This window comes from Mycobacterium pinniadriaticum, from assembly GCF_026242045.1.
Classification (GTDB): Bacteria; Actinomycetota; Actinomycetes; order Mycobacteriales; family Mycobacteriaceae; genus Mycobacterium; species Mycobacterium pinniadriaticum.
The window spans coordinates 224517-282187 of the sequence record NZ_JAPJDO010000003.1 but is presented as its reverse complement, the minus strand read 5'-3'; the positions used below and the strand labels follow the sequence as shown (position 1 = coordinate 282187).

Sequence of the window (57671 nt, the reverse complement as noted above, 5' to 3'; positions counted from 1 at the left end):
GCATGAGCGGCGTGTTCGTCAACGTGAACCGCGGTAAGCGCAGTGTGGTGCTCGATCTGCGCACCGACACAGGCCGGGAAGCCTTGCGCGCCCTCATCGCCCGAGCCGATGTCTTCATCCACTCGATGCGGGCCAAGGCGATCGCCAAGCTGGGCTTCGACTATGAGACGGTCTCGGTGATCAATCCGCGCATCGTCTACACCAACTGCTACGGGTACGGTCGCCGGGGTCCGGAACGGGACCGGCCCGCCTACGACGACACCATTCAGGCCGAATGCGGGATTCCCGCCGTCCAGGAACAACTGACCGGGGATGCCAACTATGTCGGCACCATCATGGCGGACAAGGTAGCCGGACTCACCGCCCTGTACTCGACCATGATGGCGCTGTTCCACCGTGAACGCACCGGTGAGGGGCAGGAGGTCGAGGTCGGCATGTTCGAGACCATGGCCTCCTTCATGCTGGTCGAGCACGCCAACGGCGCGATGTTCGACCCTCCGCTGGGGCCCGCCGTCTACCCGCGCACCGTCGCGCCCAATCGCCGCCCCTATCGCACCGCCGACGGCCAGATCGCGGCGCTGATCTACAACGACAAGCACTGGAACGCGTTCATCAACGCGGTGCAACCGCCCTGGGTGACCGACGAGCACGCGACGCTCGAACAACGCGCCCAGCAGATCGACACCGTGTACGGCTTGGTGGCCAAAACACTCGAGGAACGCACCACCGCCGAATGGCTGGCGCTGTTCGGTGAACTGGAGATACCGGCGGCGCCGATCAACACCCCGGATGCGTTGTTCGATGACCCGCATCTCAATGCGGTCGGGCTGTTCGAGACGGTGCAGACCCAATACGGTCCGGTTCGGTTCCCTGGCGTCCCGACGTGGTTCTCCCGCACACCGGGACACGTTCGTGGTCCGGCGCCGGAGCTGGGCGCCGACACCCAGGACGTCCTGAGCGAACTGGAGCTTTCCGATGCCGAAACCGGGGAGGTGGTCTGAGGGTGGAATTTCAGATGGGTGAGCAGGCCGACGAGTTGCGGACCGAACTGCGCTCGTTGGTGAAAGAACAAGTCCCCGAACACTTCCTGGGTGCCTTCACCGACGATCCGGCGGATCTCGAAACAGCCCAGCAGTTCTGCCGCACACTGGCGCGGCGCCACCTGCTGTGCATGGCCTGGCCCGAGCAGTTCGGCGGCCGGGAGGCATCGGTCTGGGAGCAGACCGTGGTGCGCGAGGAGATGTGGGCCCACCACGAACCACGCGGTGCCCAGTACATGGGGGTGAACTGGGTCGGGCCGATCATCATGAAGCACGGCACCGCGGAGCAGCAGCGCAGGCACCTGCCACCCATCGCGGCCGGTGAGGTGATCTGGTGCCAGGGCTTCTCCGAGCCGGAAGCCGGATCCGATCTGGCGTCGTTGCGGACCACAGCGCGCCGAGCCGCGGACGGGTCGGACGGCTGGCTGGTGAGCGGGCAGAAGATCTGGACGTCCTACGCCACCATGGCGCAATGGTGTTTCCTGCTGGCCCGCACCACCAGGGTCGGCGACGGTGGCGTCGCCAAGAAGCAGCAGGGCCTGACGATCTTCCTGGTTCCGATGAACGATCCGGCCATCCAAGTCCGGCCGATCCGCACGATGTTGGGCCCCCACCACCTCAACGAGGTGTTCTTCGACGACCTGCGCGTCACCGAGGCCGACGTGCTGGGCACCGTCGACGACGGATGGTCGATCGTGCAGGACGTGATGTCCTTCGAACGTGTCGGCATCGCGCGCTACGCCCGCTGCGAGCGGCTGTTGGCCGCCGCCCCTACCGTTCTCGGCGATCGGTGGGAGGAGTTGCCCGCCGAGTTGCGGGGACGGTGGGTGCGGATGCTCACCCACTGCCGCCGGGCCCGGTTGATGGCGTACCGGGTGGTCGAGTTGCAGAACAGTGGCCAGATCAAACCCGGCGACGCCGCCGCCTATCGGATCGCGGTGACCAAGCTGGATCAGGACAGCGCCGAGGTGCTCACCGACATCGCCGCCGAAGTTGCCCATGATGATCCGCGAGCCGGGTGGTTCCTCGGTGAGGTCGAGGACCATTGGCGGTACTCGCAGGCTTCCACGGTGTCCTCGGGCAGCATCGAGATGCAGCGCATCCTGTTGTCCCGCTCGTTGCTGGCCGGGGCGAAGTGAGCGACATGCTTCTTGACCTGGGCAAGGATGCCAAAGAGTATGGCCGCCAGGCGCTTCGCGCGTTCGAGATGGCCGGCGGCGATCAGTTGGTGCAACAAGCCGAGACCAAGCCGGAGCTACGCGACTCGCTGGTCGGACCGGCGCTGGCCGAACTCGGGGCGTTCGATCTCGATCCGCGCACCGACCCGGACGGTTTGGAGGCGGCGGCGGCGCTGTGCCGCAGCGCGGGCTACTGGGCGCTGCCTTACCCGGTCGCCGAGCGGTTGGCGGTCCCCACCGATCTGGACTCCGACGGGCTGGTCGTGGTGGCGCAGAATCGGCCGGCGGCAGCACTGGCCGGTCTGGAAAGCCGTTGGACCGCAGTCACAGTGGCCGGTGACCGGAGCAGTGTCACCGGTCGTGGCCCGGCGGGACCGGCCTTTGTCACGGAGCTCGAACTGAGCGCGCTGGATGCCGGGGGCGCCGCCGACGTCCCGCTCGGGTTGGTGTTGCCGTGTTGGACGTTGCTGGGCATGCTCGACCGCGCGCTGGAACTCACGATCGCGCACGTCAGCCTCCGCAAGCAGTTCGGCCAGACGCTGTCGTCCTTCCAGGGCGTGCAGTTTCAGCTGACCGACGCGGAGGTGGAGCGCAGCGGTGTCGACATCCTGGCGAAATATGCGCTGTGGAGTATCGCCACCGGGCGTCCCGAGGCGCTCGATGACGCACTGGCGTTGCGGATGGCGGCCCTGGAAGCCGCCGAAGTCGTGTTCCGGGTATGTCATCAGCTGCACGGTGCCACGGGATTCTGCGATGAAACCACGCTGTCCTGGCTGTCGCGGTACAGCCAGCCACTGCGGCGGTTGCCGTGGGGAATCTCGGCGACCCGGGATCACTTGACCCGCACCGTCGGCGCCCACGGCTTGAGCGGGTTGTACACGTGACGGGGGTCAGCGAACTGGCGGAATTCCGTGCCACCGTCCGGCGCTGGTGCGCCGAACATGTACCCGAGGATTGGCGGCAAGCCCAGACCGGAGTCGGCGAAAACGAATTCGTCGCGTTCCAGAAACACTGGTTCGCCGAACTGCACAGCGCAGGGTATGCCGTGCCGCACTGGCCGGCGCGGTGGGGCGGCGGGATGTCGGTGCCCGAACAGGTTGTGCTGTATCAGGAATTGGCCGCGGCCGACGCACCCCGACTGGTGCTGGCGTTCGTCGGTATCCACCACGCGGCGTCCACGCTGTTGGTGGCCGGCACCGACGACCAACGACAGCGCCATCTCCCGGCGATCCTGGACGGTGAGATCTGGGTGCAGGGATTCTCCGAACCGGACGCCGGATCGGATCTGGCCGCGCTGCGCACGACGGCCCGCAAGGACGGCGCCAACTATGTGGTGAACGGGCAGAAGCTCTGGGCCAGTGGAGGTGCGCACGCCGACTGGTGTCTGCTACTGGCCCGCACCGATCCCGATGCGCCCAAACGAAAGGGAATTTCGTACTTTTTGCTGGACATGACCACCCCGGGTGTCGAGGTGCGCCCGATCCGCAATGCCATCGGCGACTCGCATTTCTGCGAGATCTTCCTCGACGGTGTGGAAATCCCCGCAGCCAATCTGGTCGGTGGCCAGAACCAGGGCTGGCAGGTCGCGCAGGCGACCCTGGGCGCCGAGCGGGGCATGACGATGCTGGAATTGGCCGAGCGGCTGGGCAATGCGGGCTTCCGCTGGCTGGTGGACTCGAGCCCGGTCGACGAGCCGGTCGTCGCGGACCGATTGGCCCAGTTCGAGATCGAATTGACCGGTCTGCGTGGACTGTGCCGCGATCTGGTGCAGCGGAGCGAGGCCGGCGACGCCGGGCCGGCGGATGCGTCGATCGTGAAGTTGTTCTACAGCGAATTGCTGCAGCGGATCACCGATTTCGCCACCGAGATCGGCGGCCTGGAAGTTCACACCCAATTGGCCAAGCCGATGTCGAGTGGGTGGGAGTCGGGTGCCTGGATGCTGGATTTCATCGGTTCCTGGGAGTGGACCATCCCCGGCGGCGCCAGTGAGATCCAACGCACCATCATCGGTGAACGCGGCCTGGGCCTGCCCCGAGAGCCGAGCACTGCGTAATGGCGACACAGATTTCAGAATTCGACGAATTCCACGCCGAACTCCGCTCGGTGGCGGGGGATCTACTGGCCAAGGACAAGACGGTCGACTGGGCGGTGCTGGCTGACGCGGGGTGGACCGGGCTCGAAGTGCCCGAGCACCTCGGCGGTGCCGGGGCGACCTTCGCCGAGGTGGCCGTGATCTGTGAGGAGATGGGACGCGCGGTGAGCGTCAACAGCTTCCTCGGCAGCGCGGTGCTGGCGGTCGGTGCGGTCAATGCGTTGCAGCCCAGCGAAGCCCGCGATCGGCTGCTGGCAGATATCGCCTCCGGCGCCAGTCGGGTGGCCGTGGCATTCGAACCGCTGGAATTCGTGCCCGACGCCGAAGGCGCCGACCGGATTCTGATGATCGAGGGCGACGTGGTCATCGAGCGTGCTGTGACGGTCACCCCGCAGCCCGTGCTGGACGAGACGCGCCGGCTGGCCGTGGTCACCGCGGCGGGTGAGGTCACCCACGTGCATCGCTTCGCCGGGGACCCACAGGCCCAGGTCCACCGCCTGCGTGACCGAGCCGCCGTCGCGGTGGCGTGTGACAGTCTCGGCGTCGCCGAGGCCATGCTCGCCGCCACGGTCGGTTATGCGAAGGTTCGCCGGCAGTTCGACAGGCCCATCGGCTCGTTCCAGGCCGTCAAGCACGCCTGCGCCGACATGCAGGTCACCGTCGCCGTGTCCCGCCAATTGGTCAGCGCCGCAGTCCAAGCCATCGGTGCGAACCAACCTGATGCCGCCACCGCGGCCGCGATGGCCAAGGCCTACGCCGGCAGTGCTGCCGTCGACATTGCCGGCAAGGCGATGCAGTTGCACGGCGGGATCGGCTACACGTGGGAAAGCGGTATCCACGTCTATCTCAAACGTGCCGCCCTCAACCGTTCGCTGTTCGGGTCCCCGACAGTGCACCGCCAACGACTCGCACAACGATATCGAGCAAGGAGCTAGACATGGGTGTACCGGTTTACAAACGCATTCTCGACCTGTTCGAGGCCGAGGGTGTGAACACACTGTTCGGTATCCCGGACCCGAACTTCGTGCACATGTTCACCGAAGCCGACGCGCGCGGCTGGTCGGTGGTGGCCCCGCACCACGAGCTGAGTGCGGGCTTCATGGCCGAGGCCGCGTCGCGAATGACCGGCAGGCCCGGTCTGTGCATCGGCACCCTGGGCCCCGGCGTCGCGAATATCGCCGGGGCGATGATGTGCGCGCTCGTCGAGAATTCACCGGTGATCTTCCTCGGCGGGCAGCGCGCCCGCATCACCGAGCGCAGGGTGCGCCGCGGCCGGATCCAGTTCGTCCAGCAGGAGGGCCTGTTCGCGCCCTCGGTCAAGTACAGCAGCTCCATCGAGTACGCCGACCAGACCGACGAGATCATCCACGAGGCCATCCGCCGGGCGATGTCGGGCACCCCGGGCCCGTCCTATGTCGAGTTCCCGTCGCATGTCATCCTCGACGAGCTGGACGTCGATGCGGCGCCGGCGCCGTCCAGCTACCGGCTGGTCAACCAGGGCGCGGGCAGCCGCGAGGTGGCCGAGGCCGTGCAGCTGATCCGCGAGGCCAAGAGCCCGGTGCTGCTGGTCGGCCACGGTGTGCACACGTCCCGCACCCAGCAGGAGGTCAAGGCGCTGGCCGAACTGATGGCCTGCCCGGTGATCCAGACCTCCGGGGGCACGTCGTTCATCCCGGGCCTGCAGGATCGGACGTTCCCATATCTGTTCTCCCCGGCCGCCAACCAGGCCGTCGAGGAATCCGACTTGTGCGTCGCCCTGGGCACCGAACTCGGCGAACCCATGCACTACGGCCGAACCCAGCATTGGGCCGCCAACAATGCGAACCGCAAATGGGTCTACGTCGAGCAGGACCCGACCGCCATCGGCGTCAACCGGCCGGTCGACGTGGCGCTGGTTGGCGATCTGCGCGGCGTGGTGCCACAGCTGGTCGAGGCGCTGCGCGACACCCCGCGTGCCCCGTCGGCCAACCTGGCGAGCCTGATCAAGGCCGACGCTGCGGAGCTGGCCCAGGTGGCCGAGGACGCCCCGACCGGGCGCACCCCGATTCATCCCGCCCGCTACGTCGTCGAGGCGACCAAGGCGTTCGACGAGAACGCCGCCGACGGCATCATGGTTCGCGATGGCGGCGCGACCGTGATCTTCGGTTGGACCTACTCGCAGGCCAAGCCCCGGGACGTGATCTGGAACCAGAACTTCGGCCACCTGGGGACCGGTCTGCCCTACGCGGTGGGCGCCTCGGTCGCCGACGGCGGCAAACGTCCGGTCATGCTGCTGACGTCGGACTCGGCGTTCCTGTTCCACATCGCCGAGCTGGAGACCGCGGTCCGGCAGAACCTGCCGCTGGTGTGCGTGGTCGGCGTCGACCACCAGTGGGGCCTCGAGGTGGGCGTCTACAAGCGCACCTTCGCCCAGCCGTCCCCGCAGCCCGGTGTGCACTGGAGCAAGGACGTCCGGATGGACAAGGTCGCCGAGGGTTTCGGCTGCCACGGCGAGTACGTCGAGAAGGAGGACGAGATCGGGCCGGCGATCACCCGCGCCTACGCCAGTGGAAAAGTCGGCGTGGTGCACGTATGCATCGATCCGAAGGCCAACTCCGAGGAGATGCCGAAGTACGACCGGTTCCGGACCTGGTATGCCGAAGGCACCCAATGACGCCGATTGATGAGCAAGGATTCACCGCAAGGATCGAGGAGGACACAGCCATGCGCGAATATTTGAAGTTCTACATCGACGGGAAGTGGGTCGACCCGGTCGAGCTGCGGACCCTGGACGTCGACAACCCCACCACCGAGCAGGTCAGCGGCAAGATCGCCCTCGGTGCCGAGGCGGACGTGGACAAGGCGGTCCGGGCCGCGCGCAAGGCATTCGGCAGCTGGTCGCAGTCCTCTCGAGAACAACGCCTCGACGTGCTGCAGGCCGTGATGGGCGAATACCAGAAGCGCGCCGGTGACCTCGCCGACGCGGTCCACGAGGAGATGGGTGCGCCGCCGACCCTGGCCGCCGGGCCGCAGGTCCAGATGGGCCTTGCCCATCTCGCCACGGCCATCGACGTGCTGAAGAACTACTCCTTCGAGGAGCCGCATGGGGCCACCATGGTGGTCAAGGAACCGATCGGGGTGTGCGGACTGATCACGCCGTGGAACTGGCCGATCAACCAGATCGCCTGCAAGGTGTTCCCGGCGCTGGCGGCCGGCTGCACGATGGTGCTCAAGCCCTCGGAGGTCGCGCCGTATTCCGGCCAGATCTTCACCGAGGTCGTCGCCGCGGCGGGACTGCCGGCCGGCGTGTACAACATGGTGCTCGGCGACGGGCCCGGCGTCGGGGCGGCCCTGTCCAGCCACCCCGGTATCGACATGGTGTCGTTCACCGGTTCGACGCGCGCCGGCATCGAGGTCGCACGCAACGCCGCACCGACGGTCAAGCGGGTGGCTCAGGAACTCGGCGGCAAGAGCCCCAACATCGTGCTCGACGACGAGGCCTTCGCGCAGAGCGTGACGGCGGGCGTCGCGGTGATGATGATGAACTCCGGCCAGAGTTGCAACGCCCCGTCGCGGATGCTGGTGCCGCGTTCGCGGATGGACGAGGCCGTCACGGTCGCCAGGGCGACCGCCGAGGGGGTGAAGGTCGGTGACTTGAGCGACAATTCGGCGATCGGCCCGGTGGCCTCGCGCGTGCAGTTCGACAAGGTCCAGGGCCTGATCCAGAAGGGCATCGACGAGGGTGCGACGGTGGTCGCCGGCGGGCCCGGCCGGCCCGAAGGACTGTCCACGGGCTACTACGTGCGCCCGACCGTGTTCGCCGGGGTGGACAACGACATGACGATCGCGCGCGAAGAGATCTTCGGACCGGTGCTGTGCATCCTCGGCTATGACGACCTGGATCAGGCCATCGAGATCGGCAATGACACCGACTACGGCCTCTACGGCTACGTCTCGGGAGCCGACCTGGACCAAGCACGCGCCCTGGCACGCCGGATTCGTGCCGGTGCGGTGACCATCAACCATGCGTTCGACATCAGCGCGCCGTTCGGCGGCTACAAGCAGAGCGGCAACGGCCGCGAGTGGGGCGAAGAGGGGCTCGAGGAATTCCTGGAGTCCAAGTCCATCCTGGGTTACGCGCCGGCCGGCGCAGAGGAGTAGGGGCCGGCACCGGCTAGCATCGGCACCCATGCGGGTGCTGGTGCAGCGGGTCACGTCGGCGTCGGTGTCGGTGGGCGGCGAGGTGGTCGGCGAAATTCGGCCGCCCGGCCAGGGTTTGCTCGCGCTGGTCGGCGTCACCCACACCGATACCGAGGACATCGCCCGCCGGCTGAGTGAAAAGCTCTGGCAGTTGCGGATTCTCGACGAGGAGCGGTCGGCCGCCGACACCGGTGCACCGATCCTGGTGGTCAGTCAGTTCACGCTGTACGCCAATACCACCAAAGGCCGTAGGCCGACCTGGAACGCGGCCGCCCCGGGCACGGTCGCCGAACCGCTGGTCACCGTGTTTGCCGATGCACTGCGGGCGTTGGGCGCGCACGTCGAAACCGGCGCGTTCGGCGCCGACATGCAGGTCGCGCTGGTCAACGACGGGCCGGTCACGGTGCTGCTGGAGCTCTGATCCCGAGACTCTGCAGGGGTTTGGCGGCGGTCTCGCGCAGCGTCAGCACCGTGGCCAGGGACACCACGGCCGCGATGACGATGTAAATGGCTGCGGCATAGTCATTCCCGGTGCGGGCGGACAGCAGCGTGACCACGTAGGGGGTGGTTCCGCCGAACACCGCCACCGACACGTTATAGCCGATCGACAACCCGCTGTAGCGCACCCGGGTGGCGAACAGCTCGGCGGCCGCCACCAGTGATACCGAGACGAACACCGCCTCCACGGCGGCCAGCAGGCAGTGCGCCAGGACGGCGGCCACCAGTGTCCCCGAATTCAACAGCAGGAACGCTGGATACGCCAACACCGCGAAGCCGGCCGCGCCGCCGATCAGCAGCGGCCGTCGCCCGATCCGGTCCGACAGCGCCGCCAGCGGCAGAATCAGCACCAGCGCGACAACGGTCGCCGTGGTGATCGAGACGAATGAGGCGGTTTTCGAAAAGTGCAGGGTCTTGATGAAATAGGTTGGCAGATAGGTGAACACCACGTAGAAGCCGATGTTGTGGATGATCATCAGGCCGATGACCTGAACGATGGGCTGCCACGCCGTGGTGACGGCCTCCCGTAGCGGCGATTCGGCGACCCCCTCGGTGTCGGAGAGTTCGGTGAACGCGGGGGTGTCCTCCAGGCGCAGCCGGATGTAGAGCCCGACCAGGCCCAGCGGAGCCGCCAGCAGGAACGGAATCCGCCAGCCGTAGCTTTCCATGGCGCCGTCGGGGAGTGCGGCGGCCAGCAGCGTCACGGTGAGCGAGCCGAGCAGGAACCCCACCATGGCCGACCACACCAGGAACCCGACCACCACCCCGCGCCGGCGATCGGCCGAGAACTCGGCGAGATAACATGCGCCGCCACCATATTCACCACCCGCGGAGAAGCCCTGCAGGCAGCGCAGCAGCAGAAGCCCCAGCGGGGACAGCACTCCCGCGGCGGCGTAGGTGGGTAGCAGTCCGATCGCCAGCGTCGAACCCGACATCAGCAGAATCACCAGCGCCAGCACACGTTGCCGGCCGATGCGATCACCCAGCGGGCCGAAGAAGAAGCCGCCGAGCGGGCGCATGAAGAATGCCGCGGCGAAGATCGCGAAGGTGTTCAGCAGTGCGGCCGTCTCGTTGCCCGGCGGAAAGAACTTCACCGAGATGAACGTGGCGAGAAACGCATAGATCGCGAAGTCGTACCACTCCACGGCGTTCCCGATCGACGCCCCCGTGATCACCCGGCGAAGGGGGGATCTGTTCGCTATGTGATCACCGGTCGGCAAAGTCTGTTCTCCTGCAATCGAAGTCATCCGAACGATAACGTCAATTCACAGTTGGGGCAGGCGGGTACGGGGTAAGCGAGCCGCTTACTCCCAGTCTGGCCGGGTAGCTCGCCCTCAGAACCGCATCCCGCCGGTGACCCGAGTCGCCGTGACCGGTGTCGCGTCGATTGTCGCGCTCCAGGTGCCGTATCGCATCGGCGGTGCCTGCCGCATCTGCTGATCGATACGCATCTGGCGGACCTGGTCGCGATACTGCTGCTGCTCGGCGGCGAGTTGGTCGGTGACCTTGTGATCGCCCGGCGCGCTGTTGTCCATCACGCCCATCATCGTGCGGTTCGGCCTGACGACCCACGAGGCCCTGGTGCCGCCCATCGTCGCGGTGTAGATGCCGGCCGGGGCGGCGACGGCCGGGGCGCTGAACGTGCGCGAGGTGCCGCCGTCGTTCATCGTGACCGTGCCACTGAGCTGCGAGCCGTCGTAGACCGCGTCGATCCGGTCGGCGTACATCGATGTCAAATGCATCGTGCCGGCGGTCTGGGTGCCGAAGAACCAGGCCTCCTCGTCGGTGCCGTTGGTGGCATACGCCGCGACCTTGTCGCCGTCGACCGTGACGGCCATCGTCATCGGATTCTCGCCGGCGGATGTCATGTCCGCGATGTAGGTGCCTTCGGCTGGCATGGTGGCGGCACCCGCGGTGCCGGCGCCGAGTGCAATGGTCACAGCGATGTTCGCGATGGCGATCACGGCGCCGGCCACGAGTCCGCGTGTGCTCGGTGTCATGGTGAGACGTCCTCCTTGAGTGCTGACACCCCGATGGCGTCCGCGTCCGCGACGTGGTGGTCGGCGCGGCGCCGACCGTTACGCAGCCAGAGCAAGAAAGGTGGGTATTACCGGGGGGTCGACTCGGTTCACCGGATGTGGACGGCCGACCGGATGGAGGTGGAACGATCGGAGCCGACTCGGAATTCGTGGACAGTGCGGTCCCCGAAGACCTCCGCAAGCAGGTGCCGGAGGCGGCCCTTACGATGAGCTGGCCCGATGGGGACTGGAGCGGTGTGACCTGCGACCATGCGCTCTCGCCACGGGATCGAAGAAGAGGTGGTCACCCGCTACTGTGGAAGCGTCCGCAGGCTCGCCCTGGACGCCCTCCTGCGCTGGAGCTACGACATCCTCGCCTCGCCGGACACCGGATCGTCGCGCACCGATCTGCAGGCGTTGGCCGCCGCGGTGGCCGGTCAGGTCAACGACCACCTCGGCCGCAGTCTGTTGCGTGCGATGGTGATCGATGACCGCGCCGCTTTCGCCGACGACACCCGGGTGGCGTTCTGGATGCGCAGATTCGCCAGCACCCGGTCGGTGTTCGAGCGGGCGGCCGAACGCGGCGAGATATGAGAAGGGGTCGATGAGACGGCCGCGATGAAACCGCGCACGCGGCGCGTGATCTAGTGCAACAGTTGCTCGACAACAAACAATTAAGGCAGCTGTGAGACATCTGTGAGGACGCCGTCCGGCGGTATGTGATCGTCTTGCGCGGGGTAGCCGAAGTCCATGGCAAGCACGGGCACGCAATGGACGCTGCGGGACTACGCGTTCATCGGAGACGGCGAACGCGGAGCCCTGATCGGACCGCGCGGGGACTATGCGTGGATGTGCGCACCGCATTGGGATGACGACGCGGTATTCGGAACCCTGATCGGCGGCACAGGAACATACGCCGTCACGCCGTCGGACCCCTTCGTATGGGGTGGCTATTACGAGCCCCGTTCACTGATCTGGCGCTCACGCTGGGTGACCACCACCGGCATCGTCGAGTGCCGGGAGGCCCTGGCGTTTCCCGGCCGGGCCGACACGGTCGTCGTGCTGCGCCGCATCGAGGCGGCCCGCGGTCAGGCGCGGGTCGACGTTGTGCTGCAGCCGGCCGCCGGCTTCGGTCATCGCCACGTGCGAAACATCCGTCGCGACGACGCCACCGGCTGCTGGCTGGCCACCGTCGGATCGTTGCGGATGCGGTGGGCCGGTGCGCCCGAAGCGCGGGTGATCGGCGGCGCCCCTGCGGATCGCGCGCTGACCACGGCCGTCGCGTTACACGAAGGGGAGACGGTGGACCTGGTTCTCGAACTGTCCGACCGGGAACTGGCCGTCGACCCGGTGTCCGCCCCACAAGCGTGGACGGACACCGAGAAAGCCTGGGCCGAGGCGATTCCGCGTCTCGGCCCGACGGCCGCGCCGCGCGATGCCGAACACGGATATGCGGTGCTGCGGGGCATGACCACGGCGAGCGGGGCAATGGTCGCCGCGGCGAGCATGAGTCTGCCCGAACGTGCCGATGAAGGCGCCAACTACGACTACCGGTACGCCTGGATCCGCGATCAGTGCTATGCGGGCATTGCGATCGCCGTGGATGGTCCGCACGAACTGGTAACCACCGCAACTACATTCGTCTCGGAGCGTCTGCTGGCTGACGGTCCGAAGTTGATGCCGGCGTACACGGGCACCGGATCGCCGGTGCCCGAACAACGGAAGCTTGATCTGGCCGGTTATCCCGGTGGATATGACCTGGCCGGCAATCACGTCCGTGACCAATTCCAGCTGGATACCTTCGGGGAGGCGCTGCTGCTGTTCGCCGCCGCCGCCCGGCGCGATCTGCTGACCGGTGACAGCCGGCAAGCGATCGACATCGCCGTTGCGGCGATAGAAGACAACCTGGACCGGCCGGACGCCGGCATCTGGGAATTGGGCGAAAAGCACTGGACCCATTCGCGACTCGCGTGTGCCGCCGGCCTTCGCGCGGCCGCCGGTGCCGGTGTTACCCGGGATCCCGGGCGGCTCAGCACCCTGGCCGACCACATCGTCGCCGAGACCTCCCGGAATTCGCTGCATCCCTCCGGGCGGTGGCAGCGGGCACCCGACGACGAGCGCGTCGATGCGGCACTGCTGCTTGCGTCCGTGCGTGGCGCGGTGCCCGCGGATGACCCCCGTTCGGTGGCCACTTATCGCGCCGTGCAGCACGAACTCAGCCGCGATCATTACCTCTACCGCTATCGGCCCGAGCGCGGGTTGGGCACCAGCGAGAGCGCATTCCTGTTGTGCGGCTTCGTGATGTCCCTGTCCGCGCTGCAGCAGGGGCACGCCGTCGAGGCTTACCGGTACTTCGAACGCAACCGGGCCGGTTGTGGAACACCCGGGCTGTTCTCCGAGGAATACGACATCCGGGAGCGTCAGCTGCGAGGCAACCTGCCTCAGGCCTTCGTCCACGCGCTGATGTTCGAGGCGTCGGCCACGCTGGCGCAGAGCACCGAAGACACTACGGAAAGGAACGACCCATGAGCACATCGATGAAGGGCAAGACGGTCGTCGTGACCGGTGCCAGCGCAGGGATCGGCCGCGCGGTGGCGCGGGAATTCGCCCTCGCCGGGGCGAACGTCGCGCTGTTGGCGCGAGGTCACGACGGGCTGGCGGCCGCGGCCGACGAGGTAGAACGGGCGGGTTGCCGAGCGCTGGTCATGCCCACCGATGTGTCCGACCACCAGCAGGTCGATGTGGCGGCCGAGAAGGTCGAAGCCGAGCTCGGGCCGATCGACGTCTGGGTGAATGTCGCGTTCACTTCGGTGTTCGCGCCGTTCCATCGGATCGCCCCCGACGAGTACAAGCACGTCACCGATGTCACGTACCTGGGCTACGTTTACGGCACCATGGCGGCCCTGCGCCGGATGCGGCCGCGCAACACCGGCGTGATCGTCCAGGTCGGCTCGGCTCTGGGTGGCCGTGCGATACCGCTGCAGTCGGCCTACTGCGGAGCCAAACACGCGGTCAACGGCTTCACCGAATCGCTGCGTACCGAATTGATGCACGAGCACAGCGACGTTCACGTGACAGTGGTGCAGATGCCGGCGGTCAACACCCCGCAGTTCTCGTGGGTGCTCTCCCGGCTGCCGAAGCATCCCCAACCCGTACCCCCGATCTATCAGCCCGAGGTCGCCGCGCGCGCGGTCTTGTACGCCGCCAAACACCCTCGGCGCAAACAGTTCTGGGTCGGCGCCAGCACCGTGGCGACCCTGCTGGGCCAGCGGGTGGCGCCGTGGGCACTGGACCGGTACCTGGCGCGAACCGGTTACTCGTCGCAGCAGACCGATGCCCCGGCATCGCATAGTCCGGCGAACCTATGGCAGCCGCGGGATGACGATCCCGGTGACGACCACGGCGCGCATGGCGGTTTCGACGACCGCGCGATCGCGCACAGCCCGCAATGGTGGCTCCGGGAACATCTGGGCCCGATCGCGGCGGTGGCCGGAGGAGCGGCGGCAGTGGCGCTGGCGGCCCAGGTGCGGTAGCCCGGGGGTCAGGCCAGGTAGCCGTGGGTGGCCAGGCTGGCCGCGGGTTCCCCGCCCGCCGTGGTGAACGCGGTCAAGGTTCGCACCAGGCCGTGTCGCTCGCGTGGCGGCATCTTTTCCACCACGCGGGCGATCTCCTCGCGCCGGTGGGTGGTCACTGCCTGCACCACGTCCCGACCACGCGCGGTCAACTCGACCACCAGCTCCCGTCGCGAGTCCGGGTGGGCCCGGCGGTCGATCAGGCCTGCGGTGACCAAGCGCTCGACCATGCGGCCGGTGGTGGAGGGCTGCACATCGAGTAGTCCCGCCAGGGTTGCGACATTCGCCTCACCGCGGGCCGACAGAATCACCAACGTACGGAACTGGGGGATGGTGATCGTCTCGTCCACGTGGGCGATCGAGCGGGCCGAGATCGCGACCAGTAATCGAGACGCCGTCAGCAGCGCATCGGTGATGGCCTCCGGTGTGTCCTCGCCGCCAGGCTCGGTATGAGCCGCCATCGCAGTTCTCCCTTCGCGCGAACGTCGTCTTGCCTCATCATGGCCCCTGATTCGCCTCACGCCTCTAGGTGCCTACTGCAACTGTTGCATAGTGCTATGGTTTTCGTGGGTATTGGCCGAATCGGCTGAAGGGTGTGCGGGATGCAAATCGCCATAAGCGGTGCTGGTGTGGCAGGCCCGACACTCGCGTATTGGCTGCGCCGAACCGGCCACGAGCCGACATTGATCGAACGCGCACCGCAATTTCGTACCGGCGGCTACCTGATCGATTTTTGGGGTGTGGGTTACCGCATCGCCCAGCGCATGGGGCTGGAGGCCGCGATCCAGAATGCCGGGTATCAGCTTCAGTCGTTGCACTCGATGGGCTCCGACGGCCAGATCCATGCCAGTCTGAAAGTGGACGGATTCCGCCGAGCCGCACGCGGCGAGCTCGTCAGTGTGGCGCGCGGCGACTTGGCCGCCACCATCTACGCCGCCGTCGAGCACGATGTCGAGACGATCTTCGATGACAGCATCACGGCGATCAACCAACACCCCGACTGCGTCAGCGTGAGCTTCGCGCGCGCCGACACTCGTCAGTTCGACCTCGTCATCGGTGCCGATGGGCTGCACTCCAACGTGCGTCGACTGGCGTTCGGACCCGCAGCGGACACCGAGCGCTACCTGGGCTGTCTGGTTGCTGCTGCCGTGGTGGAGGGTTACCGGCCCCGCGACGAGCTGGTCTACGTGACATACAGCGCACCCGCCCGGTCGGTCGGGCGGTTTTCGCTGCGAGACGATCGAACCCTGTTCCTGTTTGTGTTCCGCTCCGCCGACGGTCGTGACCCCGGTGATCTCGAAGCTCGGAAAGCTTTGCTGTGGAGTGAGTTCGGCGATGCGGGCTGGGAGTGCAAACAGATTCTCGCTGCCCTCGATGATGCCGATGAACTCTATTTCGATGTCGTCAGCCAGGTTCGCATGGACCGCTGGTCGCAGGATCGAGTGGCGCTGGTCGGCGATGCGGCCGCCTGCGTCTCCCTGCTCGCTGGTGAAGGGACCGGTCTGGCCATGACGGAGGCATATGTGTTGGCCGGCGAGCTGCAGCGTGCGCACGGCGATTACCGGAAGGCGTTCTCGGCATACGAGAGCCGAATGCGTGGGTTCGTCGAACGCAAACAAGCCGGAGCGCTGAAGATGCTTCCCGTCTTCGCGACCAAGACCGAGTTCGGCATCTGGTTTCGCGATCTGGTGATGCGGGCGATGAGTGTCGGGCCGTTGTTCGACCTGATCGTCACGCGCACGCTGCGCGACGATATCGACTTGCCGGACTACCCGATGTGACGGTGGCGGCTCGGAAGTGACGACACCGCGGATGACAGCCACGTGGTGGCATCCGGGTGGGGGCCCAACGCCGCCCGGTACCGCCGCAGCCAGGCATCTTCTCCCACGGGTGATGGGGTTTGCCGCCGACGGGTCCGAGGCCGACTTCCGTGCCGTGGGCCGAAGGTTGCCCTTCATCAGGTTCGTTCCGCGCGCCGGGTGAGGATGAGTTACCAATCCGATTGACACTCATTGTCGCCGGGTACGCGTCTGGCATGACAGTGATTCCAGCCCGGGTTGGTGCGGCACCGCGGTCCTGATCGCTGCCGACGAGATCACGGGGCACGTGGGCGGAAAGCGGCTCGATGATGGAACCCGAACGGCCATGCGGCTTCTCGGTGTCCGGCTGCTGGCACAGTCGGCGATCTGTGCGGTGCGGCCCACTCGCTGCGTGCTGGCGATGGAGACAGTCGTGGACCTGATCCACGCGGCGACGATGGGTGCGGTGGCGGTGGGCAGCCACGACGACGGCCACTGCAGGGCGGCGGCGGCCAACGTGGCGTCGGCGTCGGCGTTCGCCGCCGCCGATCTGGTCGCCGTGCGGCGGCATCGGCAGCTTTCCGACGCCTCGGGCAACCCCGTCCTGCGCTGGCGCGACACGGTGGCCGACCGGCTGTGCCGGCTGTTGCCGCGCTGGGCGTCGCTTCGAGAAAAACGGCGCGGTCGCGGTTTGACCGTTGATGTGCGGCGGGATCGATCCCGACTGGCAGAATATCGAGGATGAGCAGGCAGGTTTTTGAGCGGGCAGTCGACGGGCCGGCCGCCGCCGACATCGACGCGGTATTGCGCGCCTCGCGCGCGCTGGTCGGTATCGCGGCCGCGTCGATCGCCGAGATCTCAGAGGTCGTCACCGTTCCCCAACTGCGCGTGCTGGTGATGATCGACACCCGGGGCCCACTGAACCTGGCCTCGGTCGCCACCGCCCTCGAGATCAGTCCGTCCAATGCCAGCCGGATCTGCGACCGGCTGATCCGTGCGGGCTTCCTGAACCGCCAGGATTCGCCGACCGACCGGCGCAACATCTCGCTGACACTGACCACAGAGGGCAGACAGCTGGTGCGCAAGATGAACCGCCACCGCCGCCGGGCCATCACCCGGGTCCTGCGGGCGATGACGGCACAGGAGCGCCGCTCTGTCGTCACCGCGTTGGATGCCTTCGCCGCAGCGGCGGGCGAACCGGCCGACGACGGTCTACGACTCGTGTGGTCGCCGGCCTGACACGGCCGATTTGTTACCGCTCCGCGCCCTGTCGTCGACCTCCGGCGTGAGACTGTAGATCCCTATGCACACGCACAGCTTCGTCACCTATGAAGAATTCGGTCGCCGATTCTTCGAGCTGGCGGTCACCGAGGAGCGTGTTGCGGCGGCGTTCGCCGAGATCGCCGGCGGAGAGTTCGAGATGGGTCCGATGGCACAGGGGCCGGCCGGGCTCGCGAAAGTGACCGCGAAGGTGCGGATCCAGCAACCGGTCGCCCGGCGCAGCGTGGGCGATACCATCACCTTCAACGTCCGCATTCCCCTGGTGATCGAGTTGGTGGTCGACCTGCGGGTGGACAAGCAGCGATTCACCGTAGACGGCGATATCGCGCTGCGGGCCACCGCGCGGGCTGCCGAGCCCCTCCTGCTGGTCATTGACGTCGCCAAGCCACGTTCGTCCGATATCGCGGTCAACGTCACCTCGAAATCGGTACGCGGCGAGATCCTGCGGATCGTGGCCGGGGTCGACGCCGAGATCCGCCGGTTCGTCGCGGCCTACGTCGCCGACGAGATCGACAGCCCGGCATCCCAACAGGCCAAGGTCATCGATGTCGCCGAGGCGGTCGCCTCGGCCTGGGACTGAGGAGACACGTGCGGTTCGTCTTCGTCCACGGCGGCTTCCACGCCGGCTGGTGCTGGGAGCGCGCCATCGCCGAACTGGACCGGATGGGCCACCAGGGGGTCGCGGTGGACCTGCCCGGGCACGGCGCACGTGTCGACGATCCATTGGCGGAGTGGACCATCCCGCGCCGCCGCGACGCGATCCTGGAGGTGATCGAGTCCGGTGACGTGCTGGTCGGCCACTCCGGCGGCGGGTTCGACGCGACCGTGGCCGCCGACGCGGCGGTCGGCGACGTCAGCCACATCGTCTATCTGGCGGCCGCGCTGCCCCGCGAGGGGCGCTCGTATCCCGAGGCGATGGCGATGCGCAACACCGAGGACGGCCAGTTCGACGGAGACGTCGGGGAAATGCTGGGCTACCTGCACTTCGACGAGGCCGGCGCGATGACGTTCGCCGATTTCGAGGGCGCGTGGCGCTACTTCTACCACGACTGCGACGAGTCGACCGCGCGCTGGGCATTCGAGCGGTTGGGGCCGGAGAAGTTCGGTGCCGTCAACGACACCCCGGTGTCGGTGCCTCAGTTCTGGGCTGCCGAATTGCCGCGCAGTTTCATCCGCTGCACCGAGGACCGGTCGATGCCCCGGTGGCTGGCCGATACCGTCACCGAGCGTCTCGGCGTCGAGCAGCTGACCATCGAGACGTCGCATTCCCCGTTCCTGTCGCGCCCTGCCGAGTTGGCCGAGCTGCTGGTCCACGCCACGACCACCAAACCTGTGGGTCGGCTACAGCCGGATTAACAGCGTCTGAACGGAATCTTTCGCGATTCTGGGTAATGCTGAACCGATGACCCGGTTGAGTGGTACCCGATGACAGCAACCGATGTCGACGCGACGTCCCTGCCGGCACCCGCGGACCCCCGAACCCGCCGGCTGACACTGCTGCGCCGCACTGCGATCGCCATCTGGGCGGTCGCTGTCGTATCGCTCACAGCGACACGGGGTTTGGCCCTGAATCGCGAACTCATCCTGGTCTATATCTGTGCCGGGCTGCTGGCCGCAAGCATCGGCCGCCAACGGGTGCTGCTGATCGTGCGGGACTGGCTGCCGTTCGCGCTGGTGTTGATCGTCTACGACCTGAGCAGGGGAGCGGCGGATCTGATCGGTACGCCGACTCAGTGGCTGTGGCAACCCGAAGTCGACCGCCGGATGTTCGGCGCAGTGCCCACGGTGTGGCTGCAAGAACACTTCAAGCTGCCCGAACCGCCCTGGTGGGAGGTGATCATCAGCACCGTCTACATCTCGTTCTTCATCCTCCCGTACGCGCTGGGCGGCGTGCTGTGGCTGCGCGACCGCGACGTGTGGAAGGCCTTCGTTCGCCGGTTCGTGGTGCTGTCCTTCGCGGCGCTGGCCATCTACGCGGTGCTGCCCGCCGCGCCACCGTGGGCGGCGGCCCGATGTGGGCCGGCCGACGTGGCGGGCGGTCCCCCCGATCCGCAGTGCATGTTCCGGCGGGTGCCGCTCCCCGACGGCGGATTGCTGGGTCGAGTCATCGCCCAGCACGACGGAGCCCACGACTTCGTCGAGCGGATCTCCGGCCGAGGCTTCGGGATGCTGCACCTCGACGTGGCTCGGGCGCTGCTCGACGAAGGTCAGGCCAGCGTCAACCTGGTGGCGGCGATCCCGTCGCTGCATGCCGGCCTGTCGGTGATGATCGCGGCGTTCCTGTGGGGCCGGGTGAGCCGGCGGTGGCGGCCGCTGCTCGCCGGGTATGTGGCGATCATGGCCTTCACCCTCGTGTACTCCGCCGAGCATTACGTCATCGACATCCTGCTCGGCTGGCTGCTGGCGAGCGTCGTCGCCCTGGCGATCCGCCGATACGAACGCCGGCGACTAGCCGCGGCGGGAGCGGCCGGTCAGATTCAAGGGCCGGCCGACGTTGCTGAGTTGGGTCAGGACGTCCTCGACGCGCGCCCTGGGCGCCTCGGCGCGCCACTCCGGCAGGGTTCCGGTCAGGTGTAGCGCGCCGGGCCCGAACGACAGGCTCGTCAGCGCCAAGCCGCTGGCCAGCTCGGGTAACCGGACCGGGTAGGCCGGAATCCGGGTCGGCAACGCCCAACGACGGCGGCGGGTCCGCACGGCCCGCGGATGCAGCCACAGGGTGGAGCCGTCAAGCTTCACGTCGACCTCCACGCTGCCCAGCCCGGGGCGACGCGCCCAGCGCAGCCGCGCGACGCCGTCATCGTCCACCTGGCCCGACAGCCGCGGCAGCGTGTCGGAGAAGACGTCGTCTAATACGTGCGTCGAGACTTCCATGCTCACCTCGACGGGTGCGGCCACCAGCACCGGGGGAACCCCCGGCCGCAGATGAAGATTATGCAGAACCACCGTGGCGCGCTCGAAATAGCGTTCCTGCCAACAGATATCGGTGGCGGTAAGCCGGACGTCGTTCAACTGGCCGACCGCAAGCCGGCGCACATCGAGGCGCGAGTCGAATTCGGTGACGGTCAGCGTGATGTCCCCGCTGTCCAGTCGCACCGTCAGGGTGCGTCCCACCACCAATCTCTTGACTGTCATGAACATCGTTCGATACGCGACCGCCGCCCCGGAGCTGACCGGGGCGGCCGACCAGACCGAGGACAACATGTCCAACGGCCGCAGGAGGTCCCAGCGGGCCAGACCGAGTGAACGCGCCATCGGACTACAGGTCCAATTCCAGATGCCCGCCCTCGGGTGCGCGTGACACGCAGGTCAGCATCATCCCGGCGGCACGTTCCGGCTCGGTCAATAGCGTATCTCGATGCTGCACAACACCATTGATCACCCGGGTGCGGCACGTGCCGCAGAAGCCCTGCTGGCAGGAGTACGGTGCCGCCACCTGCTCGCGCCGCAGCGCCGACAGCAGCGTCTCGTCGGCACCGACCCGCAGGGTGGCCCCGGTCGCTCTCAGTGTCGCGCTGAAGCTGGTGCCGTCGACCACCGGCGGAGCGGCGAATCGCTCGAAATGCAGTTCCACGTCGTCGCGGCCGGCCAGGGCGGCCCGGATCGCGGTCAACATCGGTGCCGGGCCGCAGGTATAGACGCCGACGCCGTCCGGGCAGTCGCCCAGCAGGTCGGCGGCGGTGGGTGTCCCGTGCACGTCATCGGTACGGATCTGCACCCGCGATCCGAACCGGCGAACTTCGTCGAGGAACGGGATGGAGTCCTCGCTGCGCCCGGCGTAGATCATCGACCAGTCCACACCCAGTCGCTCGGCCACCGGAAGCATCGGCAGGATCGGGGTGATGCCGATGCCCCCGGCGATGAACCGCAGCTGTCGGGTGGGCGACCCGTAGCCCGGCATCGTCAGCGGGAACGCGTTGCGCGGGCCGCTGCTGGTGACCGTCGCGCCGACGGGCAGGCCGTCGTGGACCTCGATCGAGCCGCCGCCGCCGTCGGGGATGCGCCGCACGGCGATCCGATAGCAGGTTCGCAGGCCGGGCTCGCCGCACAGCGAATACTGGCGGATCCGGCCGCTGGGCAGATGGATGTCCAGGTGCGCTCCGGGGTGCCAGGACGGCAGCGGCCGGCGGTCCGGTGCGGCCAGGGTCAGGGCGACCACGTTCTGGTCCCGCGCCACCACCCGGCGCTCGACGATCTGCAACGTGAGGGTGTGGTCGCGCTCCGGTGGCGCCGCCGGCCGGCGGAACGTGCCGCTGATCGCCCACATGGCTGTGACGGCCGCGTCGGTGAGACTGAGTGGAACGTCATGGCGGGTCCGTCCCGACGCACTCGGCGGGACGACACGCAAACGGGACAGCCGTTTCACAGGTGCGCGGCGCGGGCGGCGGGTGAGCTGGCCAGATAGGCGACCGCCTGCGCGGTTGAGCCGACGTCCTCCGGCGAATAGTCGGGCCGGAAATACGTCAGTGTCGTGGTGCCGAACAACGTGCGGTACTTGGGCAACAGACCCAGCTTGGAGTCCCTGGCCCGCAGCCGCTGCATCCTCCACCAGCTCATATTCAGGCTGGGGTCGGTTCGGCACAGGTACCAGGCGCCGCGGTTGAAGAAGCCCGCGATCAGCATCACCGCCATCCCCATCGACCGGATCCGGTCGAAGTAGCTGTCGTGAAAGTAGACCGCGACGTCGTGGGCGACATTGCGGTGCTCGACCTCTTCGCTTCCGTGCCAGCGAAAGACATCGACCAGGGTGGGATCGGCGCCGTAGTCGTCCCACGCGCAGTTGAGGGCGAAATCGCCGAGCACGGCGGTGTAGTGCTCGATGGCCGCGATCAGCCACAGCCGGTCGCACAGGTGATTGTGTCGTCGGCGCGGATCACTCGACGTGCTCGGCGAGAGCACCTGGGCGAAGACGTAGTCGAGCTGGCGCAGGATGGGCTCGGGGTCCACCCCGCGGGCCACCATCAAATCCTGGAGGACTTTGTCGTGGGTGTCGGCGTGGGTGGCCTCCTGACCGATGAACCCGCGCATGTCCTCGGCCAGCCGCGGATCTTTCACCAGGGGCAATGCCTCGTCGTAGGTGGCGACGAACCAGCGTTCGGCCACCGGAAGCACGACGTTGAGCAGACCGACGACGTGGGAGGCGACCGGATGACCGGGGATCCAGTGCAGCGGCGCGTCGGAAACGTCGAAGTCGACCTTGCGAGCCTGGATCTGCACAGGGCCGGGATCGATCTCGTGTTCGAAACGGCGTGGCCGCAGCATGGGTGAAACCTCCCGGCGGTGGCGGGCCCGACGCCGAGAAGTCTAGCCGAGAGGGGGCGTCAGCCGACCTGGGTCGGCGTCACCGTCACGGTGCCGGGCGCGCCCGGTGTCGGGCGGGAACCGCCGTCGGACGGGAACTGCTGAGCGGGCGCGCTACCCGACGAACCCGACGGCGGAGCCTCGGGCTGGGCGGACTCGGTGCAGTTCAGCATGAGCTGCATCTTGCCGCTGGCCAGGTATTTCTGGCTCTGCACTATGCACTTGGCCTGCGGGACGTCGCTTCCGACCGAGCCGCCGAACACCGTCGAGACGCCCTGGGCGTGCAGGATCGCCACCGCCTTGTAATACGGTTCGCCGAGGATGTTGAGCGTGCCGCCGGCGTTCGGGTCGGCGCTACTGGACCCCATGCTGAGGGCGGCTGCTGCCGAGCCCGCGGCAAGCGCGCCGGCGGCCACCAGGATGAGCCTTTTCACTCCAACCTCCGTCTCAAGTCTCCGGTCGAACATAGCGCAGATATCGAAGGGCCACGGATCGGCGCTTCTGGGACCTCTATCGTCACAACCGCACCAGGATGTTTCATCGCTCGTATGTCGAGGTCGACGTTTCGGCGCGATTCACTCGCACAAGTGCGGCAAATCGTCGGTTTGGGCGCAGAACCTAGTCGCCGTTGCCGCGAAGGATGTCCGCCGCGCAGCGCAACCGGCTGTGCCCGGTTTCCTGCACGCAGATCTGAACCGGCGACTCGTCTTCCAGCGGCGGGATCGCGGTGGGTGAGGTGGTCAGCACCGGGTTGGGGATCTCGCCCTGGTGCACCGACCACAGATAACGGTTGGTGTATTGCAGCTGGCTGCAGTACACCGTCATCCCGTCGGCGGTGGTTCCGGTGGCTCCGGGCTGGGCGCACCGCGAGCCGATCACCACGGCGGGGGTCGGTTCGACGGTGACGGTGTCGGTAGCAGTCGGCACGACGCTGGTGGTCGTGGTCGTGGTCGTGGTGGTCGTCGGCGGGGGCGGCGGGACGATGCTGGTGGTCGTGGCGGTCGTCGTGGAGCTGCGGACGTCCTGGGTGGCGACCGTCTCACCGCGGTTGCGGCCGGCGATGAACGCGGCGGCCACCGCGATCAGCATGACGAGCAGCACCGGGACCAGGATCGCCGGTCGCAGCCACGACATGCGGGCCGGCGGCTCCGGTTCGCCGCCCACCGGTGCCGCATCGGTGATCGGGGTCAGCCGGGTGACGTCGGCGTCGGGCAGGCCGTCGCCGGACAAGGGTGTGGTGATCTGGTGGGCCAGGGCCCGGGAGAAGTCCACGCACCGCTCGAAGCGGTCGGCGGGGTCCTTGGACAGCGCCTTGCGCAAAGCCGGGTCGAGGCCGGCCAGCTCCGGGCGGAGTCGGGCCAGGCTGGGCGGCGCCGTCGACAAATGCTGGCTGATCACGACCGCGGGGTTGGAATGCTGGAACGGCGGTGATCCGCACAGCAGGTGATAGGCGGTGGCGGCCAGCGCGTATTGGTCGGCGCGTCCGTCCAGGTCGCGGCCCATCAGTTGTTCGGGGGCGGCGTAGGCCACCGTGCCGACCGTCATATTGGTCTGCGTCAACCCGCTGGTGTCATTGTCCCATCGTGCGATACCGAAGTCCGCCAACAGGATTCGCTCCTCACCGGACTGCTGCCTGGCGACCAGGATGTTGGCGGGTTTGACGTCGCGGTGCAGCAGGTGCCGTTGGTGTGCGTAGTCCAGCGCGTCGGCCACCGCGGAGACGATGTTGAGCACCTCGCGCTGCGGCAAACCGTTGGGATGGCTCTTCAGCAGGGCACCCGCGTCGGTGCCGTCGACGTAGTCCATCGCGATCCACAACTGCCCGTCGAACTCGCCGCGGTCGTGGATGCCGACGATGGAGGGGTGCCACAGCGTGGCGGCGATATCGGCCTCGCGTTCAAATCTGGCGCGGTACTCGGTGTCGCCGCTGACCGAGGCGGGCAGGACTTTGAGGGCGTCGCGGCGGGGCAGCCGGGGATGTTGAGCGAGGTAGACCTCACCCATTCCGCCCGCGCCGAGCAGTCGCAGGATCGTGTAGCCGGCGAATGTCTCGCCTTCGGCCAGCGGCATGGCCCGATCCTACAAACGCCTGAAGGTCAACCGACGCGAACTCCGCCGCCGGTGCGCCCGTCGGTACTGCCGTAGCCGGCGAGGTAGGCGTCAGTGCTTGCCCGCGGGACCGGAAGCGCGTCCTCGGTGAGGCCGAGTACCCGCAGGCAGGCGTCGGCGACGTGGCCGGCCAGCGTCGCGTGGTCGGGTTCGGGATGGCGCGACCACATGTTCACCAGCGACTCGACCAGGCGGAACGGCAGGTCGGCCGCGTCGTCTGCGACCCCGGTCCCGGCCAGGATGGACCGGCTCAGATCGAGGTAGGCCAGCCGGAGCCGCTCGCGTTCGGTCCAGAATGTCGCCAGCCGGGCTTCCCGCAGCTCCGGCAGCAAATAGAGCGCGCCCAGATTCCATCGGGACGTCAGTAGCTGGGCGCCGTCGAACGCGGCCAGGGCGTGCAGACACTGTGCCGGCGTCGGCGGCGGTTCGGCGCGCCGGAGCGCGGACAGGAACAACAAGGTCGGCGTGACGGTCTGGTGCAGCAGCGCCGAGAGCAGCTCGTCCTTGGTCTTGAAGTAGTGGTAGAGCGAGGCCTGGCGGATGCCGACCGCCTCGGCGATCGCCCGGGTGGATGTGCTGGCGTAGCCACGGGTGGTGAACAGTTCTGCCGCCGCGTCGAGGATCTCCTCCCGGGCGGTCAGGCCGGGCCTGCGCCGTTCGGTCAAGCGCGGGCGGCCGGCCCGCGTTGTCTCCATGAATCCGATGGTGGCCCACACCACCTGCGAAAAGACAGACTTCGGGATTTTCTGTCACACGACAGAAACGCGGGATACCTATCGGTTACGCGCCGTCTTGGTTTGGTTACGCCAGCGACACCCATGGCGACACGCGGCCCGTAAAACTGTCAATCGACAGGCTGATGGCTCACCGGCGAGCTCATCCTCGTGACCTACCGACCCTCGGGGAGACTCTGCGATGGCGAGCGCCACAAGTGTTGCGCTACCTGACGCCCCGGCGACGATGCCGACCGGCGACCTGGTCGCGGCGGTGGCGGACCTGCGTGTCACGTTCCGCCGCAACGGCAAAGATGTGCATGCGCTGCGCGGCGTGTCACTGAGCATTGCCCCCGGCGAGATCGTCGGCCTGGTCGGCGAATCCGGATCGGGCAAGAGTGTGCTGGGCTTCAGCATGCTCGGCCTGCTCGCGGGTGCCAAGACCGGCGGCAGCGTCCGGGTCTGCGGAACCGACATGCTCACCGGCGCGGCCAAACAGCTGCGCAAAGTCCGGCGGTTGGACCTCGGCGCGGTGTTCCAGGACCCGATGACGTCGCTGAACCCCACGATGCGGATCGGCAAGCAGGTCGAAGAGGTGGCCGGCAGCAGTGCCGAGGCCCTCAAACTTCTGACCGCCGTCGGCATTCCGGAGCCCGAGCGCCGGATGCGGGCCTACCCGCACGAATTGTCCGGCGGTCTGCGGCAGCGCGTGATGATCGCGATCGCGGTGGCCGGCAACCCCGAGCTGATCATCGCCGACGAGCCGACCACCGCCCTGGATGTCACCGTGCAGGCACAGGTGCTGGCGCTCCTGCAGCGGCTGCGCACCGAGATCGGCTGCAGCATCGTGCTGATCACCCACGACCTGGGGGTCGCGGCCCAGATTGCCGACCGCATCGCGGTGCTGTACGCCGGTCGGATCGCTGAGATCGGTCCGACCGCCGAGGTTCTCGCGACGCCGGCGCACCCCTACACCCACGGCCTGCTGCAGTCACGGCTGACATTGGACACGGCCCGCGACCGTCCGCTGGCCGCGATGGCCGGGCAGGTGCCGAGCCCGACCGCTCCGCTGCCCGGCTGCGCCTTCGTGCCACGGTGTGCACTGGCCCGGCCCGAATGCGCCAGCACACCACCGGAACCGATGGACGTCGACACCAACCGGGTCAGCGCCTGCATCGTGGCGCCTGAGCAGATGCGCGCCGAGCTGGGCGCCGTGGTCGCCGCCGAAACGGGTGCCGAAGTCTTCGCCGATTCCCCCGACGTCGAAGGTGAACAGCCCGCCGCTGTCGACGTCCGAACGGTGACCAAGGCGTTCGCCGTGCGCCGCCGACGCTGGCTCGACCGCTCGGGCGCGCAGCCGAGCAAACTGCAGGCGCTGCGCGGAGTGTCGCTCACCGTCGCGCACGGCGAATCGGTGGCATTGGTAGGCGAGAGCGGATCGGGCAAGTCGACACTGCTGCGGATCATCGCCGGGTTGGAGAAGCCGACGACCGGCGACGTCGAGCTGGCCGGAAACCAGCGTCCGCAGATGGTCTTCCAGGACGCCGGTGCGTCGCTTACCCCCTGGCTGTCGGTGGGCGAGCTGATCGGGGAGCGACTGCGGACTCTGTCCCGCGCCGAACGCAAAGATGCCATTGCCGCGGTGCTGGAGCGGGTCGGCCTGCCCCAGGATGTGGTCTCGTCGCGCGCCGCACAGCTCTCCGGCGGCCAGCGCCAGCGGGTGTCCCTGGCCCGGGCGACGGTGATCCCGCCGCAGGTGTTGCTCTGCGACGAGCCGACCAGTGCCCTCGACGTGTCCCTGGCCGCGTCGGTGCTCAACCTGATCGGTGAGCTGCGGCGTGGGCTGGACATGTCGGTGGTGTTCGTGACCCACGACCTGTCGGTGGCGCGGGTGGTGGCCGACCGGATCGCGGTGATGTACCTGGGCCGGATCGTCGAGATCGGCCCCGCCGAGGACGTCATCGGGCGTCCGACCCATCCCTACACCCAGGCGCTGGTCGACGCGATCCCGGATCTGGGTCGCGACTGCCGGGTGCTGGCCGGCGAGCCGGCCAGCCCGTTGTCACCGCCCACCGGGTGTGCTTTCCACCCGAGGTGTCCCATCGCGATCGACGCGTGCAGCGGAATCGAACTCGACGTGCGCCTGGAAGGTGTCCCCGGCCGCCCGCACCAGGTCGCCTGTATCGAACGGAGGGCGCGCTGATGGCCATCGCGATACCCGCCCCGGCACTGCTGCGCGGCCGTGAGAAGCGACTGGCGGCGTTGCCGAAAGACCGTGCGGTGATTCTGAATTGGCTTGGCGTGTCGCTACTGCTGCTGGTGACACTCGTCGCGGTCGCGGTGCCGGTGCTGGCCCCGCACGATCCGTTGGTGCCGGTCGGCATGCCGCTGCAGCCGCCGGGCAGGGACGGTTTCCTGCTCGGCACCGACAGCGTCGGACGCGACATCGGCAGCCGGGTGCTGTTCGGCGTGCGGTCGAGCTGGTTTGCCGCACTGGTGGTGGTCGCGGTCGGGCTGCTGATCGGCGGTCTGGTCGGACTGATCGCCGGGGCAACCGGCGGCTGGGTGGACGGTGCCCTGATGCGCATCACCGACGGATTCCTCTCGCTACCCGCACCGGTTCTCGCTATCGCCGTCGTCGCCGCTCTCGGCCCCGGCTTCATTCACACCCTGATCGCGGTCTCCATCGTGTGGTGGCCGTTCTACGCCAGGCTCGTCCGCGGTGAGATCACCCGGTTGGCGGCCCGCCCGCACGTCGAGGCGGCCCGGTTGGCCGGAGTCGGACCGGTCCGGGTCGCGTTGCGCCACCTGATGCCCGGCGCGGTGCCCAACGCACTGGTGGCCGCCAGCCTGGATCTCGGGACCCTGATCCTCACCCTGGCGGCGCTGTCGTTCCTGGGTCTCGGCCAATCCGCGCCGGCCCCTGAACTGGGCGCGGATGCCGCCCGCAATCTGAGTTACTTCCTGCAGCAGTGGTGGATTCCGGTGATGCCCGGCCTCGGTGTGCTGGTCCTGGCATTGATCGGCAACATCGCCGGCGACAGCCTGCGCAACCTCATGAAGACCAGCTAGGGGGCGACTCGATGAGAACATTCGTAGCCTCCCGGCTGGCCGCCATGGTGGCGATCCTGATCGCGCTGACAGCGGTGATGTTTGTGCTGCAACATATTTCACCGCTGGATCCGGTCAAGGCGCAGATGGGTGCGCAGGCCTCGGCGTCGGCGGTGGCCGCGCGCCGCGAAGCGCTCGGCCTCAACGACCCCCTCTTCACCCAGTTCTGGCACTACCTGACCGCGGCGGTGCACGGCGATCTCGGAACGTCGTATCGGACTCGCCACCCGGTCGCGTCCGATCTCGGCAGCTTCTTGCCGGCCACCTTGGAGCTCGCGCTGTATGGCATCGGCATCGCCTTGGTGCTCGCCGTGCTGCTGGCGTTCAGCACCACCTTGAAATGGCGGGGATCGGCTGTGCTGCGGGCGATTCTGTTCACCGGAGCATCGGCGCCGATGTTCCTGCTCGGCATCCTCGGTCTGATCGTCTTCTACCAGAAGTTGGGCTGGGTGCCGGCCAATGGCCGCACCGGGATCAGCAATCCACCCACCGGGCCCACCGGGCTGCTGACCGTCGACGGGTTGCTCAGCGGGCGCTTCGACGTCGTCACCGACGCCCTGCACCACCTGATCCTGCCGGCGCTGGTGATCGCCCTGGGCCCAGCGGTGGCCATCGGCCGCGTGCTGCGTTCGAGCCTGCTGACCGATATGGACAGTGACTACGCCCGTACCGCACGAGCAAAAGGATTGTCGGAGAGCCGGATCGTGGCCGGGCACATACTGCGGAATTGCATCGGCTCGGCGTTGTCGATGACCGGACTGCAGGTCGGGTTGATGTTCTCCGGCGTACTGGTCGTCGAGCAGGTCTTCGGCTGGCCGGGCATCGGCCAGTACATCGCCCAGAGCATCCCGGTCGCGGACTTCCCGGCGATCGCCGGGGTGACGCTGATGCTCGGCGCTCTCTACGTCTTCATCAATACGGCCGTGGATCTTCTCCAGGCCGCCGCAGACCCCCGCATCGCAGTTATAGGAGGATAGGTTAGGTGCCCAAACAGCCACTGATCGTGGGCAACCCGGTTCTGGTCGTCGTCGACATGCAAGAAGGCGGTGATATGCCCGCCGCCGAGGTGGGCATCGAGCACATGCCCGGCTATGACGACCGGATCGAGTTGGCCGAGCGGCTGATCGCCGCCGCCCGCACCGCGGGTATCCCCATCGTTTTCTTCCAGGAGGTGCACCGGCCCAGCGGCATCGACTTCGGCCGCGAGCTGGACGGCAACGAGGGGGAGCACTGCGTCGAAGGCCGGCGAGGCACCCCGCTGCACCCCAGGCTGCTCCCGGACTTCGACGGCCCCAACCACGAGTTCCACATCGTCAAGCGGCGCTATTCCGGCTTCATCGGAACGGAATTCGAGATCGTGCTGTCCGGCCTGAAGGCCGACACACTGATCCTGATCGGCGGCCTGACGGACGTGTGCGTGCACTACACGTTCGCCGACGCGCACCAGCGGGACTTCTATGTCCGGGTGGTGACCGACTGCGTCGGCGGTTCGTCGGTCTACCGGCATGAGGCCGCGCTGGATGCCATGGAATACCTACAGGCCGGTGCGATGCGCACCGGTGACGAGATCATCGCCGCGTTCGAGCGGCTCGGCACACCCGTCCTCGAAGGAGTCTCCCGATGAAGCGTTTCGGAATCCGCCCGCTCGGCGTCCTGGCCGCGGGCACAGCGGTGCTGCTGGTCGCCTCCGCCTGCGGCGGTGGGTCCAATTCCTCCGGCGGCGCACCCAACGCCGCCCCGACCGACAAGGTGTTGCACCTGTCGTTCCTCCAGGATCCGGGGCAGCCGCCGGATCCCGACATCTTCTACGCCGGCCAGGGCCTACTGCTGACCATGAACACCTATGAGGGCCTGCTGGACTACAAGGCCGGAACGGACAAGCCGGAAATCGAGCCACTGCTGGCCACCGAGTGGACCGAGTCACCGGACCACCGGGTGTTCACCTTCAAACTGCGCGAAGGGGTGAAGTTCCACGACGGGACACCGTTCACCGCCGACGCGGTGAAGGCCTCCTTCGACCGTCGGCTCGCGGTCAACCAGGGCCCGGCCTACATGGTGTCCGACATCGAGTCGGTGACCACCCAGGGTGATCACGCGGTCACCGTCACGCTCAAGGGGCCGAACTCGGCGTTCCTGGACTACATCGCCTGCCCGTACGGTCCGCGCATGGTCAGCCCCGAAGGCCTGAAGAAGTTCGGCGGCACCGACAACGCGGAGCAGTACCTGACCACCCACGATCTGGGCACCGGTCCGTACACGCTCACCGCGGCGGAGGTCGGGTCGCGCTACGCGCTGGAGGCTTACCCCGACTACTGGGGCCCCAAGCCGTATTTCGAGAAGGTCGAGATTCCCGTCATCACCGACGTGTCGGCCCAGCAGCTGCAGTTCAACAACGGCCAGATCGCCGCGATCCTGCACGATCTGCCGTCCTCGGCGGTGGGCCAGTACCTGAACAACGACAAGTTCTCGCACTACTCGCTGCCGACGATGATGTCGAACTATCTCTACCTCAACCCGCACAAGGGCATGCTCACCGACGCCGCGAACCGCAACGCGGTGCTCAAGGCGATCGACGTGGACACCTTGGTCAAGCAGACCTATTTCGGCCGTGGCAAGGTCGCCGACCAGATCTACCCGCCGCGGATGTTGAGTACCGACTTCGCCAAGCAGAACCTGACCTTGGACGCCTCGGCGTTGACGACGCTCGCGGCTAGCCTGCCCGCCGATCAGAAGTCGCTGACCGTCGGTTACGACTCGTCGAACCCGGACAACCAGCTGATCAGCAATCTGATCCAAACCCAGCTGGCCGCAGCCGGTCTCACGGCGAAGGTCCAGGCCTACCCGACGTCGGAGATCTACGGCTGGATCGGCTCGGACGGTCAGTCCGCACCGGACATCCTGACCGCGCTGGCATGGCCGGACGCCCCCTCGCCCTACACCTGGGGACACATCTCCTGGGATCCCGATGGTGGGCTGAACTACCTGGGCTGCTCGGCGCCGCCGGTGACCGACGCGCTGGCCAAGGGGTTGGTGTCCGGGGCGCCCGCGGACTTCGGGGCCGCCGGTGACGAAGCGATCAAGACCGGTTGCTGGTTGAACATCGCCGACGTGGACGACTTCGTGGTCGCCCAGCCGTGGCTCAAGGGTGTCGAGCAGGCCCACGTGGTGACCAATCCGAACTCGCTGCGGCTGGCCGCGCTGTCCGTAGGCTGACGCCAGTGGTCCTGGGAGACGGAAAGGTTCGCCGCATCGTCCTGCTGACCCTGGGTTGGGAGGAGTTGCCCAAGTCGGTGTCGGTCTACGGGTCGCCACCGGAGCAGCGGATGCGGGAGCCCGTCCCCGGCGTGTTGCTGCAGACCGACGGCGGCTGGGTGTTGCTCGACACCGGGTTCAACACCGCGCTGATCCGTGATCCGGCGCTGTACCGGCGATTCTTCCCGACCGTGGAGTACATCCCGGTGCTGCCGGGTCCGGGGGAGCCGATCGAAGAGTCGTTGCACGACATCGGCATCGACGTCGACGACATCCACCTGGTGGGGCTGTCACACCTGCACCACGACCATGCCGGCGGGGTAAAGCTGTTCGCCGGCAAGGTGCCGGTGCATGCGCAGCGCCGCGAGCTGGAGTATGGCCTGTCGAATCACCCTGAGCCGGAACGGAATGCCATCGTGCGCGTCGACTTCGACGATCCCCGGATCGATTGGGTGTTGGCCGACGGCGAGGCCGAGATCGCACCCGGTATCACCGCGGTGCCCACGTACGGTCACACCCCGGGGCACCAGAGCTTCGTGGTCGAACTCGATCAGACCGTGGGCGGTGGGGGTTTCGTGTTCGCCTTCGACGCTGCCGATCTGACCGAGAACATCGAGCACGAACTACCGATCGGCGGGTTCATCGACGTCGACCCGGCAGAGACGGTGGAGCCGATCCGCCGGCTGAAGAAGTTGGCGGCCGACAAGGGCTACGAGCTGGTGCCCGGCCACGACCCCCATGTCTGGCCGGAGCTGACCCATCGGCTCGAGGAGCGCTTCGGTCCGGTGCGGCCGCGGTGAGCCCCCCATCCGTCGAGCACGTCATTCGCGCCCCGCGCGCGGTGATCGACGGTGCGGTCCGCCCGGCCGCAATCGGCATGGCGGACGGCCTGATCCGGGTCGTTCGTGACATCGACGCAGTTGTCGACTCCGCAGGGCAGACCGTCTTGGAGCCGGACGTGGTGCTGCTGCCCGGCCTGGTCGACACCCACGTGCACATCAACGACCCGGGCACCGATTGGGAGGGCTTCGCCAGTGCCACCGGGGCGGCGCTGGCCGGCGGCATCACCACCGTCGTGGACATGCCGCTGGACAGTGACCCGGTGACGACGACCGCGGCCGCACTGGATGTCAAGCGAGCCGCGGCGACCGGCGTGTGCCGCGTCGACACCGGGTTCTGGGGCGGTATCGTCCCCGGCAATCTCGGATCGATCGGTGAGCTCGCCGCCGCGGGTGTGCTCGGGTTCAAGTGTTTTCTGTCCGAGTCCGGGAACCCGGACTTCCCGCCGCTCGACCCCGCGGAGTTCGGCCGCGCGATGTCCGTTGTCGCGGAACTGGATTCGGTGCTGCTCGTGCATGCCGAGAGTTCACGGGTGCTGGCCGGCTGCCCGCAGCCGACCGGTCGCGACTACCAGGGATTTCTGCGCTCGCGTCCCGACGCCGCCGAGCAGGACGCGGTCCGCATCGTGCTCGACGCCATCGCCGACACCGGTGCCAAGGCTCATATCGTGCATGTCTCCAGCGCCGCTGTACTGCCGATGATCGCCGAGGCGAAACGCGCCGGCCTGCCCGTCACCGCCGAAACATGCCCGCACTACCTGACTTTCGCCGCGGAGACGATTCCCGACGGCGCAACGGCGTTCGCCGCATGCCCGCCAATCCGCGGTGCGGACAATCGCGCCCAGCTGTGGGAGGCGCTCGCTGACGGCACCGTGGACATGGTGGTATCCGACCACTCGCCGTGCGCACCCCGGCACAAAGACCTGGTCGGTGGTGACTTCGGCTGGGCGTTCGGCGGGATCAGCTCGTTGCAGATCGCGCTGCCCGCACTGTGGACCCGAGCCGCCCGCGCCGGGTTCGGCCTGGCCGATGTGTGCCGATGGATGGCGCAGGCGCCGGCCGAACTCGCGGGCCTCAGCGATCGTGGGGTCATCGCGACGGGCCGGCGCGCGGACTTCTGCGTGTTCGACCCCGATACGGCGTGGGTGGTGCATGGCGCCGACCTGCGGCACCGCCATCCGATCACCCCCTACGAGGACGTCGTCCTGACCGGCGTGGTGCGTCAGATGTGGCGCCGAGGGCGGGTGGTCGACGATGACAGCCGCGGCGAGCTGCTCTGTGCCGAGGTTCGGGAGCCGGCGTGAAAATCCTGGTGATCAATCCCAACACGTCGGCCACGATGACCGCCGAAATCGACGCCGCAGCCCGGGCCGTGGCCGCGCCGGGAACCGAGATTGTGACCACGCAGCCGGGTTTCGGAACAGTCGCGATCGACTCCGCCAGCGAGAGTTACCTGTCCGCGGTCGGTGTGATGGACGTCGTCGCCACCCAGCTGGCGGCCGGAGCGTTCGACGCCGACGCGGTCGTGCTGGCTGGCTTCGGTGAGCACGGCAAGGATGCGCTGCAGGAGATGCTGACCGTCCCGGTGCTCGACATCGCCGAATCCGCCGCCCACGTAGCCCATCTGATCGGCAGGCGCTTTTCGGTGGTGACCACGCTGGCCCGATCCATCGCCCCGATCGAGGACCGGCTGCTGCTGGCCGGACTGGCCGCGCACTGCGCATCGGTACGGGCGTGTGGTCTCCGAACCGCGGACGTCGACGCGGATCCGGCCGGCGCGGTCAAAGCCATTGTCGCCGAGGCCGAACGCGCGGTGACTGCGGACGGTGCCGATGTGATTTGCCTGGGCTGCGCCGGGATGGCCGGGGTGGTCGCGGCGATCACCGAGGCACTCGGTGTGCCCGCTGTCGACGGGGTGGCCGCCGCCGTGGGCCTGGCCCAGATGCTGGTCGGGCTGGGGCTGTCCACCAGCAAGGTCGGTGCCTATGCCCCGGGGCCGGCCAACCCGCGCACCCACTGGCCGCTGTCGCAGGCGTTGGACTCATGATCTTCGACCGGGATGCGGGTCTGGATCTCGCCGGTCGCGCGGTCGGCGGGAGTGTGGTCGCGGCCAGTGACGAATCATTCGGGGTCAAGGAACGACTGATCGACCCCGCCGAACCGAGTTTCCTACCCGGCACTTTCGACCTGCGCGGTGAGGTGGTCGACGGCTGGGAAACCCGCAGGCACGCACCCGACGGGGACTGGGCGGTCATCCGTCTTGGCGTGCCCGGCCGGCTGCGCACCGTCGACGTCGACACCCGATTCTTCACTGGCAACCATCCGACCGGCTGCGTGCTGCACGGCGCGACACTGGCGGCGGGCGCCGATCCGTGCCATGCAGGTGCGGACTGGCGGCCACTGGCGCCGCTGACTCCGCTGAAACCGGACGCGCACAACCCGATCTCGATCGCCGACCGGCGCCGGTACACGCACCTCAAATTGGCGATCGCCTCCGACGGCGGGGTGGCGCGGCTGCGGGCCTACGGCGATGCCGTGCCGGACCCTGCCCTGTGGTCGGGGGTGACCGTCGAGGTCTCCGGTGCCGAACAGGGTGGGCGGGTCGAACATTGCAGCGACGCGTTCTACTCCGACGCGCGCGCGGTGATCGCCGCCGACCGTCCGCACAACATGGGCGCCGGGTGGGAGGCCCGGCGCCGGCGTGACATCGGGCCCGATACCCACGACGCGGTGACGATCTCGTTCCTGGCCCCTACCGACCTGGACCGCATCGAGATCGATACCTCGTATTTCGTGTTCAACGCTTCCCGGGAAGTCTGCGTGCGTGGCACCCAGGACCACCCGGGCCCCGGACGTCCATGGTGGGCGTTGTCATTCGACGAGGTCGTGCTGCCGCGCACCCGGCTGATTCCCGATGCCAGGCAGGTGTTCGTGGTGGCGGCCGCCGCCATCACGGCGATCCGGGTGCAGGCGTACCCCGACGGGGGTATCGCCCGCGTCCGGGCGCTGGGCCGGCCCACCGAGGCCGGGCTGAGGCAGCTTCGCGACCGGTGGGAGGCCGCACTATGAGGCCAGTGATTGCGGATTGCACCGGGCTGTGGCGACGCACCCTGCTCATCGAGGCAGACGGCACGCGCGACACTGGAACGAATGTCGAATGGCTACAAGGTATCTCGCTGTTCGTCGACGTTCGTGGCCCAGGGGAGGGCTTCGCCGGCCGGCTCGGTCAGCGAGACGACATCTTCGAGTGGACCAGGGTCGTGGACATGCAGCCGCCGGGTCTGCCCGACGCCGGGCGGATGAGCTGGGCCGGCACCGTACTGGTCGAGATCGGTGTACACGCCGACTACACCGAGCACTGGCAGCGCGACCCGGGTCCGGTGCAGCCGTGCTGGGGCCTGTTGTTGTCGACCGGCGATGGCGCGACCGGACTGCTGGTGCGAGTAGGGGAGCGCTTCGGCTGGGCTCACCGGAGCGCCTCCGTGACGGAGGTTTCCCTCGGGGTGGTGGGCGGAACCGATTGGCGGATAACTGTTTCTGCCGATCCGCACCGCGTGGGCAGGTCGTTACGTCCGCGACAGACGGCAGGACAGGTACGAGTCGACGATGACATCGCCTGGGAGATCAAGGAAAGCGAAGGAAGCGTGACACTGTGAGTGGGGCGACATCATTTCAATCGGTACCCGTCATCGACATCAGCGGGTTGCGGTCGGCCGATCGTGCCGAGCGGGAGCGGGTGGCCGCCGAGCTCGGCACGGCGGCCCGGGAGGTCGGATTCTTCTACGTGTCCGGCACGAACGTCAGCGACGAGATGTTCGACAGGCTACTGACCGCGACCAAACAGTTCTTCGCCCTGCCGATGGACGAGAAGATGAAGTCCTACATCGGATTGTCGACCTGCCATCGCGGATACGTGCCGGTGGGTGAGGAGGGTCTCTACGGCCAGCAGTCGGCTGACCTGAAGGAGGCGTTCGACACCGCATTGGACCTGCCCACCGACGACCCCGATCATCTCGCGGGCAATCCGATGCTGGGGCCCAACGTGTGGCCGGACATACCCGGATTCGCGGAGACGGTCACCGAGTATTACCAGGCGGTGCTGAGCGTCGGGCAGGATCTGTTGTGGGCGTTCGCGGTAGCACTCGACGAGGATCCGGATACGTTTACCAGGCACGCCACCAAGACACCGAGCCAGCTGCGGCTGATCTACTATCCGTACAACCCCGACGCGCAGGACGCCCAGGGTATCGGCGCCCATACCGACTACGAGTGCTTCACTCTGCTCAAGCCGACGGCGCCCGGGCTGGAGGTGCTCAACGGGGCCGGCGAGTGGATCGATGTCCCGCCGATTCCCGGCACCTTCGTGGTGAACGTCGGCGACCTGCTCGAGTTGTGGACCAACGGGGCGTTCGTGGCCACCTCACATCGGGTACGCAAGGTCGCCGAAGAGCGGTACTCGTTCCCGTTGTTCTTCAATGTCGACTACCACACCGTGGTACAACCGTTGCCGCAGTTCGCCGATGCCGACGGACCGTCGCGGGCGGCGCTGGTGGCCGGGGAGCATCTGTTCGCCCAGACCGCACAGACCTTCGCTTATCTGCGATCCCGGCTGGAAAGCGGGGAGCTCGTGTTGCCGGACGGGTCCCTGGGGGTCGGCACGTTCGGTCAGGAGGCGCTGCAATCCCGGAACTGAGGACCGGCGGGCGCGAGCAGACGTAGAATCGCACGAATTGGCCCGATTTCGTGCGATTCTATGTCTGCTCGCGGTGAGATCCCGGGCCTAGCGCAAGCGTCGCGTCGGCCGCGTCTCGATCGCGTTGATCGTCAGCGCCCGGCGCGCCAGTAGCCACCCCGCGGCACCGCGGACGTACTCGTCGTCGTAGCGCAGGTACCACACCAGATCGACGATGTCGTCGCCGCGCCGGCTCCAATGGTGTGCGGTCGCCGCGATACGGCCATGCGCCACATCGGGAGTCGATCCCGCGGTGTAAACCTCCGAGTCGATACCGTGGTGGGTTCGCCCGACACCTGTCGCCGCGGCCAGCGCGGCGCCGATGGCATCCGGACCGCAATGAGAACGCGCCGGCGTCAGGACATCGGGCGGCTCGGGCAGTATCAATTCACCGTCGCTGACAAACAATTCGATCGCCGCCGCCACGTCGCCATCGTCGACGGCTGCGGCGTAACGATGCACCAGGTCGGATAGCGTCAAGCGGTCCGACGCCGACAGGCTCACGGCCGCAAACCGAGCCGTTGGGCACACGCCGAGAGCATGTCCTTGGCCTCCTCGACATCGGTGACCGGCGGCATCCCCAGCACCAGCCGGTCGGCGCCCGCTTCGGCGAGCCGCCCGGCGCGGTCGGCGTCGATCTTGGTGACGAGGTGGCCCAGCGACAACTCCAGGATGTCCGGGTCGCGTCCGGCCTCCTCGGCGGCTATCCGCATCACCTCCACCAGCGTCGCCAGTTCGGCGCCCGCCACCCCCAGTGGTTGAAAACCGTCACCGAGCCGTCCCGCTCGCCGTGCGGCGGCCCGGCTGTGCCCGCCGATGTGAATCGGGACACCTTGTGCGGCAACTGGTTTCGGATAGGACATCGCATTGTCGAAGTCATAGAACTCGCCGTGATGGCCGATCCCGTCGGGGTTGTCGGCCCACAGCGCCCGCAGCACCTGAATCTGTTCGTCGGCGCGCCTGCCCCGGCTGCCGAAATCGGCCCCGCAGGTCTCGACCTCTTCGCGCATCCAGCCCACCCCGACACACAGTCGCAGCCGCCCGCCGGACAGCACGTCGATGCTGGCGGCCCGCTTGGCCAGCATCACCGGGTGGTGGTTGGGCAACACCAGCACGCCGGTGGCGAGCCCGAGCGCGGTTGTGCGGCCGGCCAGGAACGCCAACGTCTCAAGCGGGTCGGGGACCGGACAGTCCGGGGCCACCTCGACCCGTCCGGAGGGGTCGTAGGGATACACACTGCTGTAGCGGGTCACCAATATCGTGTGCTCCGCCATGATGATCGATTCGAAACCACACACCTCGAGATGGCGGGCGAATTCGCTCATCCACACCGGGTCGGCGGTGACCCCGGCCGCGATGGGAGCGACGACGGCGACCTTCACGTCGTGAGATTAACCCGGCTGACCCGCGTCGCCTTCGCCCAGTCCCGGCAGATGAGTCATCAACAGGTCCAGCAACGTCACCTGGCCCTTGAGCAGCTTGCGCCGTGCCTGCGCCACTGGGAACCAGGCCACCCGATCCACTTCGGGAAACTCCTGCAGCCGTCCCGACCCTTTCGGCCATTCCAACGTGAAGGTGTTGCTGTGGGCGTCGGTCACGTCCAGGTCGGCGCCGACGGCGAACACCGTCAGCACCTTTGCGCTCGACTGCTTGACCGGTTCGAACGCGATGCGGGGACCGTCCGGAACCCCGCAGCCCAGCTCCTCGGCGAACTCGCGTTGCGCGGCCGCCCATGGATCTTCGCCGGATTCGTACTCGCCCTTGGGAATCGACCAGGCACCGTCGTCCTTACGTGCCCAGAACGGGCCGCCGGGGTGCCCGATCAACACTTCGACGGTCCCCTCGACGGTCCGGTACAGCAGCACGCCGGCGCTGAACTTTGGCACCGCTACTCCGGGTGTGGCGCCGTGGCCGAGTGCAGTGCGGCGGCCAGCGCCTGGGCCCGGGGATCGGTCAGCACGTCCTCGAGCAGCAGCGGCGTCCCGTCCGGGCCGGTCAGTGGAACCCTCCAGTTCGGATGCTCGTTCGTGGTGCCGGGCTGATTCTGGGTGCGCCGGTCACCTACCGCATCGGTCAGCGCCAGCGCCAACAACCGGGACGGTGTGCGGGCCAGATATCGGTACAGGCCCAAGATCACCTGTTCCTCATCGGCCGACACCCCGAGCAGCCCAACCCGGCGCAGTTCGGCCATCCACGCGGCCTGCTCGGCATGATCGTCGGCCAGCTCATCGTGCGCGGGCCTTGTGAGCAGACCCAACTCGTCGCGCAGCCGCACATGTTCCCCGGCCAGATAGCCCGGGGTCGGCGGTAGGTCATGGGTGGTCACCGACGACAGACACAGCTCCCGCCACCGCTCGGCCTCCAGCGGGCGACCGCCCTCGTGCTCGAACCACAGGATCGACGTCCCCAGCAATCCCCGTGCCCGCAGGTAGTCCCGAACCCACGGCTCCACAGTGCCCAGATCCTCACCGACAACGACCGCACCCGCCCGGTGCGCCTCCAGGGCGACGATCCCGATCATCGCCTCGTGGTTGTAGCGCACGTAGGTGCCCTTGGTCGGGGAGGCGCCCTCCGGAATCCACCACATTCGGAACAACCCGATGATGTGGTCGATGCGCACTCCGCCCGCGTGCCGCAGGATCGCCGCGATGAGCGTCCGAAACGGTTGATAGCCAAGCTCTTCGAGCTGGTCAGGGCGCCAGGGCGGTTGGGACCAGTTCTGGCCGAGCTGGTTGAATTCGTCCGGCGGCGCACCGGCGGCGACACCGCGGGCCAGCACATCCTGCAACGCCCACGCGTCGGCGCCGTCGGGGTGTACGCCGACGGCCAGGTCATGCATGATGCCCAGCGCCATCCCGGTACGGACGGCCTGGGACTGGGCGGCAGCGAGCTGATCGTCGAGTTGCCACTGCAGCCATCGGTGAAAGTCGACCGCGGTGCCGTGGCGCGCGACGAACTCGGCCACCTCGGGATTTCTGGGGTGCCGCAGCGCCTCGGGCCAGGTGTGCCAGTCGCCGCCGAACTTCTCGGCCAGCGCCGACCACGTGGCGAAGTCGTCGAGCGCCCGTCCTTCCCGCTCCTTGAAGGCGTCGAAGGCCAGCTGGCGGCCTGCCGACCGGGGCACCCGGTAAATCGCCTTCAACGCAACGCGTTTGGCGGCCCAGGCGGCATCGCGGTCAATGGTGTCGACCTTGCCGGCGCGGGCCTGGATGGCGGTGCGCAACTTCCACACCCGACCGCGCTTGGGTAGGTAGGCGAACTCGGGGACGGCCTCCACCCGCAGGTAGAGCGGATTGGTGAAGCGCCGCGAGGTCGGCAGGTAGGGGGAGGGCTCCATGGGCCGCGTCGGTGCGGCCGCATGCAGCGGATTGACCAGGACGTAGCCCGCGCCATGGCGCGCACCGGCCCAGACCGCCAGATCGGCGAGATCGGCGAGATCCCCGACGCCCCAGGAATTCTTCGACCGCACGCTGTAGATCTGGGTGGCCAGCCCCCAGGTGCGGCGCGCACCGAGCCTCGACGGCAGACCGAGCCAGGCCGGGGTGACGATCAGCGCAGTGCTGCACTCCTGACCGCCGGAACGCAGATGGACCCGGTGATACCCCAACGGCAGATCTGCCGGGAGCACGAATGTCGCCTCGCCCACCAGCCTGCCGTTCAGCTCGAAGGGCGGGGTGAAGTTGTCCGCCTGCTGCACCCCGGTGCGGACCGTGCCGTCCTCGAGCCGAACCCAGACATGGGCGGGATCGCCATGGCTGACGTGCACCCAGAACGACGTCTCGCTGCCGAGACGGCCGACGATGGTAGGCGGCAGCGACCGCGACCAATACCGGTCGGCTAGGGCCGAAAGTGCTGCCGCACGACCCTCTTCGGTGCCGGCTTCGACACCGAGTGCGGCCAAGACCGCGACCAGCGTGGCCTCCTCGACGGCGACGAGCCGCCCCGTCCAATCGTGAAACTCGGTGGCCACGCCGAACCGGCGAGCGAGTTCGGACAGCGACGCGTCAGTCATGGCTGCCATCTTGCTTGGTTACCCGTAACCTCGCCTGACATGGCCACCCCCGGACTCGGCGTGCGAAACCGCCGGGCCCGGATCGCCAGCGCGGGACTGTTCCTGACCAACGGCGCGCTGTTCGCCAACCTGTTGCCGCGCTATCCCGAGATCAAAGCGGACCTGCGATTGTCCAATATCGCGTTCGGCCTGGCCGTTGCGGCGTTCTCGGCCGGGGCGTTGCTGACCGGCCCCGCCGCCGCCATCCTGATCCGCCGCTACCGCTCCTCGGTGGTCGCGGTGGTGGGCAGTGCGCTGATCGCGGTGTTCGTCCTCGCCGCCGGGCTGGCGCCGACCGGGGCGACGCTGGCCGCGGCGCTGTTCTGCGCGGGTGCGGCCGACTCGGTAACCGATGTCGCCCAGAACGTGCACGGGCTTCGGGTGCAGCGCGCCTACGGGCGATCCATCATCAACTCGCTGCACGCGGTGTGGTCGTCGGGCGCGGTCCTGGGTGGGCTGATGGGAGCCGGCGCGATCTTTCTCGGCATTCCGCGGGCGGTGCAGCTGGGGGTGTCGGGGATGGTGTTCAGCGCGGCCTGCGTGATCGGGTACCGCTTCCTGCTGCCCGGTCCCGACCACCGCGAACTCGGGGCGCACCACGAGGCCGGGCGCCCGGGTGGGGCCGGGCGCATCGTCTACCTCGTGCTGGCGGCGCTGGTGGCCATCGCCATCGCCGGTGCCGTCATCGAGGACGCGGGAAGTTCGTGGGCCACGCTGTATCTGCGGGACTCACTGTCGGCCCCGGCGGCGATCGCGGCATTCGGGTTCGTCGCTGTGGTCGGTTTCCAGTTCGTCGGCCGGGTGCTGGGCGATCGGATGGTCGACCGATGGGGGCAGGCCGCCGTGGCCCGGGCCGGGGGGTTGGTGATCGCGCTGGGCATGGCGGCCGCCTTGGCGTTTCCGAGCATTCCGGGCACCATCGCGGGGTTCGCCGCCGCCGGTTTCGGCTCGGCGACGCTGGTGCCGGCCGCCATGCACGCCGCCGACGAGCTTCCGGGGTTGCGTCCGGGTACCGGCTTGACCGCGCTGACCTGGCTGATGCGAGTCGGCTTCCTGGGCTCGCCGATCGTCGTCGGTGCAATCGCCGACGCCGTGTCACTGCGGGCGGGGTTGCTGACGGTGCCCGCGGCCGGGCTGGTGGCCGTCGTGCTGGCTGGGGTGCTTAGCCCGCGTCGCCGCTCAGTTCGATCGTGAGCACGCCGGCGATGATCAACCCGATACCGCCCATCATCAACGGGGTCAGCGGCTCGCCGAACAATGCACGTGCGATCAGCGCGACCAACGCGACACCGGCGGCCGACCATACCCCGTAAGCGACGCCGACCGGCATTCCCAGCGACAGCGTGACGTACAGCAAGGCGAACGCCACCAGGTAGCCGACGATCACCGGGGCGATCCACACCTTGTTGCGGAAGCCGTTCGAGGCCCGCAACGCCAGAGTGGCGAACACCTCGATCACGATCGCCCCGGCCAGGGCCAGCCACATCACGACGCGGCCTCGTCGGCGCGCGCGTGCCGTGAGCCCATCTCGACCATCAGCACACCGGCGACGATCAGCCCGATCCCGGCGACGATGGGGGTGGTGAACGGGTCGCCGAAGATCAGGGCGGCCGCGGCCGCGGTGATGGCGGTGCCCAGCGCGCCCCAGATGCCGTAGGCGACCCCCACCGCCATGCCGGCCCGCAGCACCATCGTCAGGAAATAGAACGAGGTGACGTAGCCGGCCACCACCATGATCAGCCACATCGAATTGTCCTGGGCCGCGCGCAGCGACAACGTGGCGCACACTTCGGTGCCGACCGCCCCCAGCAGTAGCAGCCATTCCCGCACGTCCGGCACCTCCGTCGATCGTGATCAGCCCGGCCAGAATAGCGGGGACCGGGGCTGTGGCCCGGGTTAAGCCCCGCCGCCGACGTGAGCGGACAGACATCCGGTGAAGCGGTCGTGGCCGCTACCCGTCGGTAACGTGGACAAGTGGTGGCGCGAGCTGCAGGAGGAGAAACCATGACAGCGGATGCGAACATTCGCCAGGTCGTGGGCCGTCCGGTCGTGAAGACCGGTTACGGCCCGGTGCGCGGGGCCGACGACGGCCGGGTCGCGACGTGGAAGGGCATCCGCTATGCCGCCGCCCCGGTCGGGGATCTGCGCTGGCGCGCGCCGGCGCCTCCGCAGCCATGGACCGATGTCCAGGACGCCACCGCGTTCGGACCGGTCAGTCCGCAGCCGCGCAGCCCCATTCCGATGGGCCTGGGTACCCGCGCCGACGAAGATTGCCTGTTCCTCAACATCTGGGCGCCATCGGATGTTGATGCCGCCGACTCCCATCCCAAGCCGGTGATGGTGTGGGTGCACGGCGGTGCCTACATCTTCGGCTCCGGCAGCCAGCCGCTCTACGACGGGTCGGTGCTGGCCGACGGTTCCGACGTCGTCGTGGTGACCATCAACTACCGGCTCGGCGCACTGGGGTTCCTGGACTTCTCATCCGCCGGTTTCGACAGCAATATCGCCCTGCGCGACGTGCTGGCCGCGCTGCGCTGGGTGCGCGACAACATCGCCGGCTTCGGCGGTGATCCGGACCGGGTGACGCTGTTCGGCGAGTCCGCCGGGGCGGGGATCGTGACGACGCTGCTGGCCGTGCCGGCGGCCGCCGGGCTGTTCTCCCGCGCCATCGCCCAGAGTTCACCGGCCACCTCGATCTACGACAGCACCCGGGCGAGCTCCGTCGCTCATCTGGTGCTCGACCGGCTTGGCATGACCGCCGCCGAGGCCCACCGGGCTCCGGTCGAGGCGCTGGTCGACGCCTCGATGCAGGTGTTCGACCACGTCCCGACCGCAACACCGGGGCGGCTGGCGTTCGCGCCGACCGTCGACGGCGACCTGGTGCCGGACTATCCGGTGACGCTGGCGCGCACCGGCAAAACGCACCCGGTGCCGCTGCTGATCGGCACCAACAAGGACGAGGCCGCACTGTTCCGCTTCATGCGCTCGCCGCTGATGCCCATCGCGCCCAAGGCGATTCGCACGATGTTCGAGGAGATCGCCGACGACCAGCCGGGCCTGCAGCTGCCGACCGCCGAGCAGATCGGCGCGGCCTACCCGGCCAGGCGGGCCCGGACCCGCAGCCTGGGGGTAGCCAGCGATATGGGCTTCCGGATGCCCTCGGTGTGGTTCGCCGAGGGACACAGCGCGGTGGCCCCGGTCTATCTGTATCGATTCGATTGGGCAACACCGATTTTCAAGTTGATCCGACTCGGCGCCGCACATGCCACCGAGTTGATCTACGTCTGGGGCAACCTGGTCGCCGGCCCCCGCGACGTCACCTTCAAACTCGGCGGACGCAACGCCGGTGAAGCCTTGTCCGACCGGATGCGCACCCGGTGGACCAACTTCGCGGCCACCGGCGTCCCCACCGGGCCGCAGGGGCAGCCGCGGTGGGCGCCCTACAGCGCGGGCGGCCGCACCACCCTGGTCATGGATCGTCAGGACGAGATCGTCGACGACCTGGACCGCCAGATTCGGCTGGCCTGGGGCGATCAGGTGCTCAGCTTCCGCTGAGCCGGCTTCTTGACGTGGTGTCTAACAACGCGGCGGGATCGGGTTAGACTCCGGGCGGGTGCACATCGGAGGTGGAACGCGTGGACCGTATCGGGGAGTGGTTGTCCGTTCTCCCGCCGCAGATGCGCGAACCGGTGCTGTTCGCGATCCCGTTCTTCCTGCTGCTGCTGACCATCGAATGGGCCGCGGCCCGCAAGCTGGAACGCCTCACCGGGGCCGACGGCGATTCGCCGGCAACGGGCGCGTACCTCACCCGCGACGCCTGGGCCTCGATTTCGATGGGGCTGGTGTCGGTGGCGACGATGGGTGCCTGGAAGTTCCTGGCCCTGCTCGGCTACGCCGCCCTGTACGCCTACGTCGCGCCGTGGCACCTGTCGCCCTCGCAGTGGTACACGTGGGTGATCGCCATCGTCGGCGTGGACGTGCTCTACTACGCCTACCACCGCATCGCGCACCGGGTCCGGTTGATCTGGGCGACCCACCAGGCGCATCACTCCAGCCGCTACTTCAACTTCGCGACCGCGCTGCGCCAGAAGTGGAACAACAGCGGCGAAATCATCATGTGGATTCCGTTGCCGCTGTTGGGTGTTCCGCCGTGGATGGTCTTCACCAGCTTCTCGATCAGCCTGATCTACCAGTTCTGGATTCACACCGAACGCATCGGCAGGCTGCCCAGAGCCTTCGAGTTCGTCTTCAACACCCCCTCCCACCACCGGGTGCATCACGGGATGGATCCCGAATACCTCGACAAGAACTACGGCGGCATCCTGATCGTCTGGGACCGGCTGTTCGGGACGTTCCAGCCCGAGTTGTTCCGTCCCCACTACGGGTTGACCAAGCCGGTGACCACCTTCAACATCTGGAAGCTGGAGACCTACGAGTACGTGGCGATCGCCCGTGACGTTCGCTCGGCAAGCCGCTGGCGCGACCGGCTGGGCTACGTATTCGGCCCGCCGGGCTGGCAACCCGCCCGCACACCACAGCCCGCCGTGGCAGGCCAGGGCTAGTCAGCATCGACGCCGTCATCGAGGATGGAGCCCATGGAGGTCAAGGAAGTCCTGCTGCCCGGGGTCGGGTTGCGCTACGAGCTCGACAACGCCGACGGCAACCGGGTGGGGGTGATCGCTCGGCGCAGCGGTGATTTCGAGGTCGTGGTCTACGCCGCCAGCGATCCCGATCAGGCCCGTCCGGTGTTCTGCCTCACCGGTGAGGAAGCCGACGCGCTGGCCCAGATCCTGGGCGCCCCGCGGATGGTGGAGCGCTTCGCCGACCTCACCAAGGAGGTTCCCGGCCTGGACGCCGGGCAGGTCGAGATCGGCCCTGGCTCGCCGTTCGTGGACCGCCCGCTGGGGGAGACCAAAGCCCGCACCCGGACCGGCGCGTCGATCGTTGCGATCGTGCGCGGCGAGGAGGTGCTGGCCTCACCCGGCCCGGATGAGGTGCTGCGCGGCGACGACGTGCTGGTGGTGATCGGCACCGAGGACGGTATCTCCGGAGTCCGGCGAATCGTCGACCAGGGCTGAGCCTATGGCTGTCTCGGTCGCGCTCCTACTCGAGCTCGGCGTCATCCTGACTGCCCTGACCATCCTGGGAGCCCTGGCCCGTCGGTTCGCGCTCTCGCCGATCCCGTTGTACCTGGGGGCCGGGCTGGCCCTGGGCAACGGTGGAATCGCCCCGGTCCCGGCGGCCGGGGAGTTCGTCTCCACCGGCGCTTCGATCGGTGTCGTGCTGCTGCTGCTGACCCTGGGTCTGGAGTTCTCCATCGGCGAGTTCGCCGTCAGCATGCGCCGGCACCTGCCGTCGGCCGGCGTCGACCTGGTACTCAACGCCATCCCCGGAGCCGTCGCCGGCTGGCTGCTGGGGCTGGACTTCGTCGGCATCCTGGCGATGGCCGGCATCACCTTCATCTCCTCGTCGGGCGTGATCGCCCGCCTGCTCAACGACCTGCACCGGCTGGGTAACCGGGAAACCCCCGCGGTGCTCTCGGTGCTGGTCCTCGAGGACTTCGCGATGGCGGCCTACCTGCCGCTGCTCGCGGTGTTCGCGGCCGGCGGCAGCTGGTGGGAGGCCCTGTTGTGGATGGGTGTCGCCGTGAGCGCACTGGGCGCGGCGTTTGCGGCGTCCTACCGCTGGGGTCATCACGTCGGACGGCTCATCGCCCACCCCGACGACGAGCAGCTTCTGCTGCGCATCCTCGGACTGACGCTGATCGTGGCGGCCGTCGCCGAGCATCTGCACGCCTCGGCGGCGGTCGGCGCGTTTCTGGTGGGGCTGACGCTCACCGGAGAGACCGCCGACCGGGCCCGCGCCGTGCTCAGCCCGCTGCGAGACCTTTTCGCGGCGGTGTTCTTCTTGGCTATCGGTCTGACGGTGGATCCATCCGACCTGGTGCCGATGCTGCCGGTCGCGCTGGCACTGGCCGCGGTCACCGCGCTGACCAAGATCGTCACCGGCGCCTATGCGGCCCGCCGGGAAGGTGTTGGGCGTCCCGGCCAGTTGCGGGCCGGAACCGCGCTGATCGCGCGGGGTGAGTTCTCCCTGGTGATCATCGGGCTGGCCGGCACCACCGTGGCCGCGATCGGACCGGTGGCCACTCCCTACGTGTTCATCCTGGCCACCCTTGGCCCCCTGCTGACCCGGTTCGCCAAGTAGATCCGCCCCGCCGTGGCACCATGCTTGGGTGCAGACGGTATTTGATCGCGACGTCGACCCCGGCCTGATCGCGCGCGCATTGGGGTCCGCCACGTTCGGATCGATGTGGCTGGACACACCCCGGCCGGAGTACCCGACGCTGCCCGGTGGGCTGAGCTGCGATCTTCTGGTCGTCGGCGGCGGCTACGCCGGATTGTGGTCGGCGCTGCACGCCATCGAACGCAACCCCGGCGCACGGGTGGTGCTGATCGAGGCCGAGCGCGTCGGCTGGGCGGCATCGGGGCGCAACGGCGGGTTCGTCGAGGCCAGCATCACCCACGGTGCGGAGAACGGAAAGTCCCGGTGGCCCAGCGAATTCGATCGGCTGGAGAAGCTCGGCCTGGCCAACCTCGACGGTATGCAGGCTGATATCGAGTCCCACGCGATGAAGGTCGACTGGGAGCGCACCGGCATGCTGACCGTGGCCACCGAGCCGCACCAGGTCGCGTGGTTGCGCGAAGGCGCCGACGACGGGGACGGACGGTTCCTGGACCGCGCGGCGGTCCGTGCCGAGGTCGACTCGCCGACCTACCAGGCCGGGTTGTTCGCCGCGGACACCTGCGCGATCGTGCATCCCGCGCGGCTGGTCTTCGAACTGGCCCGCGCCTGCGCCGAGGCCGGCGTCCAGGTCTTCGAACACACGCCGGCGACCTCGGTCGACCGCGAGAACACCGGCGTGCAGGTGAAAACCCCTGCGGGCATGATCGAGGCCGACCAGGTTGTGTTGGCCACCAACGTCTTTCCCAGCCTGCTCAAACGCAACCGGCTGCACACCGTCCCGGTCTACGACTACGTGCTGGCCACCGAGCCGCTCACACCAGAGCAACTCGACCGCATCGGCTGGCGGTCGCGGCAGGGGATCGGGGACAGCGCCAACCAGTTCCACTATTACCGCCTCTCGGCCGACAACCGGATCGTCTGGGGCGGATACGACGCCGTCTACCACTTCGGGCGGCGAGTCGACCCGATGTACGAAGACCGGCCGGACACCTACCGCCGGCTGGCCGCGCATTTCTTCATCACGTTCCCCCAACTCGAGGACGTGCGGTTCAGCCACCGCTGGGCGGGAGCGATCGACACCAACACCCGGTTCTGTGCGCACTGGGGGCTGGCCGGTCGCGGCCGGATCGCCTATGTCAACGGGTTCACCGGCCTCGGGGTGGGCGCGGCTCGGTTCGCCGCAGATGTCTGCCTGGATCTGCTCGACGGGCGTCCCACCGAACGGACCGAGCTGGAGATGGTCAACCGCAAACCGCTACCGTTCCCACCCGAACCGGCGGCCAGCATCGGTATCCAGGCGACCCGGTGGTCGCTGAATCGAGCCGATCACAACGCCGGTAAGCGCAACATCTTCCTGCGCACTCTCGACCGACTCGGTCTGGGGTTCGACTCTTAACTCATCCCTGACGGGATTCCCGCGGCGACACGCCGGGTACGTCATAGTTCATTGGTAACGATTTGAGATCGACGCCGATACACAGTCGAGATATTTTCGCGGCGCGTCCTTGATGTGTCGCCGATCGATCGGGGTGTACAGTGGCGCGTTTTGGTTCCAGGGGTGTCCTCGCCGCCGCAGCGGCTCTTGCCGTGTCCGCGATCGTGGCACCGGCGGCCGACGCCACGCCCGGTGTGGTGGTCTCCCCGGGGATGGAGATCCGCCAGGCCAGCAACGTCTGCACGCTCGGCTATGTCGACCCGGTGGCGCGGGTTGCCTACTCGGCCGGTCACTGCCGGGGCGACGGTCCGGTCACCGACCGCAACGGTCAACTCATCGGCATGGTCTCGACCTTCCAGGACAACACCCCCGACGGGGCGGTCGTGCGGACCGACCAGGTGATTTCCGATTACGAGACGATCGCCCTGGCCCCCGATGTCGTGGTCAACAACATCCTGCCCGGCGGTCGTCAACTCGTCGCCGACGCCGCCCCGCCGATGGCCGCCGGCCAGCCGGTCTGCCATTTCGGGGTCGTCACCGGTGAAAGCTGCGGCTCGATCGAGCGGGTCAACAACGGCTGGTTCACCATGAACAACGGTGTGGTCAGCCAGAAGGGCGATTCCGGCGGACCGGTCTACATGCCGGTCGACGACGACAAGGCCGTGATCATCGGCCTGTTCAACAGCACCTGGGGCACCTTGCCGGCGGCTGTGTCGTGGGTGTCCACCACCCAGCAGGCCCATGGCGACATCGGCGTGGTCACAGTGGCCGCGGCCGAGGAAGCCAACACCAACTAGCGGCCCAGCGCGAACACCGGGATCGTCGGAGCGGCCGCGCGCAGCTGCTCGACGCTCGAGTCCGGCGTCAGCCCCGCGATGTGGCCTTTGACCTCCCAATACCACCGATCCAGGTAGCGCTTGAGCAGGGCGGGCTTGTCCTCGTCGGCGACCTCGGTGAGCGACACCGGAGTGCGCCGCCAGCGCGGACCGAGTTCCACGGTGCCGGCCGCGCGGGCGTTGCGCGCCCACTGGGTGTTCCCGCGGGGCGAGACCAGGTAGTCGATCCCGCCGACCCGCATCACGTTGACGACCACGCCGTGCGGGGCGCCCGATTTGCGGCCGCGCACCCGCAGCGCGCGGGTGCCGGCGATGCTGATGCCCGCCTCGGCGAGCCGGCGGATGGCGGCATTGAAGACGCGCGCGGTCGCGTTCGGACGGTCGTAGTGGTCAGTCATCGGGTGGTCCTTGTCGATCGAAGTTAGAGAGCGGTGCTCTCGATTGAGGATGCCAGCCGGTCCCGACAAATTCAAGAGCAGTGATCTCTGACGTGCGAGACTCGGCGCGTGGGTAAACGGCAAGAAGCGCGGCAGCGCACCGAGGCGCGGATCGTGGAACTCGGCCGTCGACAACTCGCCAGCGTGGGCGCGGCCGGGTTGTCGGTGCGCGCGATCGCTCGTGAGCTGGGCATGGTCTCCTCGGCGATGTACCGGTATGTGGCCAGCCGCGACGAGTTGCTGACCCTGCTTCTTGTCGAGGCGTACTCCGAACTGGCCGATACGGTCGACGGCGCGCGCGGGTCGGGGACCGGGGGGTGGCGGGCCGATATCGCAACGATCGCCCGCGCACTGCGGCAGTGGGCAGCTGACCACCCCGCCGAGTGGGCGCTGCTGTACGGCAGCCCGGTTCCCGGCTATCACGCGCCCGCCGAACTGACCACCGGCCCGGGAACCCGGGTGATCAGGATGCTCTTCGATGCGGTGGCCACCGGCGTGGCCACCGGAGATATCGCGCTGACCGAAAACCACGTCGCACAACCGATGTCGGCGGACCTGCGACGAGTGCGTGACGAGTTCGGCTTCCCCGGGGACGATGCGCTGGTGATCCGGTGCACCGCGGTCTGGGCACTGATCGTCGGTGCGGTCAGCCTGGAGATCTTCGGTCAGTATGGGTCGGACACCTTCGCCGAACCGGGGGTGTTGTTCGATGAACAGATCCGGCTGGCCATCGACCTGCTCACCACCGGCGGCCCGCGGAACTAGAACACGTTCTAGCCACACCGGGGGGCCGGGGATATCCTCGAACCGATGACCAGCCAGACACCTGTCCAGATTGCGTGGGTGACCCGCGATCTCGACGCCACCGAAGCGGCCTTGACCACGCTGCTCGGGGCCAGGAAATGGATACGAATGCCCGATGTCCACTTCGGGCCCGAGGCCTGCGTGCATCGCGGGGGTCCCGCCGACTACCACGCCGACATCTCGCTGAGCTACGCCGGCGACACCCAGCTCGAACTCATCGCGCCGACCCGCGGGGAGAGCATCTACACCGAATTCCTCACCGAGAGCGGTCCCGGCCTGCATCACATCTGCGTGGAAGTCCCCGACCCCGACGCCTTCGAGGCCGCCGTGGCCGGCGCCGAGGTCGCCGCCCGGGGCATGATGCCGGGCGGCATGCTGTTCGCCTACCTGTCGGCCCCCGCTGCCGGCGTGCCCTACCTCGAGATCGCCTACATCCCCGACGACATCCGCACGTTCTTCGACTATGTGAAACAGGAGCAGCAATGAGTGGCCTGGACATCCCCGCGACCGTCGACGCCGCCGAGGTGACGGAATGGTCCGACGACGTCGACGTCGTGGTGATCGGGTTCGGCATCGGCGGAGGCTGTGCGGCGGTCAGCGCCGCGGCGGCCGGCGCCCGGGTTCTCGTGCTCGAACGGGCCGCCGTCGCCGGCGGTACCACCGCGATGGCGGGTGGACACTTCTACCTCGGTGGCGGTACCGCGGTGCAGCAGGCGACCGGGCACGAGGACAGCGTGGAGGAGATGTACAAATACCTCGTCGCGGTCTCCCGCGAGCCCGAGCTCGACAAGATCCGCGCCTATTGCGAGGGCAGCGTCGAGCACTTCAACTGGCTGGAGGAGCTCGGGATCGCCTTCGAGCGCAGTTACTACCCGGAAAAGGCGGTCATCCAGCCCAACACCGAGGGCCTGATGTTCACCGGCAACGAGAAGGTGTGGCCCTACAAGAACATGGCGGTGCCCGCCCCGCGCGGACACAAGGTCCCGGTTCCCGGTGACACCCAGGGTGCGGCCATGGTGATCGACCTGCTGCTCAAGCGCGCCGCCGAACTGGGCGTGCAGATCCGCTACGAGACCGGCGCCACGAACCTGATCGTCGACGACGGCGCCGTCGTCGGGGTGTCGTGGAAGCGCTTCAACGAAACCGGATCGGTACGCGCCAAGGCGGTGGTGATCGCCGCCGGCGGATTCGTGATGAACCCCGACATGGTGGCCGAATTCACCCCGAAACTCGCCGAAAAGCCGTTCGTGCTGGGCAATACCTACGACGACGGACTGGGCATCAGGTTGGGCGAGTCGGTCGGCGCGGCGACCAAACACATGGATCAGATCTTCATCACCGCCCCGGTCTACCCGCCGTCGATACTGCTGACCGGCATCATCGTCAACAAAGAAGGCAAACGGTTCGTCACCGAAGACTCCTACCATTCCCGCACGTCGGGCTTCGTGATGGACCAGCCCGACAGTGCGGCGTATCTGATCGTCGACGAGGCGCACATGCAGACCCCGGAGATCCCACTGATCACCTTCATCGACGGGTGGGAGACCGTCGAGGAGATGGAGGCCGCGCTGGGCATCCCGAAGGGCAACCTCGTCGAGACGTTGAACAACTACAACGAACACGCCGCCAAGGGCGAGGATCCCGAGTTTCACAAGCAGCCGGAATTCCTTGCGCCACAAGACAAAGGACCGTGGGGCGCGTTCGACCTGACGCTGGGCAAGGCGATGTACTCCGGGTTCACCGTCGGCGGTCTGGCCACCGACGTCGATGGCGAGGTGCTGCGGACCGACGGCAGCGTGATCCCCGGCCTGTACGCCGCGGGCGCGTGTGCATCCAATATTGCCCAGGACGGCAAGGGTTACGCCAGCGGCACCCAGCTGGGGGAGGGCTCCTTCTTCGGCCGCCGCGCCGGCACGCACGCCGCATCGACGGCGAAAGGCTGAGCCCGGACGGTCACAGCCGCTGGATGCCCGGCACCACCCAACTGCCTTCGAGTACCGCCTCCTGCGGGTCGTAGACCCGCAGATACACCCGAAAGGCGCCGTCGGGCACCGGGATCCAGTTCACGTTCGGATCCTGCGGGTCCTGCGTGGAGAAGACGATGTCGATCGACCCGTCCTCTTGGTACACGAGGTCGCCGGCCCCGGTGCTGCTGACGCTGTAGATGTTCTGGTCGTTGGGTACCAGGAAGCCGTTGGAGTCGTAGACGGTGATCGACCAGAACGCGTCAGCCGGCGGCTCCTGGCCGGGATCGAAGTGCAACTGGTAGGAGTGACGTCCGCTCAGCCGGCGCAGATTCTGGTCCAGGAACGCGGTGGCGTAGTACGCCTCCTCAGGGGTGTTGGCGCCCAGCCCGATCTTGGCCACCCCGGCCCGCAACAGATAATCGGTGCCGTAGTCGCCGATTGCGGGATCCGGTGAGGCCCAGCCGTCGTTGCGCGCGGCCGTCGAGAACTGCGAGATGCTGACCAGCGGGCCGAGCAGCGCAGCCACCGCACGCACGGCCACGTCGGCCGCGAACTGCGAGACCGGGCTCAGTCCCGCGTCGGAGACCTCAAGCCCCGGACCCACCCCGATGCGGGCGAGTTTGGCCAGTTCGTCGGCATCGGCCTGCGGGGGCGGGCTCGCCACCATCGCATCGCTGATCGCATTGAGAGCGTCGAGGCCGGTGGGCAGCGGGTCCGAGGTGCTGGTCGGGAAATCCTCGACCGGATAGGTAGCGGTGCCCCCCGGCGCGGTGAGCGAATATTGCCGCATCAGTGCCACAGCCTCCTGTTGGTCGGCCTCATCGCCGGCGAGGGTTCGGCCCAAGAGCCAGATATCGGCATAGGGCACCGTGATGACCAGTGCGTCGGGCGGGATCTCGCCCTCGGGACCGTCAGCCCAGACGATGGCGTAGGTTTCGGCCTCTGATCCGGTGGTGCGTGAGCCGACGTAGCCCACCACGTTGGTGTAGGGATCCATCAGCTGGAAGACGAAGTAGCGATCGCCCATATCGGGATGTGACAGCACGACCGGGCCCTCGCTGAGATCCAGGTAAGCCAACGTGTAAAGGGTATCGACGTTGGGTGCGACCACCAGATGCTCGCTGGGGTCGACGTAGCTGGTCAGCGCCAGCAAGGTGTTGGCACTGGGCGCCTGGGCCTGCAGCCGATTGAATTCCAGCAGAGGATAGCCGTACAGGTAGGCCTGCGCGGCCAGTAACGCCGCTTCGCCGGGCCGTGGCGGCGGCGCGATGCTGACGTCGCCCAGAGAGGTGACGGTCACGTGGACGGTGATCGTCGGCGCATTGAGCACCCCGGTCAACCCGAGCAGTCCGTAGTAGTGCGCTGGATTTCCGACGGTGTCGTCGATCGTCACGGTGAACTCGTCGATGACCGGCGATCCGGCTGGCACTTCGGGCACGTAGGTGAAGTGGCCCTGGTCGTCGACCACGACGGTGCCATGTTCGGGAGCGCCGCTCACGACGTAGGTCAGGGTGTCGCCCTCGAAATCGGTTGCGTTCAGGTCACCGGTGACCGCGCCGGTGGGGTCCAGTTCGGTGGCTGCTGTGGGGTCGGCCGCGGGGCGTTGGTTGTTCCACTTGTACTGGTGCTGTCGGACCGCGAGCCATGCCGTACCGATCAGCTGTGGTGCCGGGATGCCCGGGCCGGGAAGGTCGGTTGCCAGTCGGCCCAAGCCGACCCACGTCATGACGTCGGTGATCATCGCCCGGAGGGTCACAGGTGGTGCTGTGACGGTGCTTGACGCGCGCGTGAATGCCGGCAGGAGCGTGGTGGCTGCCGACCGCGGTGTCGGGCTAGCGGGGTCCGCTTTCGTCATAGGGGTTACCTCCGTGGTCGGTCTCCGTGTCGGCGCCTTGACCTGGGCTCGCGGGGTGGTCAGCGATCTCGGGGTCGGTCTGGCCGTTCTGGCGGTTGCCGCAGGAGTCCTACGGTTCGGGGCGGGGCGCTGCTGCGATCGCCCGGTCGAAGCGGTGCTGGTGGATTGGCGCGATGGCGTGCCCCGGCTGCTGTCGGCGTCGCCGCCCGGGGACGCGGCGGCGACTGCGGGTGCGGCGATGGAGGCCACCGCGACTCCGGCGACGATTGCCGCGGATTGCAGCCACCGCGGGAAGGCTGAGAAGGGTGAACGTATCGCGCTCCGAGCCGCCATCCCCGGACCGTCGTTGGTCATCGGCTTCACCTTTCGTATCTGCCGAGTCGGTTCTCGGTGTCCCGGGCAACAATTAAACATGTGTACGTGTCTAAATGGAAGGATCGCGTGTTCACGACGCGTGGCCCGTGGCGCACGCGCTACGGTCAAACCTCGTGTCCGGTCGTGACTCTCCAGCTCAACCGCTGCCGCGTGGACGGCACAAGCTCGGCAAGGAAGCGGTACTCGCCTCCCAACGTGAGCGCTTGCTGATCGCCATGGAGGAGTTGGTCAACGAGAACGGCTACGGCGGGGCCAGCGTGCCCAAAGTGGTCCGGCGGGCCCGGGTGACCGACCGCACCTTTTACGCCCTCTTCGAGGACAAGGCGGACTGCTTCATCGCCACCTGTGAGCGGCACGGTGACCAGTTGCGCGATCTGCTCGACGCCTACGTCGACCAGATCGAGAACGCGCAGGACGCGATGGCGGTGTTCGACGCCGGCCTGCACCAGTATCTGCAGTGGTGGATGGCTCGCCCCGGTGGCGCCCGGGCCTACTTCGTCGACATCCTCACCGTCGGTGACCGGGCCTTTGCCTCCCGTGATCGCCGAGCCGCCATATTTGCCGAGGCGTTGCGCCGAATCGCCCGCGAGCTGCGCAGGCGGGCCGGCGTCGCCGGTGAGCCCGCCGACGTGGACGTCACCGCTGCGGCGATGGTCGCCACCGAGCTCGTCGCCCGGCACGTACGCGCCGGGCGGATCGCCGAGCTCTCCGATCTGCACGCCGATCTGCGACGAGTGTTACTGCTGTTGTTGCTCGCAGAGCCCTCCCGCTGACGTCGGCGGGGTGTGGGCCGGCCTACACCGTGGCCGGTTCGTTCCCCTCGACGTGGCCCAAGCGCCATTCGCCCTGCCCGAGCAGCTCCAGGTGCCGGTCGTGGTGCTGTTCGACGGTGCTGCGATGGCTCACGCTGACCAGGATGGTGTTCGGCAGCTCGGTGCGGACCATGTCGTAGAGGGCGAACTCGAGGCCCTCGTCGAGCGCGGAGGTGGCCTCATCGAGGAAGACCGCCTTGGGTCGGGTCAGCAGCACCCGGGCGAACGCGATGCGTTGCTGCTCACCCGGGGAGAGCACCTTGGCCCAGTCCTGGACCTCGTTGAGGCGGATGGTCAGGTGTGACAGTGCGACCTTGGTCAGCGAGCGCTGCAACTCGTCGTCGGTGATCTCCCCGGACGTGGCCGGGTAGGACACCACGGTGCGCAGATCGCCCAGCGGCACATAGGGCATCTGGGACAGGAACATCGTGTCGTGCTCGTCCATCGGGCGGCACAGGGTGCCCGAGGTGTACGGCCACAGCTGGGCCAGACTGCGCAGCAGCGTGGTCTTGCCCGCTCCCGACGCTCCGGTGATCACCAGCGTCTCGCCCGGTTCCAGCCGCAGGTCGATCGGGTCGACCAATTGACTGCCGCTGGGTGTGCGGACCTCCACCCGGCGCAACTCCACCGAGCCGTCGAGGGTGGGAAGAGTGGTCAGTTTGGGCAGCTCGCGGGCCTCGGCGTTGGTCTCCACCAGTCCGTGCAGACGGATGATGGCCGCCCGGTAGGAGGCGAACGAGTCGTAGGCGTTGCGGAAGAACGACAGCGAGTCGTGGATGGCGCCGAACGCACTCGACGACTGCGTGACGTCGCCGAGGTCGATCTGACCGGCGAACAACCGCGGTGCCTGGATCACCAGCGGCAACGGGTTGATGATCTGGCTCATCGACAGGTTCCAGCCGGTCAGCGCGATGGTGCGGTTCACATACCTGCGGTAGTTGGTGATGATCTCGGCGAACTTGGTGCGAAGCAGGCCCCGCTCGGCGTTCTCGCCGCGGTAGAAACCGACCGCCTCGGCGGCGTCGCGCAGCCGCACCAGGGCATAGCGGAAGACGGCGTTGGTCAGCTCGTTGCGGAAGCTCAACCGGATCAGCGGGTGGCCGATCCAGAACGCGATGATGGTCGCGAAACTCACGTAGGCC

56 protein-coding genes and 1 pseudogene (2 of these 57 cut by a window edge) are annotated in these 57671 nt (G+C 67.9%); 39 read left to right on the top strand and 18 right to left on the bottom strand.

Features of this window, described 5'->3' with window-relative positions; translation table 11 throughout:
• The 8 genes in view from ORI27_RS05605 to dtd are tightly spaced (at most 50 nt apart) and all read left to right on the top strand, a layout consistent with a single transcriptional unit that may run on beyond the window.
• Positions 1–1001: the 3' portion of a CaiB/BaiF CoA transferase family protein gene (locus ORI27_RS05605; RefSeq protein ID WP_265995572.1), read on the top strand. Its footprint begins 166 nt before the window's first position; only the last 1001 of its 1167 coding nucleotides appear in the window; its start codon lies off the left edge, out of view; its stop codon occupies positions 999–1001.
• A gap of 2 nt (positions 1002–1003) precedes the next feature.
• Positions 1004–2179, top strand: coding sequence for an acyl-CoA dehydrogenase family protein (locus tag ORI27_RS05600; RefSeq protein ID WP_265995571.1), 1176 nt, complete (start codon positions 1004–1006; stop codon positions 2177–2179).
• 5 nt (positions 2180–2184) lie between these two features.
• Positions 2185–3102, top strand: coding sequence for an acyl-CoA dehydrogenase family protein (locus tag ORI27_RS05595; RefSeq protein ID WP_265995570.1), 918 nt, complete (start codon positions 2185–2187; stop codon positions 3100–3102).
• Positions 3099–4271 (top strand): acyl-CoA dehydrogenase family protein, encoded by a 1173-nt coding sequence (locus tag ORI27_RS05590; protein WP_265995569.1) that lies wholly within the window; start codon positions 3099–3101, stop codon positions 4269–4271. Before ORI27_RS05595 ends, ORI27_RS05590 begins: the two co-directional genes overlap by 4 nt.
• Positions 4271–5245 carry an acyl-CoA dehydrogenase family protein gene (locus tag ORI27_RS05585; RefSeq protein ID WP_265995568.1) on the top strand — a complete coding sequence of 325 codons (975 nt, stop codon included), beginning with the start codon at positions 4271–4273 and terminating at the stop codon, positions 5243–5245. Before ORI27_RS05590 ends, ORI27_RS05585 begins: the two co-directional genes overlap by 1 nt.
• A 2-nt stretch (positions 5246–5247) precedes the next feature.
• Positions 5248–6963, top strand: a complete 1716-nt coding sequence (locus tag ORI27_RS05580; RefSeq protein ID WP_265995566.1) for a thiamine pyrophosphate-binding protein — start codon at positions 5248–5250, stop codon at positions 6961–6963.
• A gap of 50 nt (positions 6964–7013) precedes the next feature.
• Positions 7014–8450: an aldehyde dehydrogenase family protein gene (locus ORI27_RS05575; protein WP_265995565.1), complete on the top strand. Its 1437-nt coding sequence runs from the start codon at positions 7014–7016 to the stop codon at positions 8448–8450.
• A gap of 28 nt (positions 8451–8478) precedes the next feature.
• Positions 8479–8910, top strand: a complete 432-nt coding sequence (gene dtd / locus ORI27_RS05570) for a D-aminoacyl-tRNA deacylase (RefSeq protein WP_265995564.1) — start codon at positions 8479–8481, stop codon at positions 8908–8910.
• Here the strand turns inward: dtd and ORI27_RS05565 are convergent.
• Both ORI27_RS05565 and ORI27_RS05560 read right to left on the bottom strand, forming a co-directional pair.
• Positions 8888–10234 carry an MFS transporter gene (locus ORI27_RS05565; protein ID WP_265995563.1) on the bottom strand — a complete coding sequence of 449 codons (1347 nt, stop codon included), beginning with the start codon at positions 10232–10234 and terminating at the stop codon, positions 8888–8890. The genes dtd and ORI27_RS05565 overlap by 23 nt on opposite strands.
• Positions 10235–10321: 87 nt before the next feature.
• Positions 10322–10987 carry a hypothetical protein gene (locus ORI27_RS05560; protein WP_265995561.1) on the bottom strand — a complete coding sequence of 222 codons (666 nt, stop codon included), beginning with the start codon at positions 10985–10987 and terminating at the stop codon, positions 10322–10324.
• A 288-nt stretch (positions 10988–11275) separates the two neighbouring features.
• Here ORI27_RS05560 and ORI27_RS05555 point away from each other — a divergent pair, with 288 nt between their 5' ends.
• The 3 genes from ORI27_RS05555 (at position 11276) to ORI27_RS05545 (ending at position 14538) form a co-directional block, all read left to right on the top strand.
• Positions 11276–11599 (top strand): TetR-like C-terminal domain-containing protein, encoded by a 324-nt coding sequence (locus ORI27_RS05555; RefSeq protein ID WP_265995559.1) that lies wholly within the window; start codon positions 11276–11278, stop codon positions 11597–11599.
• Between the two features lie 156 nt (positions 11600–11755).
• A complete protein-coding gene (locus ORI27_RS05550; RefSeq protein WP_265995557.1) occupies positions 11756–13534 on the top strand; it encodes a glycoside hydrolase family 15 protein in 1779 nt (592 codons plus the stop codon).
• Positions 13531–14538, top strand: coding sequence for an SDR family oxidoreductase (locus tag ORI27_RS05545; RefSeq protein ID WP_265995556.1), 1008 nt, complete (start codon positions 13531–13533; stop codon positions 14536–14538). The genes ORI27_RS05550 and ORI27_RS05545 overlap by 4 nt, the downstream gene beginning before the upstream one ends.
• A gap of 8 nt (positions 14539–14546) precedes the next feature.
• On the opposite strand, the gene ORI27_RS05540 is transcribed toward ORI27_RS05545, so the two are convergent.
• Complete coding sequence (locus ORI27_RS05540; protein ID WP_265995555.1) at positions 14547–15038, bottom strand: MarR family winged helix-turn-helix transcriptional regulator; 492 nt, start codon at positions 15036–15038, stop codon at positions 14547–14549.
• 141 nt (positions 15039–15179) lie between these two features.
• Between ORI27_RS05540 and ORI27_RS05535 the strand changes: the two genes are divergently transcribed.
• The 6 genes and pseudogenes from ORI27_RS05535 to ORI27_RS05510 form a co-directional block, all read left to right on the top strand.
• Positions 15180–16358, top strand: a complete 1179-nt coding sequence (locus tag ORI27_RS05535; protein ID WP_265995554.1) for an FAD-binding domain — start codon at positions 15180–15182, stop codon at positions 16356–16358.
• Positions 16359–16722: 364 nt separating this feature from the next.
• On the top strand, positions 16723–17121 hold the full coding sequence (locus ORI27_RS05530; protein ID WP_265995553.1) for a hypothetical protein: 399 nt from the start codon (positions 16723–16725) through the stop codon (positions 17119–17121).
• Entirely contained in the window at positions 17118–17615 is a 498-nt protein-coding gene (locus ORI27_RS05525) for a MarR family transcriptional regulator (protein WP_265995551.1), read from the top strand. The genes ORI27_RS05530 and ORI27_RS05525 overlap by 4 nt, the downstream gene beginning before the upstream one ends.
• Positions 17616–17679: 64 nt before the next feature.
• Positions 17680–18237: a hypothetical protein gene (locus ORI27_RS05520; RefSeq protein WP_265995550.1), complete on the top strand. Its 558-nt coding sequence runs from the start codon at positions 17680–17682 to the stop codon at positions 18235–18237.
• Between the two features lie 8 nt (positions 18238–18245).
• On the top strand, positions 18246–19013 hold the full coding sequence (locus ORI27_RS05515; protein WP_265995549.1) for an alpha/beta fold hydrolase: 768 nt from the start codon (positions 18246–18248) through the stop codon (positions 19011–19013).
• Positions 19014–19082: 69 nt separating this feature from the next.
• A pseudogene (locus ORI27_RS05510) lies at positions 19083–20135 on the top strand (phosphatase PAP2 family protein); the annotation flags it as partial.
• Here the strand turns inward: ORI27_RS05510 and ORI27_RS05505 are convergent.
• The 6 genes from ORI27_RS05505 to ORI27_RS05480 form a co-directional block, all read right to left on the bottom strand.
• A complete protein-coding gene (locus tag ORI27_RS05505; protein WP_323055562.1) occupies positions 20106–20909 on the bottom strand; it encodes a hypothetical protein in 804 nt (267 codons plus the stop codon). The pseudogene ORI27_RS05510 and the gene ORI27_RS05505 sit on opposite strands and share 30 nt — an antisense overlap.
• 4 nt (positions 20910–20913) lie before the next feature.
• On the bottom strand, positions 20914–22020 hold the full coding sequence (locus tag ORI27_RS05500; protein WP_407666220.1) for a PDR/VanB family oxidoreductase: 1107 nt from the start codon (positions 22018–22020) through the stop codon (positions 20914–20916).
• Complete coding sequence (locus ORI27_RS05495) at positions 22017–22916, bottom strand: metal-dependent hydrolase (protein WP_265995546.1); 900 nt, start codon at positions 22914–22916, stop codon at positions 22017–22019. The genes ORI27_RS05500 and ORI27_RS05495 overlap by 4 nt, the downstream gene beginning before the upstream one ends.
• 59 nt (positions 22917–22975) lie before the next feature.
• A complete protein-coding gene (locus ORI27_RS05490) occupies positions 22976–23389 on the bottom strand; it encodes a hypothetical protein (RefSeq protein WP_265995545.1) in 414 nt (137 codons plus the stop codon).
• 184 nt (positions 23390–23573) lie between these two features.
• Complete coding sequence (locus tag ORI27_RS05485) at positions 23574–25025, bottom strand: serine/threonine-protein kinase (protein WP_265995544.1); 1452 nt, start codon at positions 25023–25025, stop codon at positions 23574–23576.
• 26 nt (positions 25026–25051) lie between these two features.
• A complete protein-coding gene (locus ORI27_RS05480) occupies positions 25052–25759 on the bottom strand; it encodes a TetR/AcrR family transcriptional regulator (RefSeq protein WP_265995542.1) in 708 nt (235 codons plus the stop codon).
• A 220-nt stretch (positions 25760–25979) separates the two neighbouring features.
• On the opposite strand from ORI27_RS05480, the gene ORI27_RS05475 reads away from it, so the two are divergent.
• From ORI27_RS05475 to ORI27_RS05425, 11 genes are read left to right on the top strand one after another with little or no spacing between them, the layout of a single operon-like run.
• Positions 25980–27980, top strand: coding sequence for a dipeptide ABC transporter ATP-binding protein (locus tag ORI27_RS05475; RefSeq protein ID WP_265995541.1), 2001 nt, complete (start codon positions 25980–25982; stop codon positions 27978–27980).
• Positions 27980–28849 carry an ABC transporter permease gene (locus ORI27_RS05470; RefSeq protein WP_265995540.1) on the top strand — a complete coding sequence of 290 codons (870 nt, stop codon included), beginning with the start codon at positions 27980–27982 and terminating at the stop codon, positions 28847–28849. Before ORI27_RS05475 ends, ORI27_RS05470 begins: the two co-directional genes overlap by 1 nt.
• A gap of 11 nt (positions 28850–28860) precedes the next feature.
• Positions 28861–29865, top strand: coding sequence for an ABC transporter permease (locus ORI27_RS05465; protein ID WP_265995539.1), 1005 nt, complete (start codon positions 28861–28863; stop codon positions 29863–29865).
• A gap of 5 nt (positions 29866–29870) precedes the next feature.
• Positions 29871–30512 carry a cysteine hydrolase family protein gene (locus tag ORI27_RS05460; RefSeq protein WP_265995538.1) on the top strand — a complete coding sequence of 214 codons (642 nt, stop codon included), beginning with the start codon at positions 29871–29873 and terminating at the stop codon, positions 30510–30512.
• Complete coding sequence (locus ORI27_RS05455; protein ID WP_265995537.1) at positions 30509–32101, top strand: ABC transporter substrate-binding protein; 1593 nt, start codon at positions 30509–30511, stop codon at positions 32099–32101. The genes ORI27_RS05460 and ORI27_RS05455 overlap by 4 nt, the downstream gene beginning before the upstream one ends.
• Before the next feature lie 5 nt (positions 32102–32106).
• A complete protein-coding gene (locus tag ORI27_RS05450; RefSeq protein WP_265995536.1) occupies positions 32107–32940 on the top strand; it encodes an N-acyl homoserine lactonase family protein in 834 nt (277 codons plus the stop codon).
• The gene (gene allB / locus ORI27_RS05445) at positions 32937–34283 is read left to right on the top strand and encodes an allantoinase AllB (RefSeq protein ID WP_265995535.1); all 1347 of its coding nucleotides are present in this window, start codon (positions 32937–32939) and stop codon (positions 34281–34283) included. Before ORI27_RS05450 ends, allB begins: the two co-directional genes overlap by 4 nt.
• A complete protein-coding gene (locus ORI27_RS05440) occupies positions 34280–35026 on the top strand; it encodes an aspartate/glutamate racemase family protein (RefSeq protein WP_265995534.1) in 747 nt (248 codons plus the stop codon). Before allB ends, ORI27_RS05440 begins: the two co-directional genes overlap by 4 nt.
• Entirely contained in the window at positions 35023–36048 is a 1026-nt protein-coding gene (locus ORI27_RS05435) for an allantoicase (RefSeq protein WP_265995533.1), read from the top strand. Before ORI27_RS05440 ends, ORI27_RS05435 begins: the two co-directional genes overlap by 4 nt.
• Positions 36045–36635, top strand: coding sequence for a hypothetical protein (locus ORI27_RS05430; RefSeq protein WP_265995532.1), 591 nt, complete (start codon positions 36045–36047; stop codon positions 36633–36635). The genes ORI27_RS05435 and ORI27_RS05430 overlap by 4 nt, the downstream gene beginning before the upstream one ends.
• Entirely contained in the window at positions 36632–37672 is a 1041-nt protein-coding gene (locus ORI27_RS05425) for an isopenicillin N synthase family dioxygenase (RefSeq protein WP_265995530.1), read from the top strand. The genes ORI27_RS05430 and ORI27_RS05425 overlap by 4 nt, the downstream gene beginning before the upstream one ends.
• Before the next feature lie 87 nt (positions 37673–37759).
• Here ORI27_RS05425 and ORI27_RS05420 read toward each other — a convergent pair whose 3' ends face one another.
• Genes ORI27_RS05420 through malQ form a run of 4 tightly spaced genes read right to left on the bottom strand, consistent with a single transcriptional unit; the run spans position 37760 to position 41732 of the window.
• On the bottom strand, positions 37760–38215 hold the full coding sequence (locus ORI27_RS05420) for a nuclear transport factor 2 family protein (protein WP_265995529.1): 456 nt from the start codon (positions 38213–38215) through the stop codon (positions 37760–37762).
• On the bottom strand, positions 38212–39093 hold the full coding sequence (locus ORI27_RS05415; RefSeq protein ID WP_265995528.1) for an LLM class F420-dependent oxidoreductase: 882 nt from the start codon (positions 39091–39093) through the stop codon (positions 38212–38214). Before ORI27_RS05415 ends, ORI27_RS05420 begins: the two co-directional genes overlap by 4 nt.
• Before the next feature lie 9 nt (positions 39094–39102).
• Entirely contained in the window at positions 39103–39597 is a 495-nt protein-coding gene (locus tag ORI27_RS05410; protein ID WP_265995527.1) for an NUDIX domain-containing protein, read from the bottom strand.
• 2 nt (positions 39598–39599) lie between these two features.
• The gene (gene malQ / locus ORI27_RS05405) at positions 39600–41732 is read right to left on the bottom strand and encodes a 4-alpha-glucanotransferase (RefSeq protein WP_407666219.1); all 2133 of its coding nucleotides are present in this window, start codon (positions 41730–41732) and stop codon (positions 39600–39602) included.
• Between the two features lie 30 nt (positions 41733–41762).
• On the opposite strand from malQ, the gene ORI27_RS05400 reads away from it, so the two are divergent.
• The gene (locus ORI27_RS05400; protein WP_265995525.1) at positions 41763–42956 is read left to right on the top strand and encodes an MFS transporter; all 1194 of its coding nucleotides are present in this window, start codon (positions 41763–41765) and stop codon (positions 42954–42956) included.
• Here ORI27_RS05400 and ORI27_RS05395 read toward each other — a convergent pair.
• Positions 42925–43248 carry a DMT family transporter gene (locus ORI27_RS05395; protein WP_265995663.1) on the bottom strand — a complete coding sequence of 108 codons (324 nt, stop codon included), beginning with the start codon at positions 43246–43248 and terminating at the stop codon, positions 42925–42927. The genes ORI27_RS05400 and ORI27_RS05395 overlap by 32 nt on opposite strands.
• Positions 43248–43592 (bottom strand): DMT family transporter, encoded by a 345-nt coding sequence (locus tag ORI27_RS05390; RefSeq protein WP_265995524.1) that lies wholly within the window; start codon positions 43590–43592, stop codon positions 43248–43250. The genes ORI27_RS05395 and ORI27_RS05390 overlap by 1 nt, the downstream gene beginning before the upstream one ends.
• 174 nt (positions 43593–43766) lie before the next feature.
• Between ORI27_RS05390 and ORI27_RS05385 the strand changes: the two genes are divergently transcribed.
• The 6 genes from ORI27_RS05385 (at position 43767) to ORI27_RS05360 (ending at position 50240) form a co-directional block, all read left to right on the top strand.
• Complete coding sequence (locus ORI27_RS05385) at positions 43767–45317, top strand: carboxylesterase/lipase family protein (RefSeq protein WP_265995523.1); 1551 nt, start codon at positions 43767–43769, stop codon at positions 45315–45317.
• Positions 45318–45439: 122 nt separating this feature from the next.
• Positions 45440–46324: a sterol desaturase family protein gene (locus ORI27_RS05380; RefSeq protein WP_265995662.1), complete on the top strand. Its 885-nt coding sequence runs from the start codon at positions 45440–45442 to the stop codon at positions 46322–46324.
• A gap of 33 nt (positions 46325–46357) precedes the next feature.
• Entirely contained in the window at positions 46358–46840 is a 483-nt protein-coding gene (locus ORI27_RS05375) for a cation:proton antiporter regulatory subunit (RefSeq protein ID WP_265995522.1), read from the top strand.
• Between the two features lie 4 nt (positions 46841–46844).
• On the top strand, positions 46845–47969 hold the full coding sequence (locus tag ORI27_RS05370) for a cation:proton antiporter (RefSeq protein WP_265995521.1): 1125 nt from the start codon (positions 46845–46847) through the stop codon (positions 47967–47969).
• A gap of 28 nt (positions 47970–47997) precedes the next feature.
• Entirely contained in the window at positions 47998–49404 is a 1407-nt protein-coding gene (locus ORI27_RS05365; RefSeq protein ID WP_265995520.1) for an NAD(P)/FAD-dependent oxidoreductase, read from the top strand.
• A gap of 191 nt (positions 49405–49595) precedes the next feature.
• Positions 49596–50240, top strand: coding sequence for an Rv1815 family serine proteinase (locus ORI27_RS05360; protein WP_265995519.1), 645 nt, complete (start codon positions 49596–49598; stop codon positions 50238–50240).
• On the opposite strand, the gene ORI27_RS05355 is transcribed toward ORI27_RS05360, so the two are convergent.
• On the bottom strand, positions 50237–50677 hold the full coding sequence (locus ORI27_RS05355; protein WP_265995518.1) for a nitroreductase/quinone reductase family protein: 441 nt from the start codon (positions 50675–50677) through the stop codon (positions 50237–50239). The genes ORI27_RS05360 and ORI27_RS05355 overlap by 4 nt on opposite strands.
• A gap of 108 nt (positions 50678–50785) precedes the next feature.
• Between ORI27_RS05355 and ORI27_RS05350 the strand changes: the two genes are divergently transcribed.
• Genes ORI27_RS05350 through ORI27_RS05340 form a run of 3 tightly spaced genes read left to right on the top strand, consistent with a single transcriptional unit; the run spans position 50786 to position 53463 of the window.
• On the top strand, positions 50786–51481 hold the full coding sequence (locus ORI27_RS05350; protein WP_265995517.1) for a TetR/AcrR family transcriptional regulator: 696 nt from the start codon (positions 50786–50788) through the stop codon (positions 51479–51481).
• A 45-nt stretch (positions 51482–51526) separates the two neighbouring features.
• Positions 51527–52006: a VOC family protein gene (locus tag ORI27_RS05345; RefSeq protein ID WP_265995516.1), complete on the top strand. Its 480-nt coding sequence runs from the start codon at positions 51527–51529 to the stop codon at positions 52004–52006.
• A complete protein-coding gene (locus ORI27_RS05340) occupies positions 52003–53463 on the top strand; it encodes an FAD-binding protein (RefSeq protein ID WP_265995515.1) in 1461 nt (486 codons plus the stop codon). The genes ORI27_RS05345 and ORI27_RS05340 overlap by 4 nt, the downstream gene beginning before the upstream one ends.
• A 10-nt stretch (positions 53464–53473) precedes the next feature.
• Here the strand turns inward: ORI27_RS05340 and ORI27_RS05335 are convergent, their stop codons facing one another.
• Complete coding sequence (locus ORI27_RS05335; protein ID WP_265995514.1) at positions 53474–55228, bottom strand: DUF1254 domain-containing protein; 1755 nt, start codon at positions 55226–55228, stop codon at positions 53474–53476.
• 602 nt (positions 55229–55830) lie between these two features.
• On the opposite strand from ORI27_RS05335, the gene ORI27_RS05330 reads away from it, so the two are divergent.
• Complete coding sequence (locus ORI27_RS05330) at positions 55831–56490, top strand: TetR/AcrR family transcriptional regulator (RefSeq protein ID WP_265995513.1); 660 nt, start codon at positions 55831–55833, stop codon at positions 56488–56490.
• A gap of 22 nt (positions 56491–56512) precedes the next feature.
• Here ORI27_RS05330 and ORI27_RS05325 read toward each other — a convergent pair whose 3' ends face one another.
• A protein-coding gene (locus ORI27_RS05325; protein WP_323055558.1) for an ABC transporter ATP-binding protein/permease crosses the window boundary here: on the bottom strand, positions 56513–57671 show its 3' portion. It continues 758 nt past the right edge of the window; 1159 of the gene's 1917 nt are visible here — the last part of the coding sequence; its start codon lies off the right edge, out of view — the gene reads right to left on this strand; it ends in the stop codon at positions 56513–56515.

Coding starts and splice junctions, on each gene's coding strand:
- ORI27_RS05595 (WP_265995570.1), top strand. CDS start 2,185: ATGCTTCTTGACCTGGGCAAGGATGCCAAAGAGTATGGCCGCCAGGCG.
- ORI27_RS05585 (WP_265995568.1), top strand. CDS start 4,271: ATGGCGACACAGATTTCAGAATTCGACGAATTCCACGCCGAACTCCGC.
- ORI27_RS05580 (WP_265995566.1), top strand. CDS start 5,248: ATGGGTGTACCGGTTTACAAACGCATTCTCGACCTGTTCGAGGCCGAG.
- ORI27_RS05575 (WP_265995565.1), top strand. CDS start 7,014: ATGCGCGAATATTTGAAGTTCTACATCGACGGGAAGTGGGTCGACCCG.
- dtd (WP_265995564.1), top strand. CDS start 8,479: ATGCGGGTGCTGGTGCAGCGGGTCACGTCGGCGTCGGTGTCGGTGGGC.
- ORI27_RS05565 (WP_265995563.1), bottom strand. CDS start 10,234: ATGACTTCGATTGCAGGAGAACAGACTTTGCCGACCGGTGATCACATA.
- ORI27_RS05560 (WP_265995561.1), bottom strand. CDS start 10,987: ATGACACCGAGCACACGCGGACTCGTGGCCGGCGCCGTGATCGCCATC.
- ORI27_RS05555 (WP_265995559.1), top strand. CDS start 11,276: ATGCGCTCTCGCCACGGGATCGAAGAAGAGGTGGTCACCCGCTACTGT.
- ORI27_RS05550 (WP_265995557.1), top strand. CDS start 11,756: ATGGCAAGCACGGGCACGCAATGGACGCTGCGGGACTACGCGTTCATC.
- ORI27_RS05545 (WP_265995556.1), top strand. CDS start 13,531: ATGAGCACATCGATGAAGGGCAAGACGGTCGTCGTGACCGGTGCCAGC.
- ORI27_RS05540 (WP_265995555.1), bottom strand. CDS start 15,038: ATGGCGGCTCATACCGAGCCTGGCGGCGAGGACACACCGGAGGCCATC.
- ORI27_RS05535 (WP_265995554.1), top strand. CDS start 15,180: ATGCAAATCGCCATAAGCGGTGCTGGTGTGGCAGGCCCGACACTCGCG.
- ORI27_RS05530 (WP_265995553.1), top strand. CDS start 16,723: ATGCGGCTTCTCGGTGTCCGGCTGCTGGCACAGTCGGCGATCTGTGCG.
- ORI27_RS05525 (WP_265995551.1), top strand. CDS start 17,118: ATGAGCAGGCAGGTTTTTGAGCGGGCAGTCGACGGGCCGGCCGCCGCC.
- ORI27_RS05520 (WP_265995550.1), top strand. CDS start 17,680: ATGCACACGCACAGCTTCGTCACCTATGAAGAATTCGGTCGCCGATTC.
- ORI27_RS05505 (WP_323055562.1), bottom strand. CDS start 20,909: ATGGCGCGTTCACTCGGTCTGGCCCGCTGGGACCTCCTGCGGCCGTTG.
- ORI27_RS05495 (WP_265995546.1), bottom strand. CDS start 22,916: ATGCTGCGGCCACGCCGTTTCGAACACGAGATCGATCCCGGCCCTGTG.
- ORI27_RS05485 (WP_265995544.1), bottom strand. CDS start 25,025: ATGCCGCTGGCCGAAGGCGAGACATTCGCCGGCTACACGATCCTGCGA.
- ORI27_RS05480 (WP_265995542.1), bottom strand. CDS start 25,759: ATGGAGACAACGCGGGCCGGCCGCCCGCGCTTGACCGAACGGCGCAGG.
- ORI27_RS05475 (WP_265995541.1), top strand. CDS start 25,980: ATGGCGAGCGCCACAAGTGTTGCGCTACCTGACGCCCCGGCGACGATG.
- ORI27_RS05470 (WP_265995540.1), top strand. CDS start 27,980: ATGGCCATCGCGATACCCGCCCCGGCACTGCTGCGCGGCCGTGAGAAG.
- ORI27_RS05465 (WP_265995539.1), top strand. CDS start 28,861: ATGAGAACATTCGTAGCCTCCCGGCTGGCCGCCATGGTGGCGATCCTG.
- ORI27_RS05455 (WP_265995537.1), top strand. CDS start 30,509: ATGAAGCGTTTCGGAATCCGCCCGCTCGGCGTCCTGGCCGCGGGCACA.
- ORI27_RS05435 (WP_265995533.1), top strand. CDS start 35,023: ATGATCTTCGACCGGGATGCGGGTCTGGATCTCGCCGGTCGCGCGGTC.
- ORI27_RS05430 (WP_265995532.1), top strand. CDS start 36,045: ATGAGGCCAGTGATTGCGGATTGCACCGGGCTGTGGCGACGCACCCTG.
- malQ (WP_407666219.1), bottom strand. CDS start 41,732: ATGGCAGCCATGACTGACGCGTCGCTGTCCGAACTCGCTCGCCGGTTC.
- ORI27_RS05400 (WP_265995525.1), top strand. CDS start 41,763: ATGGCCACCCCCGGACTCGGCGTGCGAAACCGCCGGGCCCGGATCGCC.
- ORI27_RS05395 (WP_265995663.1), bottom strand. CDS start 43,248: ATGTGGCTGGCCCTGGCCGGGGCGATCGTGATCGAGGTGTTCGCCACT.
- ORI27_RS05385 (WP_265995523.1), top strand. CDS start 43,767: ATGACAGCGGATGCGAACATTCGCCAGGTCGTGGGCCGTCCGGTCGTG.
- ORI27_RS05380 (WP_265995662.1), top strand. CDS start 45,440: ATGCGCGAACCGGTGCTGTTCGCGATCCCGTTCTTCCTGCTGCTGCTG.
- ORI27_RS05375 (WP_265995522.1), top strand. CDS start 46,358: ATGGAGGTCAAGGAAGTCCTGCTGCCCGGGGTCGGGTTGCGCTACGAG.
- ORI27_RS05370 (WP_265995521.1), top strand. CDS start 46,845: ATGGCTGTCTCGGTCGCGCTCCTACTCGAGCTCGGCGTCATCCTGACT.
- ORI27_RS05355 (WP_265995518.1), bottom strand. CDS start 50,677: ATGACTGACCACTACGACCGTCCGAACGCGACCGCGCGCGTCTTCAAT.
- ORI27_RS05345 (WP_265995516.1), top strand. CDS start 51,527: ATGACCAGCCAGACACCTGTCCAGATTGCGTGGGTGACCCGCGATCTC.
- ORI27_RS05340 (WP_265995515.1), top strand. CDS start 52,003: ATGAGTGGCCTGGACATCCCCGCGACCGTCGACGCCGCCGAGGTGACG.
- ORI27_RS05335 (WP_265995514.1), bottom strand. CDS start 55,228: ATGATCACCGACGTCATGACGTGGGTCGGCTTGGGCCGACTGGCAACC.